The organism is Arthrobacter sulfonylureivorans (assembly GCF_047607445.1).
Classification (GTDB): domain Bacteria; phylum Actinomycetota; class Actinomycetes; order Actinomycetales; family Micrococcaceae; genus Crystallibacter; species Crystallibacter sulfonylureivorans_A.
The window spans coordinates 1-46,556 of sequence record NZ_JBLKRT010000032.1 but is presented as its reverse complement, the minus strand read 5'-3'; the positions used below and the strand labels follow the sequence as shown (position 1 = coordinate 46,556).

At 65.8% G+C, this 46,556-nt stretch carries 56 protein-coding genes and 2 riboswitches; of the genes, 28 read left to right on the top strand and 28 right to left on the bottom strand.

Translation table 11 applies throughout. The features are described 5' to 3' along the window. Positions 1-9: 9 nt before the first annotated feature. The 9 genes from fmdA to ACMX2H_RS15035 form a co-directional block, all read right to left on the bottom strand. A complete protein-coding gene (gene fmdA / locus ACMX2H_RS15075; RefSeq protein ID WP_414961528.1) occupies positions 10-1,266 on the bottom strand; it encodes a formamidase in 1,257 nt (418 codons plus the stop codon). Between the two features lie 40 nt (positions 1,267-1,306). Beyond that, on the bottom strand, positions 1,307-1,591 hold the full coding sequence (locus tag ACMX2H_RS15070) for an FmdB family zinc ribbon protein (protein ID WP_414961526.1): 285 nt from the start codon (positions 1,589-1,591) through the stop codon (positions 1,307-1,309). Positions 1,592-1,655: 64 nt separating this feature from the next. Next, complete coding sequence (locus ACMX2H_RS15065; RefSeq protein WP_414961525.1) at positions 1,656-2,291, bottom strand: AmiS/UreI family transporter; 636 nt, start codon at positions 2,289-2,291, stop codon at positions 1,656-1,658. A 200-nt stretch (positions 2,292-2,491) separates the two neighbouring features. Then, positions 2,492-2,857, bottom strand: coding sequence for a fluoride efflux transporter CrcB (gene crcB, locus ACMX2H_RS15060; RefSeq protein WP_414961523.1), 366 nt, complete (start codon positions 2,855-2,857; stop codon positions 2,492-2,494). Further along, positions 2,854-3,330: a fluoride efflux transporter FluC gene (locus ACMX2H_RS15055; protein ID WP_414961521.1), complete on the bottom strand. Its 477-nt coding sequence runs from the start codon at positions 3,328-3,330 to the stop codon at positions 2,854-2,856. Before ACMX2H_RS15055 ends, crcB begins: the two co-directional genes overlap by 4 nt. Positions 3,331-3,513: 183 nt before the next feature. Further along, entirely contained in the window at positions 3,514-5,274 is a 1,761-nt protein-coding gene (locus tag ACMX2H_RS15050) for a dipeptide ABC transporter ATP-binding protein (protein ID WP_414961519.1), read from the bottom strand. Then, positions 5,271-6,137: an ABC transporter permease gene (locus ACMX2H_RS15045; RefSeq protein WP_414961517.1), complete on the bottom strand. Its 867-nt coding sequence runs from the start codon at positions 6,135-6,137 to the stop codon at positions 5,271-5,273. The genes ACMX2H_RS15050 and ACMX2H_RS15045 overlap by 4 nt, the downstream gene beginning before the upstream one ends. After that, on the bottom strand, positions 6,134-7,216 hold the full coding sequence (locus ACMX2H_RS15040) for an ABC transporter permease (RefSeq protein ID WP_414961515.1): 1,083 nt from the start codon (positions 7,214-7,216) through the stop codon (positions 6,134-6,136). Before ACMX2H_RS15040 ends, ACMX2H_RS15045 begins: the two co-directional genes overlap by 4 nt. 12 nt (positions 7,217-7,228) lie before the next feature. Further along, positions 7,229-8,974 (bottom strand): ABC transporter substrate-binding protein, encoded by a 1,746-nt coding sequence (locus ACMX2H_RS15035; protein WP_414961513.1) that lies wholly within the window; start codon positions 8,972-8,974, stop codon positions 7,229-7,231. A 273-nt stretch (positions 8,975-9,247) separates the two neighbouring features. On the opposite strand from ACMX2H_RS15035, the gene ACMX2H_RS15030 reads away from it, so the two are divergent. Next, positions 9,248-10,675 (top strand): NtaA/DmoA family FMN-dependent monooxygenase, encoded by a 1,428-nt coding sequence (locus ACMX2H_RS15030; protein WP_414961511.1) that lies wholly within the window; start codon positions 9,248-9,250, stop codon positions 10,673-10,675. Positions 10,676-10,773: 98 nt separating this feature from the next. On the opposite strand, the gene ACMX2H_RS15025 is transcribed toward ACMX2H_RS15030, so the two are convergent. Further along, positions 10,774-11,334, bottom strand: a complete 561-nt coding sequence (locus tag ACMX2H_RS15025; RefSeq protein WP_414961509.1) for a type 1 glutamine amidotransferase domain-containing protein — start codon at positions 11,332-11,334, stop codon at positions 10,774-10,776. 198 nt (positions 11,335-11,532) lie between these two features. Between ACMX2H_RS15025 and ACMX2H_RS15020 the strand changes: the two genes are divergently transcribed. The 5 genes from ACMX2H_RS15020 (at position 11,533) to ACMX2H_RS15000 (ending at position 14,944) form a co-directional block, all read left to right on the top strand. Then, positions 11,533-12,591, top strand: a complete 1,059-nt coding sequence (locus ACMX2H_RS15020) for an iron-containing redox enzyme family protein (RefSeq protein WP_414961507.1) — start codon at positions 11,533-11,535, stop codon at positions 12,589-12,591. Beyond that, positions 12,588-13,622, top strand: a complete 1,035-nt coding sequence (locus tag ACMX2H_RS15015) for a glycosyltransferase family 2 protein (protein ID WP_414961505.1) — start codon at positions 12,588-12,590, stop codon at positions 13,620-13,622. Before ACMX2H_RS15020 ends, ACMX2H_RS15015 begins: the two co-directional genes overlap by 4 nt. Then, positions 13,552-13,785, top strand: a complete 234-nt coding sequence (locus tag ACMX2H_RS15010) for a CDGSH iron-sulfur domain-containing protein (protein ID WP_414961503.1) — start codon at positions 13,552-13,554, stop codon at positions 13,783-13,785. The genes ACMX2H_RS15015 and ACMX2H_RS15010 overlap by 71 nt, the downstream gene beginning before the upstream one ends. Beyond that, positions 13,778-14,554, top strand: coding sequence for a phosphatase PAP2 family protein (locus tag ACMX2H_RS15005; RefSeq protein WP_414961501.1), 777 nt, complete (start codon positions 13,778-13,780; stop codon positions 14,552-14,554). Before ACMX2H_RS15010 ends, ACMX2H_RS15005 begins: the two co-directional genes overlap by 8 nt. Positions 14,555-14,644: 90 nt before the next feature. Then, a complete protein-coding gene (locus ACMX2H_RS15000; protein WP_414961500.1) occupies positions 14,645-14,944 on the top strand; it encodes a hypothetical protein in 300 nt (99 codons plus the stop codon). 1 nt (position 14,945) lies between these two features. On the opposite strand, the gene ACMX2H_RS14995 is transcribed toward ACMX2H_RS15000, so the two are convergent. The 3 genes from ACMX2H_RS14995 to ACMX2H_RS14985 form a co-directional block, all read right to left on the bottom strand. Further along, complete coding sequence (locus tag ACMX2H_RS14995) at positions 14,946-15,494, bottom strand: DUF488 domain-containing protein (RefSeq protein ID WP_414961498.1); 549 nt, start codon at positions 15,492-15,494, stop codon at positions 14,946-14,948. A 12-nt stretch (positions 15,495-15,506) separates the two neighbouring features. Beyond that, positions 15,507-15,929, bottom strand: a complete 423-nt coding sequence (locus ACMX2H_RS14990; RefSeq protein WP_414961496.1) for a lipopolysaccharide assembly protein LapA domain-containing protein — start codon at positions 15,927-15,929, stop codon at positions 15,507-15,509. A 126-nt stretch (positions 15,930-16,055) separates the two neighbouring features. Beyond that, complete coding sequence (locus ACMX2H_RS14985; RefSeq protein ID WP_414961494.1) at positions 16,056-16,850, bottom strand: hypothetical protein; 795 nt, start codon at positions 16,848-16,850, stop codon at positions 16,056-16,058. Positions 16,851-16,966: 116 nt separating this feature from the next. Here ACMX2H_RS14985 and glsA point away from each other — a divergent pair, with 116 nt between their 5' ends. Further along, positions 16,967-18,781, top strand: a complete 1,815-nt coding sequence (gene glsA, locus ACMX2H_RS14980; protein WP_414961492.1) for a glutaminase A — start codon at positions 16,967-16,969, stop codon at positions 18,779-18,781. Here glsA and ACMX2H_RS14975 read toward each other — a convergent pair. After that, a complete protein-coding gene (locus ACMX2H_RS14975) occupies positions 18,778-20,241 on the bottom strand; it encodes an aldehyde dehydrogenase family protein (protein ID WP_414961490.1) in 1,464 nt (487 codons plus the stop codon). The genes glsA and ACMX2H_RS14975 overlap by 4 nt on opposite strands. Positions 20,242-20,666: 425 nt before the next feature. Continuing rightward, positions 20,667-20,833, top strand: a riboswitch (cyclic di-AMP (ydaO/yuaA leader). A 3-nt stretch (positions 20,834-20,836) separates the two neighbouring features. Between ACMX2H_RS14975 and ACMX2H_RS14970 the strand changes: the two genes are divergently transcribed. Together ACMX2H_RS14970 and ACMX2H_RS14965 are read left to right on the top strand one after the other, a co-directional pair. Next, complete coding sequence (locus ACMX2H_RS14970; protein ID WP_414961488.1) at positions 20,837-21,730, top strand: C40 family peptidase; 894 nt, start codon at positions 20,837-20,839, stop codon at positions 21,728-21,730. A gap of 305 nt (positions 21,731-22,035) precedes the next feature. After that, the gene (locus tag ACMX2H_RS14965; RefSeq protein WP_414961486.1) at positions 22,036-23,565 is read left to right on the top strand and encodes an MDR family MFS transporter; all 1,530 of its coding nucleotides are present in this window, start codon (positions 22,036-22,038) and stop codon (positions 23,563-23,565) included. A gap of 43 nt (positions 23,566-23,608) precedes the next feature. Here ACMX2H_RS14965 and ACMX2H_RS14960 read toward each other — a convergent pair whose 3' ends face one another. Further along, positions 23,609-23,992, bottom strand: a complete 384-nt coding sequence (locus ACMX2H_RS14960) for a hypothetical protein (RefSeq protein ID WP_414961484.1) — start codon at positions 23,990-23,992, stop codon at positions 23,609-23,611. A 101-nt stretch (positions 23,993-24,093) separates the two neighbouring features. On the opposite strand from ACMX2H_RS14960, the gene ACMX2H_RS14955 reads away from it, so the two are divergent. The 3 genes from ACMX2H_RS14955 to ACMX2H_RS14945 are packed head-to-tail and all read left to right on the top strand — an operon-like array spanning position 24,094 to position 27,084. Continuing rightward, a complete protein-coding gene (locus tag ACMX2H_RS14955) occupies positions 24,094-25,167 on the top strand; it encodes a hypothetical protein (protein WP_414961482.1) in 1,074 nt (357 codons plus the stop codon). A 31-nt stretch (positions 25,168-25,198) separates the two neighbouring features. Beyond that, complete coding sequence (locus ACMX2H_RS14950) at positions 25,199-26,431, top strand: sensor histidine kinase (RefSeq protein ID WP_414961480.1); 1,233 nt, start codon at positions 25,199-25,201, stop codon at positions 26,429-26,431. After that, positions 26,428-27,084: a response regulator transcription factor gene (locus tag ACMX2H_RS14945; protein WP_414961478.1), complete on the top strand. Its 657-nt coding sequence runs from the start codon at positions 26,428-26,430 to the stop codon at positions 27,082-27,084. Before ACMX2H_RS14950 ends, ACMX2H_RS14945 begins: the two co-directional genes overlap by 4 nt. Positions 27,085-27,094: 10 nt before the next feature. On the opposite strand, the gene ACMX2H_RS14940 is transcribed toward ACMX2H_RS14945, so the two are convergent. Then, positions 27,095-27,460: a DUF3040 domain-containing protein gene (locus tag ACMX2H_RS14940; RefSeq protein WP_414961477.1), complete on the bottom strand. Its 366-nt coding sequence runs from the start codon at positions 27,458-27,460 to the stop codon at positions 27,095-27,097. Between the two features lie 320 nt (positions 27,461-27,780). Here ACMX2H_RS14940 and ACMX2H_RS14935 point away from each other — a divergent pair, with 320 nt between their 5' ends. The 3 genes from ACMX2H_RS14935 to ACMX2H_RS14925 all read left to right on the top strand — a co-directional run bounded on the left by ACMX2H_RS14935 (position 27,781) and on the right by ACMX2H_RS14925 (position 29,759). Beyond that, entirely contained in the window at positions 27,781-28,197 is a 417-nt protein-coding gene (locus tag ACMX2H_RS14935; protein WP_414961475.1) for a ferritin family protein, read from the top strand. After that, positions 28,194-29,015 carry a family 1 encapsulin nanocompartment shell protein gene (locus ACMX2H_RS14930; protein WP_414961473.1) on the top strand — a complete coding sequence of 274 codons (822 nt, stop codon included), beginning with the start codon at positions 28,194-28,196 and terminating at the stop codon, positions 29,013-29,015. Before ACMX2H_RS14935 ends, ACMX2H_RS14930 begins: the two co-directional genes overlap by 4 nt. Before the next feature lie 93 nt (positions 29,016-29,108). Next, positions 29,109-29,759 (top strand): SDR family oxidoreductase, encoded by a 651-nt coding sequence (locus ACMX2H_RS14925; RefSeq protein WP_414961471.1) that lies wholly within the window; start codon positions 29,109-29,111, stop codon positions 29,757-29,759. A gap of 84 nt (positions 29,760-29,843) precedes the next feature. Here ACMX2H_RS14925 and ACMX2H_RS14920 read toward each other — a convergent pair whose 3' ends face one another. Beyond that, positions 29,844-30,146 (bottom strand): DUF4193 domain-containing protein, encoded by a 303-nt coding sequence (locus tag ACMX2H_RS14920; protein ID WP_136787285.1) that lies wholly within the window; start codon positions 30,144-30,146, stop codon positions 29,844-29,846. 219 nt (positions 30,147-30,365) lie between these two features. After that, entirely contained in the window at positions 30,366-31,115 is a 750-nt protein-coding gene (locus ACMX2H_RS14915; protein WP_414961469.1) for a M50 family metallopeptidase, read from the bottom strand. Between the two features lie 67 nt (positions 31,116-31,182). On the opposite strand from ACMX2H_RS14915, the gene ACMX2H_RS14910 reads away from it, so the two are divergent. Both ACMX2H_RS14910 and ACMX2H_RS14905 read left to right on the top strand, forming a co-directional pair. Further along, positions 31,183-31,797, top strand: coding sequence for a GyrI-like domain-containing protein (locus tag ACMX2H_RS14910; protein WP_414961467.1), 615 nt, complete (start codon positions 31,183-31,185; stop codon positions 31,795-31,797). Positions 31,798-31,998: 201 nt separating this feature from the next. After that, positions 31,999-32,427 carry a DoxX family protein gene (locus tag ACMX2H_RS14905; RefSeq protein WP_414961465.1) on the top strand — a complete coding sequence of 143 codons (429 nt, stop codon included), beginning with the start codon at positions 31,999-32,001 and terminating at the stop codon, positions 32,425-32,427. Between the two features lie 112 nt (positions 32,428-32,539). Here the strand turns inward: ACMX2H_RS14905 and ACMX2H_RS14900 are convergent, their stop codons facing one another. Further along, the gene (locus ACMX2H_RS14900) at positions 32,540-32,989 is read right to left on the bottom strand and encodes a helix-turn-helix domain-containing protein (protein ID WP_414961463.1); all 450 of its coding nucleotides are present in this window, start codon (positions 32,987-32,989) and stop codon (positions 32,540-32,542) included. Between the two features lie 154 nt (positions 32,990-33,143). Here ACMX2H_RS14900 and ACMX2H_RS14895 point away from each other — a divergent pair, with 154 nt between their 5' ends. Further along, positions 33,144-33,563, top strand: a complete 420-nt coding sequence (locus ACMX2H_RS14895) for a MarR family winged helix-turn-helix transcriptional regulator (RefSeq protein WP_414961461.1) — start codon at positions 33,144-33,146, stop codon at positions 33,561-33,563. An 88-nt stretch (positions 33,564-33,651) separates the two neighbouring features. On the opposite strand, the gene ACMX2H_RS14890 is transcribed toward ACMX2H_RS14895, so the two are convergent. Then, positions 33,652-34,128: an acyl-CoA thioesterase gene (locus ACMX2H_RS14890; RefSeq protein ID WP_414961460.1), complete on the bottom strand. Its 477-nt coding sequence runs from the start codon at positions 34,126-34,128 to the stop codon at positions 33,652-33,654. A 110-nt stretch (positions 34,129-34,238) separates the two neighbouring features. On the opposite strand from ACMX2H_RS14890, the gene ACMX2H_RS14885 reads away from it, so the two are divergent. The 3 genes from ACMX2H_RS14885 (at position 34,239) to ACMX2H_RS14875 (ending at position 35,399) form a co-directional block, all read left to right on the top strand. Further along, positions 34,239-34,553, top strand: coding sequence for a hypothetical protein (locus ACMX2H_RS14885; protein ID WP_414961458.1), 315 nt, complete (start codon positions 34,239-34,241; stop codon positions 34,551-34,553). Between the two features lie 97 nt (positions 34,554-34,650). Next, positions 34,651-35,049 carry a YidH family protein gene (locus ACMX2H_RS14880; RefSeq protein ID WP_414961456.1) on the top strand — a complete coding sequence of 133 codons (399 nt, stop codon included), beginning with the start codon at positions 34,651-34,653 and terminating at the stop codon, positions 35,047-35,049. Next, positions 35,049-35,399: a DUF202 domain-containing protein gene (locus tag ACMX2H_RS14875; protein WP_414961454.1), complete on the top strand. Its 351-nt coding sequence runs from the start codon at positions 35,049-35,051 to the stop codon at positions 35,397-35,399. The genes ACMX2H_RS14880 and ACMX2H_RS14875 overlap by 1 nt, the downstream gene beginning before the upstream one ends. Before the next feature lie 79 nt (positions 35,400-35,478). Here ACMX2H_RS14875 and ACMX2H_RS14870 read toward each other — a convergent pair whose 3' ends face one another. Together ACMX2H_RS14870 and ACMX2H_RS14865 are read right to left on the bottom strand one after the other, a co-directional pair. Then, positions 35,479-35,877, bottom strand: a complete 399-nt coding sequence (locus ACMX2H_RS14870; protein WP_414961453.1) for a YchJ family protein — start codon at positions 35,875-35,877, stop codon at positions 35,479-35,481. Further along, positions 35,877-36,548 carry a TetR family transcriptional regulator gene (locus ACMX2H_RS14865; RefSeq protein ID WP_414961451.1) on the bottom strand — a complete coding sequence of 224 codons (672 nt, stop codon included), beginning with the start codon at positions 36,546-36,548 and terminating at the stop codon, positions 35,877-35,879. Before ACMX2H_RS14865 ends, ACMX2H_RS14870 begins: the two co-directional genes overlap by 1 nt. 81 nt (positions 36,549-36,629) lie before the next feature. Between ACMX2H_RS14865 and ACMX2H_RS14860 the strand changes: the two genes are divergently transcribed. Further along, positions 36,630-37,127, top strand: a complete 498-nt coding sequence (locus ACMX2H_RS14860; RefSeq protein WP_414961449.1) for a CarD family transcriptional regulator — start codon at positions 36,630-36,632, stop codon at positions 37,125-37,127. 82 nt (positions 37,128-37,209) lie between these two features. Here the strand turns inward: ACMX2H_RS14860 and ACMX2H_RS14855 are convergent, their stop codons facing one another. Beyond that, a complete protein-coding gene (locus ACMX2H_RS14855) occupies positions 37,210-38,268 on the bottom strand; it encodes an App1 family protein (RefSeq protein WP_414961447.1) in 1,059 nt (352 codons plus the stop codon). A 111-nt stretch (positions 38,269-38,379) separates the two neighbouring features. Here ACMX2H_RS14855 and ACMX2H_RS14850 point away from each other — a divergent pair, with 111 nt between their 5' ends. The 3 genes from ACMX2H_RS14850 to ACMX2H_RS14840 all read left to right on the top strand — a co-directional run bounded on the left by ACMX2H_RS14850 (position 38,380) and on the right by ACMX2H_RS14840 (position 40,629). Next, the gene (locus tag ACMX2H_RS14850; RefSeq protein WP_414961445.1) at positions 38,380-38,775 is read left to right on the top strand and encodes an SRPBCC family protein; all 396 of its coding nucleotides are present in this window, start codon (positions 38,380-38,382) and stop codon (positions 38,773-38,775) included. A 297-nt stretch (positions 38,776-39,072) separates the two neighbouring features. Next, on the top strand, positions 39,073-39,546 hold the full coding sequence (locus ACMX2H_RS14845) for a DUF4383 domain-containing protein (protein WP_414961443.1): 474 nt from the start codon (positions 39,073-39,075) through the stop codon (positions 39,544-39,546). Positions 39,547-39,648: 102 nt separating this feature from the next. Beyond that, complete coding sequence (locus ACMX2H_RS14840; RefSeq protein ID WP_414961441.1) at positions 39,649-40,629, top strand: hypothetical protein; 981 nt, start codon at positions 39,649-39,651, stop codon at positions 40,627-40,629. Between the two features lie 79 nt (positions 40,630-40,708). Here the strand turns inward: ACMX2H_RS14840 and ACMX2H_RS14835 are convergent, their stop codons facing one another. Further along, positions 40,709-41,467 (bottom strand): NADPH-dependent FMN reductase, encoded by a 759-nt coding sequence (locus ACMX2H_RS14835; protein ID WP_414961439.1) that lies wholly within the window; start codon positions 41,465-41,467, stop codon positions 40,709-40,711. 38 nt (positions 41,468-41,505) lie between these two features. Further along, the gene (locus tag ACMX2H_RS14830) at positions 41,506-42,015 is read right to left on the bottom strand and encodes an Lrp/AsnC family transcriptional regulator (protein WP_414961437.1); all 510 of its coding nucleotides are present in this window, start codon (positions 42,013-42,015) and stop codon (positions 41,506-41,508) included. Between the two features lie 132 nt (positions 42,016-42,147). Between ACMX2H_RS14830 and ACMX2H_RS14825 the strand changes: the two genes are divergently transcribed. Together ACMX2H_RS14825 and ACMX2H_RS14820 are read left to right on the top strand one after the other, a co-directional pair. Continuing rightward, a complete protein-coding gene (locus ACMX2H_RS14825) occupies positions 42,148-43,395 on the top strand; it encodes an NAD(P)/FAD-dependent oxidoreductase (protein WP_414961435.1) in 1,248 nt (415 codons plus the stop codon). A gap of 140 nt (positions 43,396-43,535) precedes the next feature. Continuing rightward, positions 43,536-43,748 (top strand): FitA-like ribbon-helix-helix domain-containing protein, encoded by a 213-nt coding sequence (locus ACMX2H_RS14820; RefSeq protein WP_414961433.1) that lies wholly within the window; start codon positions 43,536-43,538, stop codon positions 43,746-43,748. A 118-nt stretch (positions 43,749-43,866) separates the two neighbouring features. Here ACMX2H_RS14820 and ACMX2H_RS14815 read toward each other — a convergent pair whose 3' ends face one another. From ACMX2H_RS14815 to ACMX2H_RS14805, 3 genes are all read right to left on the bottom strand, one after another. Then, positions 43,867-45,177 (bottom strand): Nramp family divalent metal transporter, encoded by a 1,311-nt coding sequence (locus ACMX2H_RS14815; RefSeq protein WP_414961431.1) that lies wholly within the window; start codon positions 45,175-45,177, stop codon positions 43,867-43,869. 310 nt (positions 45,178-45,487) lie between these two features. Beyond that, positions 45,488-45,967 (bottom strand): PIN domain-containing protein, encoded by a 480-nt coding sequence (locus tag ACMX2H_RS14810; RefSeq protein WP_414961429.1) that lies wholly within the window; start codon positions 45,965-45,967, stop codon positions 45,488-45,490. Next, positions 45,964-46,113: a hypothetical protein gene (locus ACMX2H_RS14805; RefSeq protein WP_169304034.1), complete on the bottom strand. Its 150-nt coding sequence runs from the start codon at positions 46,111-46,113 to the stop codon at positions 45,964-45,966. The genes ACMX2H_RS14810 and ACMX2H_RS14805 overlap by 4 nt, the downstream gene beginning before the upstream one ends. Positions 46,114-46,141: 28 nt before the next feature. Beyond that, a riboswitch (SAM riboswitch) is annotated at positions 46,142-46,265 on the bottom strand. 87 nt (positions 46,266-46,352) lie between these two features. Here ACMX2H_RS14805 and ACMX2H_RS14800 point away from each other — a divergent pair. After that, the coding region (locus ACMX2H_RS14800) for a hypothetical protein (RefSeq protein WP_414961427.1) at positions 46,353-46,556 on the top strand (204 nt) is incomplete at its 3' end.

Genomic DNA, 46,556 nt, shown 5'->3' with positions numbered 1-46,556 from the left:
GAGTTGGTGCTACTTGTTTTTGGCCATGGGCGCCGCCATCTTCGACTCGACCTGATGCGGGCCTGATGCCGAGGGCCGGACGTCAAAGTCGAATATTGAGGTGGGCAGGTAGACAGTGGAGCACGAGTTGGGGATGTCAACAACGCCCGAAAGCCGGCCTTCGATCGGCGCTGCGCCGAGCAGCAGGTAGGCCTGCTCCCGGCTGTAGCCGAACTTGGTCAGATAGTCGATAGCGTGCAGACAGGCCCGCTGATAGGACAGGTGCGAATCCAGGTACTTCTGCTCTCCATCCAGGGTCACTGAAGTTCCGGAGAACGCGAGCCATTCGCTGAACCGCGGATCCACGATGCCCGGCATGAAGATGGCGTTTTCGCTGACTCCGTAAGTGTCCATGCCGCCCTTGATGAGATCGACATGCAGGTCCATGAAGCCGCCCATCTCGATGGCGCCGCAGAAGGTGATCTCGCCGTCGCCTTGGGAGAAGTGCAGATCACCCATCGACAGGTTGGCACCGTCCACGAAGACCGGATAGAAGACCCGGGTGCCCTTCGAGAAATTCTTGATGTCCTGGTTGCCGCCGTTTTCGCGAGGCGGCGCGGTGCGGGCAGCTTCGCCGGCCACCCGGTCGAAATCGGACTGTGGCACTCCCCCGAGGACAGCATCTTGAGGCAGCGGAGGCAAAGCCAGCGGCGGCACCCGGTTGGGATCCGTCGCGATGAGATCGCCCTCGCGCTTGTTCCATTTGGCCAGCAGTTCCGCGGACGGCGCCGTGCCCATCAGCCCTGGGTGGATCAGCCCGGTGAACGAGACCTCCGGAACGTGCCGCGAAGAGGCCACCTGCCCGGTGAAGTCCCAAATGGCCTTGTAGGCGTCCGGGAATTGTTCGGTCAGGAACCCACCGCCGTTGTTCGTAGAGAAGATGCCGGTGTACCCCCAGCCTTGTCCGGCCAAGGGTCCGGAATCCTCTTGCGGGATGGGCCCCACGTCCAAAATGTCTACCACCAGCAGGTCGCCCGGTTGTGCACCTTCAACGGCGAAGGGGCCGCTGAGTTTGTGCACGGTCGGCAACGGGGCATTAAGAATGTCTTCGGCCGAGTCGTCATTGACGATCGCGCCGTCAAACCATTCACGGCAATGAACGCGGAAGGAATCACCGGGCCTGACCGTGGCCACCGGCGGGATCTCCGGGTGCCACCGGTTGTGGCCGACTTTTTCCTGGTCCTCGAACTTCTTTGTTGAATCAAGGGGAAATATAACCTCAGGCATTTTTCTCTCTCCTTAGGATGATCTGAAAAAACTTGTTTCCTTAGGGTCTGGGAAGCTTTTGGTGCAGCGGGTTGGCAGTGTACGCCGGACGATTCTTTCCCTTACCGGGGAGCCCGGTGACAACCGGAGGTTCGTGCGCACTGCGCTTGGCGTCGTCGATCAGCCGAAACTGCGCAGACCCGGCACGGGAAAGGTGCGGCGCACTCATTTTGCGAGGTGACGTTTTGCCACAGGATGGGCAAGGCGCCGAATCAGGCGCTTCTCCCATTCCGCGTATCAGGTCGAAAACCGAGCATTCGGGGCACCGGTATTCGTAAATCGGCATCAGCAGCGGTTTCCTTTCCTTGAGGATGTTCCTCTTGGCTGTTTCCCTCGGCCGGCATGTCCTCCTAGGCAGTGGAGGCAGTGGCCGTGTCTTCGGTGGTACTCGCATGCGGAAGTCCCCTGCTGGCCAGGAAGAAGGCCACGGCCAAGCAGATTGCTCCGGCTACTGCCATGAGCAGGGCGCTGCCCCCGCCGGTCTCATACCGGTCCAACAGCAGCAGGAACGCCGGGATGGTGCCGGTCAGGAAGCTGACCAGAATGGTGAACCAACCGGTGGCGAGGGTCAGTGTTTCCTTATGCAACCCCAGCACAAGGAAGAACATGAACCAGAGCACCGCCCAGATGAGCCAGATGGATCCGAAGACCGGATCATTGACCGAGGTGAATTGAATGATGCCGATAACGACGGCGCAGATGGCGACGAACAGGGAGAACCATCCCAGCCCCTCGCCGGGGTAACCGGTGATCTGAAGAATCCCGACGTACAAGTACGTGAAACCGAAAAGGTACAGCCCTGCAGCACCGAAAATCACCGCAGGGTCATTATTTGCCTGCAGAATAATGAGCGTCGGGAAGATGACCTGCATAGTACCGACAAAAAAGTTGAGGATGGCGGCTGATTTTCCCGGAATGAGCCCCACCAGCATTAGGCCGTTTATGAACAAAACAGCCCCAACATACAATAAACCGACACTGCCCATGTTCGCTCCCGCGATACAGGTGATGCTTGAGGTGTAGCACTGAAGAGTATGGCGTTAAACCCACTTCAGAGAGCTCAACACCACGCACCGTAAACGGTGCCCGGATAGCACGTGTAGGATGTCCGGCTCAGCATAGTGGGACAAATTCTGGAGTGTCAACGACGTGGCGTTTAACCTGTCTGGACGGGTAAGTCGGCGGGCTAGAGCAGCGTCAGGGCCAGTCCAGCGGCCGCCGCCACAACGGTCATGATCAGCGTTCCCGCTGCGTTGATCAGCGCCAGGACGGGACGGCGGGACTGCAGCAGCCGGACGGTGTCCACGCTCGCCGTACTGAATGTGGTGTAGCCACCCAGGAACCCGGTCCCCAACACGGTCTGCAGGGCAGCCGGGGCGCCGTGGAAGATGACGGCGCCGGCGAGCAATCCGATGAGCAGCGATCCGCTGACATTGACCAGTATGGTGCCGAGAGGCAGCTCGCCCCTGAAGCGGGAACTGATCAGCCCGCCGAGGACGAACCGGGCAACCGCGCCTGCCCCACCGGCCAGCATCACCAAAAGGATCGTCATCTCGCATCCGTTTCAGCGCCGCTGGACTTCTGAGGACCGGCGGCCCGGCGAGCAGCCGCCACCCACACTCCGGCTGCCCCGGTTGCCAGCCCACCGACCACGGACAGCAGCATGAACGCCACGGCGTCGGCGATCCTGTCGGCTGACAGGAGAAGGGTGGCGTCCAGGGCAAGGGTGCTGTAGGTGGTGAAGGCTCCCAGGAAGCCGGTGCCGGCGAGCAGCCGCAATGTCCGGCGCGTGCCGACATCCGGCCCGCGCCGGGCGAGGGCTTCCAGCAACAGGCCGAGTGCGAAAGCCCCGCTGAGGTTGATGAGGAGGGTGGGCAACGGCCAGCCGTCCGGCGCGGGGATGGCCGTGTTCAGCCAGTACCGGCACGAGGTGCCCAGAGCCCCGCCGCCCATCACCATCAAGATTGCGGGCAGCTGTAGGTGCAGCGGTCTGGAGCCGGGGCGTTCTCGGCCGCCGCGGCTCATAGGTTCACCCTGTTGGGCAAATCGCTACGCAACAGCACATCAGCCAGTCTAGGGTTTCTCGTCCGGGTTCAAGGGATGACCCACCCGGCGAGGTTCCGAGCCGGGTGGGGCTACCCGCAGTGGGGGCCCGGTACAGCGGTCAACAGCTGCAACAGCGTCCTCGCCGCAGCCCGTGATGCAGAATCATGAAGAAGATCCTCCTCCTATGGTCGGTGTCGCTGCAGCAGCGGCCGGGTTCCGCTGGCCCGGTGCCAGGCCCAGCTTGGGCAGCGAGGCCAACAACTCGCGGGTGTACGGGTGCCGGGGGTGGTTGAAGACGTCCTCGGCGCTGCCTTGTTCCACGGCCCGGCCGTCTTTCATCACCAGCACCCGGTCGCTCATGTGGTGGATCACGCCCAAGTCATGGGAGATGAACAGGTAGCTCAGTCCTAGTTCCTGCTGCAGATCGGTGAGCAGGTCTAGTACCTGGGCCTGCACAGAAACATCGAGGGCGGATACCGCCTCATCCAGGACGATGACTTCCGGTTCCGGGGCGAGTGCCCTGGCGATGGCGAGGCGCTGGCGCTGGCCGCCGGAGAGCTGGAGCGGGTGTTTGGCCAGATGCTCCACCTGCAGCCCTACCTGGCCGGCCAACTCCAGGACGCGGGCTGCCCGCTCTGCCTCGCCGGGAAAGTCCCGCAGCGAGACGGCGTCCAAGAGAATCCGCTGGGCGTTCCAGCGTGGGTCGAACGAGCTCAGCGGGTCCTGGTACACCACGGTGACCGAGCGGCGGCGGGAACGCCGGGCCGCCGTCGAAATCCCGGTCCATGCCGCACCGTCCAGCAGCACCCGGCCGGCATCCGGTTCCAGCATGGCCAGCGCGATCTTGGCCGTGGTGCTTTTGCCCGAGCCGGATTCGCCGACGATCCCCAGGGTCTCCCCCGCCCGGAGTTCAAAGGAGACATCATCGACGACGGTGCGCATCACGCCGTCGTGGCCTTGGTAGCTTTTCACCAGTCCCTCTGCGTGTAGCACCGGCGGGGCGTCTGCAGGGCGTGCGGTCCGGGGACGCCGGCTGGTGGCGGTGATGCGGGCGCGGCCGTCCTTGGTCAGCGGGGTGCCCTTGGTGTGTTCGGACGGGATGGCGTCCAGCAGCGCCTGGGTGTATTCGTGCTGCGGGTGGTACAGCACCTGGCGGGCCGGGCCCTGCTCCACGATGGACCCGTCCTGCATCACGGCCACGTGGTCCGCCAAGGTGGCCACCACGGAGAGGTCGTGGCTGATCAGCACGATCCCGGTGCCGCGTTCCTTCATCCGGCCCAGCAGCTGCAGGATCTGCGCCTGGACGGTCACGTCCAGTGCAGTGGTGGGTTCGTCGGCAATCAGGATCCTGGGGTCCAACGCGATCGCAGAGGCGATCAATGCCCGCTGGCGCAGTCCGCCGGAAAGTTCATCCGGACGCTGCCCCGCCCTCAGTCCCGGCTGCGGGACGCCCACGCTGGCCAGAAGCTCCACTGCCTTTGCCGCACGCGAGCGCTGGTTGCCCCAGCCGTGCAGCCGCAGTGCCTCTTCAATCTCCTTGCCCACCGGGCGCAGCGGATCCAGCGAAACCAGTGCGTCCTGCAGCACGAACCCGATGTCCTTGCCGCGCAGCCGGCGCCACTGCCGCTCCCCCAGCTCCCCGATCTGGTGGCCGGCCAGTTCCAGCCGCTCCGCCTGCACCGCGGCGTTGGCACCGGGCAACCCCACCAAGGTGCGCGCGGTGACCGACTTGCCGGATCCGGACTCGCCCACGATGGCCAGGCATTCGCCAGCGGCGAGCCGCAGGTCCACGCCCTTGACCACGTGGTTCAACCGGGCGTTCCTGCCGCGGCCGGCGTTGAAGGAGACGTTCAGGTTGCGGACGTTGAGCAGTTCCTGCCGGACGGTGCCGGCGGTTGCGGTTTGTTCCAGCGTGGCGGTCATGAGCGGGCTCCTTCAAGCTTCTTCTGCAGGTGGTGTCCCAGCACGGTGGCGGCAAGGGCAATGGCAACGATGGCCAGACCGGGCATCACTTCCAGCCACCAGGCCCGGGTGATGAACATGCGGCCGGCGTCCAGCAGCGCACCCCATTCCGGTGAAGGCGGCGCAACTCCCAGGCCCAAAAAGGCGAGGCCTGACGCCCAAACAATGGATTGCCCGATGCCCAGGGTGACGACGGCGACCAGCGGACGCATGGCGTTGGGGAAAACGTGCTGGCGCAGAACCGTCCAGCGACTGTGTCCGAGCGCGTGCGCCGCCTCCACATATCCGGAGTTCTTCACGGCGAGGACCTGGCCGCGGATCATCCGAGCGTAGCCGGGCGCGGTGCCCAGCCCGACGGCAACAATCTGGGTGGTGACGCTGGGGCCGTAGACAGTCACGAACAGCATGGCCAGCAGCAGCACCGGAAAGGCAAACAGGACCTCCAGGCTGCGGCTGATCAGCCCGTCGAAGATTTTCCCGCCGAGCCCGGATACGACTCCCAGAACCACGGCGATGGCCATGGACAGCCCGGTGGCGCCGAGCCCGATCAGCAGCGACTCCCGGGTTCCGTAGACCACCCGGGTGTAGAGGTCGCGGCCGGACTGGTCGGTGCCGAACGGGTGGGTCAGGCTGGGTGCCTGCAGCGCGTTGGGCAGGTCGATGGCGAACGGATCGCGCCCGGTGAGCAGGTGTGGTGCCAGCGCGGCCAGCACAAAGAAGAGCACGACGGCGACCGCCACCGCCGGGAGCAGCGGAACCTCGCGAAACCGTTGCCACGCGGCGGCCGGGACGTTGACGGATGGGTTCAGGGTGGAGGTGCTCATGAGTTCTTCAACCTCGGATCAATAAGGGTGTAGGCGATGTCCACCAGCAGGTTGGCCAGCACATAGATGGCGGCGATCAGAATGACAATGCCGCAGACCACCGGCAGGTCACGGGAATTGACCGCGGTGACCAGCACCTTGCCCAGTCCGGGACGGCTGAAAATGCTTTCGGCGATCACCGCCCCGGAGAACAGCGACCCCAGCGCCCAGCCGGAAAGCGTGACGCCGGGCAGCACCGAATGCCGGAGCACGTGGCGCAACCGCACCCCGGTGTCCCCCATGCCGCGCATCCGGGCGGACAGGGCAAACGGCTGGTCCATGCCCTTCTCGAATTCGGTCCGGGTGACCTGGCCGAGGAATCCGGCCAGCGGGATGCCCAGCGTCAGGGCAGGCAGGACCAGACCGGCCAGACCGGAGCCGCCGACCACCGGGAACCAGCCCAGGTTCAGCGCGAACACCACCAGCAAGAGCACGCCCAGCCAATACTGCGGAAGGCCGGCCGCCACGGCTTCGAGCCCGGAGGCCACGGAGGATACCGCCCGGCTGCGGCGGGCCGTTCCCACGATCACCACGGCGGAGATGAGCCATGCGACCAGCAGCGAGGCGAAGGTCAGTCCGATGGTGGGGCCGATCTGATCGCCGATCACCTCGGTGACCGGTTTGTGCAATTGGTAGGAGACGCCCAGATTTCCGGTGGCCAGGTCGGCCAGGAAGCGGAAGTACTGCACGATCAGCGGATCGTCGAAACCGTATTTCGCGTTGATCGGTGCCAGTTCCGCGGCGGTGCGCTGCTGGACCTGCCCGGCGAGCTGGTTCAGCAGCAGTGTGGCCCGGTCGCCGGGCAGCAGCGCCTGGATCAGGAAAGTGAAGGTGGCGGCGGCCCAGACCACCCCGACGGCGGTCAGCAGCCGGCCAGCCGCCCGACGCAGCCCCGGCGAGGTCACCAGGTTGTTCGGCCGCGGCGGGCGGCGTCCCGGTTGGCTGGCCGCGCCGCCGGTGCCGCCGCCCGCGGTGGAGGCAGCGCCGTCGTACCTTGCGGCCTTCGGTAGGAGGCCGGTGCCGTTGTTGAGTGTGCTCATGGCGGCCGTTCCTTACTCGGTGAAGTATGCGTCGTGGAAAACCGGCTCGCCCTGCGATGCCTCCAGCCAGACGTCCTGTAGGTTCTGGCTGGTAGCGACGGTGGACGTCTGCGTGTAGAGGCCCACCGCCACCGCCTCGTCGCTGAGCCGCTGTTGGGCCTGGGCGTAGAACGTGTTGGCTTCCTCGGTGCTTGGGGCCGAGTTCGCCTTCAGGATCAGGTCTTCGATTTCCGCATTGTTGTAGAACGCGGTGTTGGCGTAGTTCGGGTTTTTGGCGGTGTTCTGCCGGAAGTTGATGTAGAGGATGCCGGCGGTTGGGCTGGTCCAGTACCCCAGCTGGGCGTCGTAGCTGTCCGGTGTGGAATAGGCGCCGCCGAACAGGTCCGCCTGGGTGATCGGCAGCAGGTTCACCTTGAAGCCGACCGGCTTGACCTGTTCCTGCAGGTTCTGCAGCGCGGTGGCCCCCTCGGTGGTGACGATCGAGTTCAGGCCGAAGACGATGTCGATCGCCAACTCCTGGCCGTCCTTGGTGCGGATGCCGTCCGCGTTGCGCTTGGTCCAACCGGCTTCGTCCAGCAGCGCGTTGGCCTTGGCCTGGTCGAACGGGTATTCACCGGCAATCTGCGCGTTGTAGCCCGGGGTGCTCTGGCTGACCGTGCCGTTGGGCTCGAACGGGACCACGCCCAGGAACGCGGAGTCCACCACTGCTTTGCGGTCGGCGCTGTAGGCGAAGGCCTGGCGGACCTTGGTGTCAGTGAAGGGGCCCTCAACGGTATTGAGCGAGAGCGTGACCGGGCGGCCCGGCGTGATGTACTGCTGCACGTGGAACTGGGACTTGGCCGTTTCGAAGTCCACCGTGGGCACCTCGCCGATGGCGTCCGACTCGCCGCTGGTCAGCGAGCCGAAGCGCGAGGTGTTGTCCTGCACGAACGACCAGACCACCGAGTCCACGTAGGCCGGGCCTTGGTGCTTGGCGTTTTGCGGTGCGGAGTTGTAGTCCGGATTCTGCCGGAACGTGACCGACTCGCCGCGCTTCCAGTCGCCCACCGTGAAGGGACCGGAGCCGATCGGAGCCTCGCAGTTCTGCTGTTCGGTCCGCTCCTTGAGCGCGGCGGCGGACTGGATGCCGAAGTAGCCCTGGCTGAGCGCGGAGAGCAGCGGCGAGTACGGCGCGGACAACTTCACCTCCAGTGTGTTGGCGTCCACCGCTTTGCTGGTCTCGTAGTACTCCTGGATGTAGGCCTGCACGGTGCCGTTGCCGCCGCCGGTCCAGTATTCGAAGTTGTCGCTCACGGCCTGCGCGTCCACCGGAGTGCCGTCGGTGAACTTGACGCCTTCCTTCAGCTTGAAGGTCCAGGTCAGCTGGTCCTCGCTGACGCTCCATTCCTCGGCCAGCCAGGGGACGATGCTGCCGTCCTCGGTCTGCGATACCAGCGAATCCAGCACCTGCCGCGACAGGTAGGCCTGCTGGACCCAGCCGCCGTAGATGCAGGGCGGCTCCTGCAGATGGGCATAGCGGATGGTCCCGCCGTCCACCTTCTCCCCCGCGGCAGCGCCGGCCGCTCCGCCGGAACCGCTGCCGCATGCCGTCAGCGCCAGCACGCCAAGCAGCGCGGCGGCGGAGGCTGCTCTCCGGCCTGACCCCTTTCCGCCATTGGTGTGAAGGCTGCTCCGCCCGATGACGGGCAGGCCGTTGCGCAGTCGCGGTCGGCTTGGATCGGTGGTGGACGGCTGGTACGCCGGCTGGCGGTTTTTCACGGTGCTGCTCCTTGGGACGGCCGATGTGGATCGGTCAGGTAGATGGGTGGAGACAGTCCAACCCACGCCCGGCACCCCGGCCAAAGTTTGTTGCGGTAGCCGGCGCCGCCGTCGTCATCCCGTCATTGCGAGACATAAAGGGGCAATGTTGCGTCACCCGGCGCCATGGAAGCCACGACGGCGACACACAACTTCCGCTGCCCGAGGGATGGGGGTCAGCATCGAGGGCACAAGGAAACCGCCGCCAGGCCCTCGAGGACAAGGACAGCCGTCATGCCCAAGCCACTGCATTTCAACGCGTTCGTGATGAACACCGCCAGCCACATCCACCACGGCCAGTGGCGCCGGCCCGATGCCGGCCAGACCGAATTCAACGACGTGGACACCTGGATTGGTTTGGCGCAGACGCTGGAAGCCGCCAAGTTCGACGCCATGTTCTTCGCCGACGTTTCGGGACTCTACGGTGACCCCGAGGCCGACTTCGACGTCTACGCGCACCAGGGTCTGCAGATCCCGTCGAACGATCCGACGGTGCTGCTCGCGGCGCTCGCCGTGCATACCCAGCACATCGGATTGGCGACGACGTCGAACGTGGTGCAGAACCACCCGTTCAACTTCGCCCGGCAGATGAGCACGTTGGACCATATCTCCCGCGGACGGATCGCTTGGAACATCGTCACCGGAATCAACGAGAACGCCTCGCGCAACTACGGCCTCCCGGCGCTGACGGACCACACCGAGCGCTACGCGTGGGCGGACGAGTACGTCGACATCGTGTACAAGCTCTGGGAGGGCTCCTGGGACGAGGGCGCGCTACTGAAGGACAAGGAAGGCGGCCGGTTCTCCGACCCGTCAAAGATCCACAAGATCTTCCATCAGAGCGCCCGCTACCGGGTGGAGGGCCCGCACCTGCCCGCGCCGTCGCCGCAGCGCACACCCGTGCTGTTCCAGGCAGGCTCTTCCACATCGGGCCGCGAATTCGCCGCGCGCAACGCCGAGGCCGCATTCATCATCGCGCCGACCCGTGATGTCGCACGCCAGATCGTCGACGACACCCGGCGCCGCGCCGCCACCCACGGCCGGCTGCCGGAAGACATTAAGTTCTTCGCCGGGCTGTCCTTCATCATCGGTGAGACGGAGGCCGAGGCGAAGGCGAAGGAGGCAGAGTACGACCGCTACGTCTCGGTCGAGGGCTACTTGGCGCACATGGCCATCCTGGACCGCACCGGCCGGGTCTACCCGCCGAAGACCCCGCTCTCGGAAGTGGACACGAACACGTCAAAGGGCTTCACCGAGTGGCTCTCCAAGGCCATCACCGATCGCGAACCGCTGATCGAAGACCTGGCCTGGCTACAGGCCCGCAATTCGCGCATTGTCGGCACGCCGGAGCAGATAGCTGACCAGCTGGAGCTGTGGCGCGACGCCGGTGTGGACGGCATCAACGTGATCAACTGGGTGATCCCCGGTTCCTTCGAGGAGTTCGGCGAGAAAGTCATGCCGGTGCTGCGCGAGCGGGGCCTGGCGCAGCGCGAGTACGCCGAAGGCCCGCTGCGGCAGAAGCTGTTTGGCGCTCCGCTGCTCAACGACCGCCACCCGGCTGCAGGCTACCGCGGCGCCTTCGCGGGAGGCCCGGCCAGCTGGGAGGAGGCGAACGCTGCGGCGCGGCCCGCAGCGGAGACAGCCGCACCGGCCAACGTTTAGGCACCGCTGCTACCGGCGCTGCCGCTCCGGGTCAGCGGTAGCGCCCCGCCCCTTGGCGTTTCATCGCTGGGGTGGGGCACCGCCGTAGTCCGTAGGAGTCACGTGGTCTCGGCGAGTACTTCCTTGATTCCGTCGACGAACTGGTCCAGGTCGCCGGGGTTGCGGGAGGTCACCAGCGTCCAGCCGTGCTCCCGGTCGATCACCACGGGCTCGTCGTCCCAGCGACCGCCGGAGTTCATGATGTCCGCCTTGAGCGAGATGTACGAGGTCAGCGTCTTGCCCCGCGTGCGTTCGGTTTCCACCAGCAGCCAGGGCCCGTGGCAGATCGCGGCGATCGGCCGGCCGGATTCGGAGAAGGAGCGCACGATTCCCTGGGCATCCGGGTCCAGCCGCAGCGCGTCAGCGTTCAGCGTGCCGCCGGGCAGCACCAGCAGGTCGTAGTCGCCGTCGGAAACATCGGGCAAGGGCTTGTCTACCGGGATTTTCTCGCCGCGTTCCCAGTCTCCGACCAGGGTTTCCACCTCGCCGGCCTCGGACGCCGCGACGAGGACGTCGACGCCGGCGGCACGGAGCTTTTCCACCGGAACTTTTAATTCGTCCTGCTCAACGCCGCGATTGCTGACCGCAACCAAGACTTTTTTACCTGCAATTTCGGGCATGGTTTTCCGTCCTTCCTTCAGGGATGTTCGGACTCTTCCCACCTTGCCACCGCTGGGAAGCGAAGCCAAGGGCCCTTCCAACGGCCCGGCCCGCCTCGGGACCTCTGCCGCCGCTGGCCCTCTTGACGGAGCGCGACGGCAAGGATGCACTTGAAATCAGCACCGCGCCTGTGCAGCCAAAGTCAATAAGGAGACGCCGTGAAGCTTCCACATCCCCGGGGTCCGGTCAGCGAGACCCTATTGAACGCACTGCCGCGCGACGATGCTTCGGACGCTCTGCCGCAACTCCTGGCCGCCGCTGAGCAGGCTGTTGCCGCCACCGAGGACGTGTTGTACGACGACGATCTGCAGCTGGCGCTGTTCTGCCTGTACGAACTGCACTACGGCGGGCTGGAAGGCGTGGACGACCGGTGGGAATGGGACGTGCAGCTGTTGCAGGTCCGCGCGCTGATCGAGCAGCGGCTTGAGGCCAGGCTGCGCGAATCCGTCTCCGTGTCCATCCCGGAGAAACTCACGTCGCAGGCTGTGGCGGACCGGCTGTTCGAGCTGGCAGCGGACGACGACGGGCCAAGCGTCTCCGCTTTCCTGGCCCGGGACGCCACGGCGGAGCAGGCCAACGAATTTGTGGTGCTGCGTTCGGTGTACCAACTCAAGGAGGCCGACCCGCATACCTGGGCCATCCCGCGGCTGCGCGGCCGGGCAAAGTCGGCCATGGTGGAAATCCAGGCAGACGAATACGGCGGCGGCAAGCCCGGCCGGATCCACGCGGAGCTTTTCGCCCGCACCATGCAGGGCCTGGGGCTCAATCCGGCTTTCGGAGCCTACGTCGACTGCATTCCGGCCATCACGTTGGCATCGGTCAACACCATGTCCCTCTTCGGGCTGCACCGCCGCCTGCGCGGAGCCATCTGCGGCCACTTGGCCATCTACGAAATGACCTCGTCGATTCCCAACGGCAAATACGCCCGCGGATTCCGCCGGCTGGGGTACGGCGAGCAAGTGACCGAGTATTTTGACGAGCACGTGGAAGCCGACGCGGTGCACGAACAGATTGCCGGGCGGGACTTGGCCGGCGGATTGATTACCGGCGACCCGACCTTGGCCGCGGACGTGTTCTTTGGGGCCGGCAGCGCCCTCTATCTGGACGGGCTCGCAGGCGGATGGCAAATGGACGCCTGGACTGCCGGCCGCTCCGCGCTGCGCCAACCGCTTGATCCAGGCACGGAGGCTCCGGTCGCGGCCGGCGCAGCAGTGTGAGGATCGAGTACGTCCTGCCGTTGAAGTGGCGGGACAGTGGTGGCGACGCCGAACTGACCGCCTACTTGGAATCGCTGCCGGAGTGGGCGGACCTCACGGTGGTGGACGGCTCGCCGGATCCTGTCTTCGCCCAGCATCACCTGCTCTGGCGGCAGCGCGGACAGCATTTGCGCCCGGACGGGCCGTCGACATCCAACGGGAAGGTGCAGGGCGTGCTCACCGGGCTGCGGCACTCCCGGCATGAGCTCGTGATCATTGCCGACGACGATGTCCGCTACACGCCGGAGTCGCTGGCCTCGGTGGCGGGTTTGCTGGTGCAGGCCGACCTGGTGCGGCCGCAGAACTTCTTCGACCCGCTGCCGTGGCACGCACGCTGGGACACCGCCCGGTCGCTGCTAAACCGGGCCTTCGCCTCGGACTACCCCGGCACCATGGCCGTCCGCCGCTCGGTGCTGCTGCAGACACAGGGGTACCGCGGCGACGTCTTGTTCGAGAACCTGGAGCTCATCCGGACGGTCCAAGCCGCCGGCGGCCGCCAGATCAGGGCGGACGGGGTGTACGTCCGCCGATTGCCGCCGACGCTGCGGCACTTCGTGGGTCCGCGGGTCCGGCAGGCCTATGATTCGCAGACCCAGCCGGCCCGGCTGGCCGTGGAACTGCTGCTGCTGCCGCTGATGGTGGTCTTGGTCCGCCGCCCCGCGGCCTGTGCCGCGCTGGCTGCCGCCGCCGTCGTCATGGCGGAAGCCGGACGACGGCGGGCGGGCGGTGAGCAGGTGTTCAGTATGTGGGCCGCCTGGTGGGCGCCGCTCTGGTTGCTGGAGCGCGCGGTGACGTCGTGGATCGCGCTGGCCTGGCGCTGTGCCGGCGGTATGCCCTACGGCGGTCGGCGCCTGCGGACTGCAGCCAGCAGCCCGGCGGCACTGCGGCGGCAGTACGGCCATCTCAACCGAGGAGAACTGTATGACGAGCAAGGATCCGACAGAGATCGTGGTCTGCCCCGACGGGCCGCTGCTGGTGCGCGGCGACTTTGACCTGGTGGACGGCGACGGCGAAGCGGTGGCCCGGTCGCGGGAGACCGTAGCGTTGTGCCGCTGCGGCGGATCGGGCATCAAGCCCTACTGCGACGGCACGCACAAACTGCTCGCGGCCAGACGCAAACAATCCGCCAAGTCTCAGCCTGCGCCGGATGCGTGACGACCGCGGGGTGGCCGGGCCGGACCTGATCAAGAACAGAACACCGGCGGGACGGCTCCTCGCCGGGTGGATGGCCCGGCTCAGCAGTCTCCTGGGACCGCACGCCGCGTTGCTTCTCACCCTGGCCGTCGGGGCTCTGATCGCTGTCCTGCTCACCGTGGCGTCGACGGAAATCTATGAGGCGGTGACCGAGGGAGACGGTGTTTCCGCCTTGGACCAACCGGCTCTGGACGGCGCACGGACACTCCGGTCGCCCTGGCTCGACACAACGGTCACGGCGTTTACAACTATCGGCGGCCCCATCGGTATGCCGATTCTGGCCATCGCGGCTCTGGTCATCCTGACCCTCCACCGGAGGTCGTGGACGCCCGCCATTTTGATCGTGACTGCGGGTGTGGGGTCGTTGTTGATGACGGTGGTGGCCAAGCAGTTCATTGGACGGGCCCGGCCGCCGCTCGCGGACGCGGTGCCGCCGTACGAATATTCGGCGTCGTTCCCCAGTGGGCATTCCCTCAATGCGGTGGTGATCGCGGGCGTTGTGGCCTATCTGCTGATCCTGCGCCAGGCCCGGCGGCAATCCAGGATTTTCACGGCTGGCGCCGCGGCCTTGTTTGCGATGGCCATGGGGTTGAGCCGGGTCTTCCTGGGCCATCACTGGTTCACCGATGTGCTGGTTGCGTGGACCCTTGGAATCGCGTGGCTGGCCCTGGTGATCACGGCCCACAGGCTCTATCTCACCATCTGGTACCGGGACCCCGACGCCGGCTGAAGGTCTGCTCCGGTGTCTGTGCTGGCCGGACAGCATAGGCACCGGACGGCTGGGCGCTAGGCTGGAAGCCCCGAACGTCAGGAGTGTTCCATGGCTTCTATTGCCCCTTCCCTGTTGACCAGCGCCGGCTTGATCGGCGGCTTCCAGACCGCCCGCGCCACCAAGAACCGACCACTGGGCGGAGCCGTGCTGGCCGCGGCCGGCGCCGGTGCCTTCGCTCTCTGGAAGCGCGACGCCGGTACGGGCCGGGCTGCTGCGCTCACCGCCGGATATTTGGCCGCTTTCGGGCTGTCCCACCCACTGGCCAAGAAGATCGGTGCCTGGCCTTCCGTCTATACGGTGACGGCAGCGACGGCGTTGGCGTCACTGGTCTTCGGCCGCAAGCGCTGACCTAGTCTTCCGGACGGTCCCAGTAGAGCTGGCCGCCGGCGCTTCTGGCGCCGGCTGACGGCTCATGCCGTGATTCTTTGCCACCCGGCAGGAGGTGCACGACGTCCACGCAGTGCAAGACCACCATCACATCGGAAATGAGCCGACGGTGGCACCGCCACCACACGCTCTCGCTGCACATGATGGCCACTTCGGCGGCTTCGGCGTCGGCCAGCAGACGCGCCAGACCGTCCGCGAACTCCGGGGTGCGGGTGTAGGCGGCGTAGGCGCGGAAGGCGGCGACCCGCCACCAACTGTCGGGCTCCGGCTCCCCCGCCGCAATCCGGCGTCGCCCGCCCAACGCTTCTTCCCAGCGGTAGCCCAGGCCGGCGTCGCGAAGCCATCCGGCGAGCGCCTCCCGGCCCATCTCCGGGTGCTTGCGGCTGCCCGGGAATCGGCGCACGTCAACGACTTTTTGCACGCCGGCTCCCTTGAGCAGTGCAGCGAGTTCGTCAGGCGTGCTGGTGCCGTGACCAAACGTGAACAACCGGCGTGGAATGTCCTGGCCCATCGGCAACGGGCGCTACGGGCGGACCGATCCGCGCGTCTTGCGGTCCCGCAGCCGCAACTGGATGATCCGGGCCGCACCGGCGGCTGCCACCACAATCCCGCCGGCGACCGCGGCAATGAACAGCGCAAGCCCCAGGCCAACCTGCCCCTCGAAGCCGAAGTAGCGCAAGAGGACCTGGTCCTGGTTCTGCGCGATAAAGATGATCAGCAGCACCAGCAGGATCAGTGCGATCACAACCGAGGTCCAGATCATGCCCAGCCGTGTGTTCCGCTGGTTCGCCTGCGTGCCCGTCGGCCGACCGCTGACCGGTCCGCCGGTCCCCGGCTCTACTGCGTCCGAGGCCCCGCGGCCGGACCCGCCGGACCGTCCCGTAGCCGATCGGCCGCCCTCAGCCTCGAGGCCGTCCGGCCCGGTGCCGTGCGGTTTGGAAGCCATGACTGTCCCGCCTTTCGCCGCTGCCGCCTTTTCCCACAGCGTAGACGAACAGCCCGCCGGGCAACACCGGGCGTAGAACGCGGAAACCCTGTGTGCCGCTACTTCACGGGCCGGACTCTGCTCCTTTTACTCTGCAAGATTGCTGCGCAGGAGCTTGAAAAAACGCTTCTGGTACTCCGGCCATTCATCGCTGGCCAGCACGTGTTCAATGCTGTGCCGGACCCACTCGCCGTCCCAGTAGCCCAGCTTGACCAGCTGCGGCAGCAGGACGGAAAGCCGGCGGTTCTCCCGCGGATTGGCTTCGTCGAACTGCATGGCGCTGGCGCCTTTGACGCCGGGCACGTGGAACAGCTCCTTCAGCGTCACGTTGATCAGCCCGGGCCGTTCGCCCAGAAACTTTAGGAAGTTGATGCGCTGCACTTGCGTCTCGCCAAGCAGGAGCAGCATCGCCCCGCGCTGTGCCGGTGCGGGGACCAGCCCGTCACGGACCCAGTCAAACATTGCTTCAGTACCGCGGTTGCGGTCCCAGCCTTTCGGGTTCCGTTCAAAGCGGGCCGACCAGGATTCAACGAACAGTTCCAGCCGGTCGGGAAACAGGGCCGGCGGCGCATCGCGGGCCACCTTGCGATCGGTGTAGGACAGGTCGGCGGACCGTTCCGCGCCGATGCAGGCCATGTGTGCGATGTCGGCGGCGGCCCAGTGCTCTGCCGTCAACGGACCCAGCCACCAGCCGTCCGGAGAGCGTGCGCCGGTCGGTTCCGCCGACACGACCAACCGGAGCTTCCTTACCAGGGACTTCTGCCGGCGCTTTTCGTCGTCGTCCATCGCTGCCGCGTAAGCGAGCGTCCCGGCCCGGTCGCCGGACGCCAGCAGGCCGAACAGCGGATTGTGGTCGGCCGATGGCGGCAGGGCATCACTCATGCAGCCAAATTTAGCCCGCCCGGAGCCTCTGCTGGGTGAGCGGCGGCGTCCGTTTCCAGGCCTGCCCTCCCGGACCCGGCCGGTCCCGACGTTCGGGACCGCATAGGCTGGCAAGCATGGACTCCCCTATCCAGAGCTACCTGCGCACCTTGCATGCCGAGCTCAGCGGACTCAAGGACGGCAAGCCTTATGCCGGCATACCCGGGATGGCGGGCGCAGACCCGGACAAGTTCGCCATCTGCCTGGCCACCGTGGACGGCTACGTCTATGAGGTCGGCGATTCCGGCGAAGAATTCACCATCCAGTCCATCTCCAAGCCCTTTACCTACGGGCTCGCGCTGTCCGATCTGGGTTTGGATGCGGTGGACCAAAAGGTGGATGTGGAGCCGTCGGGCAACGCGTTCAACGAGATCTCGCTGGCTCCCGGCACCGGCCGCCCGGCGAACGCCATGATCAACGCCGGGGCACTGACCGCCACCTCGCTGAGCAAGGGCAGCGGCGGAAAGACCGGCTTCCGGCGCATCCTGGAGCACTATTCGGCCTTCGCCGGCCGCGAGTTGTCCGTCAGCGAGCGCACCTACCAGTCGGAGGCCCGGCACGGCTACCGCAACCGGGCGCTGGCGCACCTGCTCCGCTCCTTCGAGATCATCGAGCAGGACCCGGACCCGGTGGCAGAGGACTATTTCCGGCAGTGCTCGGTGCTGGTCACCTGCCGCGACCTTTCCATCATGGCCGCCACGCTGGCCAACGGCGGCACCAACCCGCTGACCGGCAAACAGGTGCTGGACCTGGAGGTGGAGGAACGGGTCCTCTCTGTCATGGCCACCTGCGGCATGTACGACGACGCCGGGGCGTGGCTTTCGGACGTGGGCATGCCGGCCAAGTCCGGCGTCGGCGGCGGGCTGCTCGCGGTACTCCCGGGCCAGCTGGGACTGGCCGTCTATTCACCGCCGCTGAACGATCATGGCAGCAGCGTCCGCGGCGTGGAGGCCAGCCGGCGAGTCTCGCACGATATGGGGCTGCACTTCGTCCGGGCCGCCCGCACCGGCCGCAATGCCATCCGGGCCAGCTACGACATCACCGACGCCCCGTCCGGCATCCGCCGCAATGACGAGGCCGCAGAAGTGCTGCGCGACAACGCCCACCGCGCCCGGGTGATCGAGCTGAACGGGGACCTACTGTTCGCCGGTACGGAATCCATGGTGCGCGAGGTCAGCGACCTGGACGAGTCGGTGGAACTCATCATCCTGGACATGCGCCGGGTCGATGAAACCGCCCCGGTCGCCCTGGACATGCTGGAGCAGCTCCGGACATCGCTGGCGCAGGACGGACGCGGCCTGGTGCTCATCGACGGCGAAGGCGCCCTGGCGCAGCGGTTCGAAGAAGACGGGCGGGCGGTGCCGTCGTTCGCCACCCGCAGCGCCGCCGTCGAATTCGCCGAAAACCAGTTGATCGCCAGCTATGGGGACGCGCTCTGCCGGCCGGCCACTGTGGACGTTGCCGACTCGCCCGCGCTCAGCCCGCTCGCCGCCGAAGACGCCGCTGCGCTCGCCGCCCTGATGGAGGAGCACAGCTACGACGACGGCGAGGTCATCCGCCGCATCCGCCAGCGCTTCGGCGGCGTCTACTTCATCCTGTCCGGCAGCGTCGTCACCACATCGCCCGGCCCGGAGAACAGCCGAGTCAAGCTCACCACCCTCAGCGCCGGCATGACGTTCGGTGAAATGGCGTTGGGCAGCGCCGACCGGCAGGAAACCACCGTCCGCGCCCACGGCGAGGTACGGGTCAAGCTCCTCCCGGCTGAAGCGATCAGCCGACTGGAGCAGGACAACCCGCGCCTCGCCGTCGAACTGTGGAAGGCGCTGACCCGCGACGCGTACGCCCATGTGGACCGCTACATGCGGGAGACGGCCGTGCGCATCCGCGATTAGAACGGATATTGGGCGTGTCCGCTTTGTTGGATGGTGATCCAGCGCTCCTCTGTGAACGAATTGATGCCGGCCTGACCGCCGAATTTGCCGTAGCCGGACTCATGGATGCCGCCGAACGGGGCCATCGGCTCGTCCTGCACCGGCTGGTCGTTGACGTGGCTGATGCCGGTTTTGAGCCGCTGTGCCACCTCAATGCCTTCGGCTAGGTTCTCGGTGATCACGCCGGAGGTGAGCCCGTAATTCGTGTCATTGGCCAGCTTCACCGCCTCTTCCGCGCCGTCCACCTCCATCACCGTGGTGGCTGAACCGAAGATCTCCTCGGCGTAGATCCGCATCTCCTCGGTGATACCCGACAGTACCGTCGCCGGAACCACCGCTTGGCCCGCCTTCTCCCCGCCGGCCAGCACCGTGGCTCCCTTGGCGACGGCATCGTCGATCAGTGCGTACTGCCGGTCCGCCGATGCCTGATTGACCTGCGGTCCAATCACGGTGGCCTGGTTCATCGGGTCGCCGGTGGGCAGCTTGGCCACTTTCTCCGCAAAACGGCTGGAAAATTCCTCGGAGATGCTGCGGTCCACGATCACCCGGTCCACGGACATGCAGATCTGCCCGGCGTTCATGAACGAGCCGAAAGCCGCCGCCTGGACCGCGTAGTCGAGGTCTGCGTCTTTCAGCACCACCAGCGAGTTCTTGCCGCCGAGCTCGAGCACCGCCGGCTTCAGGTTCTGTGCAGCCAGCGTGCCGATGATCCGTCCCACCTTGGTGGAACCGGTGAAGTTCACGTTCCGCACACGCGGGTCGGAGATCAGCGTGCTGACCACGTCGTTCGCATCGGCGCGGTCGTTCGTGATCACGTTGAGCACACCGGGCGGCAGGCCGGCGTCCAGCAAGGCATCTGCGAGGAACAACCCACAGGCCAACGGCGCGTCCTCGCTCGGTTTGAGCACCACGGTGTTGCCCACGGCCAGCGGGATGGCCATGGCGCGGATGCCCAGGATGAACGGCGCATTCCAGGGCGAGAGCGCCGCCACCACTCCGTACGGCTGGCGGACCGAGAGCGAGAACTTGCCCGGCAGGTCGGTGGCGAGCACATCACCGCGCGGCGCCGTGGTGGCTGCCGCTGCGGAGCGCAGGATGTTGGCCGCCAGTTGGACGTTGAAGCCGGCCCAGACCGCCACTCCGCCAACCTCGCCAGCCATCAGTTCGATGCCCTGCTGCATCCGGTCCTCAAGCAGATCGGCAGCTTTGAGGAAGATTTTCGACCGCTGGGTTGGAGGGGTCGCGGCCCAGGTATCGAACGCCGCCGACGCCGCGTCGACGGCTCGAGTGACATCCTCCGGACCGGCAGCGGCGACGGTCGCGTAAGAGTCACCGGTGAAGGGACTGATGTCTTCGGTGGTCTTGCCGGAAACCGCCGGGACGTGCTCGCCGTTGATGATCAGATCTCGGGTGATGGGCATGGCGCTTCATTCCTCTCCGAAGTGGCTGGGCTACGCCGCCGGCTGCAAGCAGGAGCGCCGGCCGTTCGCGCGGCCCGGTTAATCCGGAGCCTACTCCCGCCGTCGGGCTCTCACAATGGCAGTCCCTGCGTCCTGTGGAGGCGTTGCGAAGGGCAGTTTTTGGTGATGATGTTCACTCGGATGGCCCTAAATCGGGCCCCCAACTGGCGGGGGCGGCACCGGTCTGTTCCACCCGATGTAGCAAATGGCCTGTGGAGATTCGGCGCAAAACGGCCGAGGGGAAGTGCGATCCTTCCGGCTTTCAGGTTATCCACAGGAAAATCTCAGGGCTTGGACAGTTATCGAACCGTTACGTAACGTATTCATCACGTCGGCGATCATCCGCCGCGTCCTCGGAAGGTCTTGCTGAGCTCTGCCAACCTTCCCGAGTTTGTTCGCTAGACATCTGGCAGAGGCGGGGGACCCACTTTCCGGGCCCCTCTTGGGGCCCTTGGGGTTAAGTCGCGTGGTTGGTGCCTGCCGCACTGCCGCACGACCGGGTGACTCCCATCCGAATCCGACAGCTCACCTCGTAAGCATTGGGAGAGGTTACTTCTTGCTGCTCAAAAACAACCGTGCACGCCACCGCGCCACCCCGGTCCGCAACACCACTGTGGCCGGCCTGTCCAACGCTGTTTCGTCCCACGCCGGCACCGTCGGCCGCAGCGCCGCCGTCGTTACGGCCGCCGGCGGTCTGATGCTGGGCGTCGGCCTGCCGGCCAACGCCGCCGCGGACGTTACCGTTCCGACCTACGGTTCGGCCGATGTGGCTGACACCGCTGCCCCGGCCAGCTACGAGACGGCACCCGCTGCCACGACCGAAGCTGCTTCCGACGCTGCCACCCACACCGTGGTTGCTGGCGACACCGTCGGTACGATCGCCGACCAGTATGGAAAGAACGTGCAGGACGTGCTGGCCATCAACGGCCTAGACGCTTACACGATCATCTACCCGGGCGACCAGATCGCACTGACCGGTTCCGCCCAGGGCACCCAGTCCGGCGGCGGCCAGGCTGCCGAGGCCGCCAGCGTTGCCACCGCGGCCACCCAGGCTGCCCCGGCGGACACCGCCACGGTCTCGTTGGCCAGCGCCGACATCAAGCCTGCCTCCACCGGCGGCAACCAGAGCATCGTGGACATTGCCATGCAGGGCGTCGGCACCCCCTACGTCTGGGGCGGCACCTCCACCTCCGGTTGGGATTGCTCCGGCTTCACCCAGTGGGTTTACTCCCAGGTGGGCGTTGACCTGCCCCGCACCAGCCAGACCCAGGGCAGCGCCCTGACCCCGACCAGCAACCCGCAGCCGGGCGACCTGGTTGTACAGAACGGTGGCGCCCACATCGGCATCTACCTGGGTGGCGGCAAGATGATCAGCGCCCTCAACCCGAGCCAGGGCACCCTGGTTCACGACGTGAGCGCTATGCCGGTCACCGGCTACTACACCATCTAACTCACCACAGACTCCTGGGACGGTTCACTCCCCCAACGACCGGCCCAGGAACACAGGGAGCCCCGTCGGCCTTGCGCCGGCGGGGCCTCTCCTCTTTAAAGGGCCTCCACGCTTGCCGGGCTGCCCCCGTTCCGAGGTGACATTCCCGCGGCGGCGAGCACCGGCGTCGTGAGTTGGCAGCGCTTGGGCAGCGGGAATAGGCGACCATACCCGAGGGTTAGACTACTATTCCGCCGTTTTCGCCGGCGTTCTTGGGCCCTTAACGGCCGACCACAACAGCACGCACTCCACCCGAGGATTCTCCTGTGAGCAATGAACCGTTGACGAATAGTGCCTCGGCGCAGCCCGGACAGGTCCGGGGCAGCGGTTTGACGGCTGAGGAGTCGCGCCGCAACCGCCGGGTGATCGGCATCCTGCTGGTTTCCGCGTTTGTGGTGATCCTGAACGAGACCATCATGTCCGTGGCCCTGACGGAACTGATGGAAGACCTGCACATCAGCGCCCGCGCGGCCCAATGGCTGACCACCGCGTTCATGTTGACCATGGCGGTGGTCATCCCGGTGACCGGTTTCCTCTTGCAGCGTTTCACCACACGCCAGGTGTTCACTGCCGCCATGATGCTGTTCTCTGCGGGCACGCTGCTGGCGGGGCTGGCTCCGGGGTTCGAAGTGCTGCTGGTGGCGCGCGTGGTGCAGGCGTCAGGCACGGCGATCATGATGCCGCTGCTGATGACCACCCTGATGAACCTGGTGCCGGCGGAGGACCGCGGCAAGACCATGGGCAACGTCTCGATTGTCATTTCGGTGGCGCCGGCGATCGGCCCGACCATCTCCGGCATCATCCTCAACGCGCTGTCCTGGCGCTGGATGTTCTGGCTGGTCCTGCCGATCGCGCTGGCAATGCTGTTGGTCGGCAACCGGCGGATCCAAAACGTCAGCGAACCCCGGCAGGTGCCGCTGGACGTGCCGTCGGTGGTGCTTTCCGCGATCGGCTTCGGCGGGTTGATTTACGGGCTCAGCCAAGTGGGTTCCGGACACGGCACAACGACGGCGGAGCCCACCTCGGGTGCCGCGATGTGGATCGCGTTTGCGGCCGGCGGGGTGGCGCTGCTGGTGTTCCTGCTGCGCCAGCTGCGGCTGCAGCGCTCGGACAAGGCGCTGCTGGATCTGCGGCCCTTCCGCGCGGTTAACTTCTCCATGTCCGTGGGGCTGATGGCAGTGAGCATGGCAGCCCTGTTCGGCACCATCATTTTGCTCCCTATATATATGCAGCAGGTTTTGGGACTGGAACCGCTGCAGATCGGTCTGATGCTGCTGCCGGGCGGTCTGCTGATGGGCTTGCTGGCACCGGCTGTGGGCCGGCTGTACGACAAGTTCGGACCGACTGTGCTGTTGGTGCCGGGAACGGTCCTGGTCAGCGCCGTGCTGTGGTACTTATCCACGGTCACCGAGAACACGGCCCCGCTGACGCTGCTGGCTGCGCACATCGTGCTCAGCCTGGGCTTGGCGCTGCTGTTCACGCCGCTGTTCACAGCCGGTCTGGGTTCGGTGCAGCGGCCGCTGTACTCACACGGAAGCGCGATCATCGGCACCGTGCAGCAGGTGGCTGGCGCCGCGGGCACCGCCATGTTCGTCACCGTGATGTCCATGCAGACAGCAGGGCTGACCGCGGGCGGCGCCGACACGTCGGCCGCGGTGGCAGGAGGGGTGCGGGCCGCGTTCCTGGCCGGTGCCATCATCTCCGTGGTGGCCGTGGCAGCCTCGTTCTTCATCCGCAAACCGGTGGAAGACGAAACTGCCGAGGTCGCCGGGAAACATGCGCCGGTGGCGCACTAAGCCTGACTAAAGTGCGCCGCGGCGCAGTGCGTGCGTACGGACTCTAGCCGGCGCTGTAGTCATCGCACGCCTTTTGCATGGCGGCGACGGTTTCGGCCGGGACCTGGTCGCCGGATTCGGCGATCTGCGACATCGGGCCGGTGATCTCGGCGGGAACGCCGGCGGCGTCTGCGGCCGAGACCAGTCCGCCGAGCAGCTGCTTGTCTTCCGCGCCGATGTTGCCGTCCTGAATCGGGGCGCATGCCTGCTTGACGGCTTCGCCGACAGCGGCGTTGGCCAGGTCGGACGCGGCCTGGCTGACAGCCTCGGAAGCCGCATTGGCGGCCTGGTCGGCGGCGTCGGAAGCCGCCTGTTCGATCTGGCCACAGCCAGTGGCAACCAAGGCGACGAGCGGGAGCATCAGCAGAGCAGAGTATCGGCGAATCACCCGGCAACTTTACTATGCGGCAGTCGCATTCCCTCATTCGGGGGATGCTGCTCGCCCGGCAGCGGGATCCGCGCGCGACCGCCGGCGAGAAGACTGGCAGCATGACTATTTCAGACATACAAGAGCATCTACCAGCGGCGCGGAACCGGTTCATCGAGCGGGTGCCGTTGATCACGGCCTTGGCGGCGGGCTGCTACTCGGTAGCCGCCGTGTTCTTCCTGCTGGCGCACGGTTCCCTGCCTCTGGTTCCCGCCGAGGCCCTGTCCCACGAATGGAATGGGCCGCTGGGCACTGTCCTCAGCTACGTCCTGCTGTCCCTGGCGATGGCGGGATGTTTGCTGGGGTTCGCCGTCCATTACCGGCTGCTTCCGGGCCGTGCCTCCGCGGCCGGAGCCACGGCCTTCGCGTCCGTCTTCTCTGGCATCGTGCTGCTGGCGGTTGTGGATAGCAGTATCTTGGCGACGCTGGGTTATCTGCCGTTCCTCGCGGTCAAGTCGCTGACCGATCCCGGCTTCCTGCAGACAGCGGTCGATCTGCCGTGGCCGATTGTGGGCCATCAAATAGCCTGCATCATCGGTGTGGCGCTCTGGATCCTGACCGCCACCGTGGCCGTTCGCCGGCGTTCGGGCGCTTGCGTCGCGTGCGGTCGCCATTCCTCCGCTGCCACGGTCAGACGGCGGGCAAAGCCGGTGACCATCGCCGCAGCCATCATTCCGGGAGTCTATGCCGTCACGCGCTTTGCTTGGGCGGCGGGCATACCGCTCGGAATCGAGCCAGCCTTCCTGCAGCAGATGCAGAACAACGGTCAGGTCTACGCCGGTCTTGGCTTGGCGTCCATGGCAGTGCTCGGAGTCTTGCTGACGCTGGGCCTGATCCAGCGCTGGGGCTCAATGCTTCCCCGCCGGATCCCTTTCCTGGGCGGACGCCGGATTCCGGTCCTGTTGGCTGCCATTCCCGCCGGCTTTGTATCCCTCATTGTGATTCCCGCCGGGTCGGAGATGATTCGTGTGTCCACCATCCGCGGTACAGGCGGCATCCCATTCGACTGGGCCAACTGGGCAACCATCGGACCGACGCTCCTGTGGATTCCGTGGGGTGTGCTGCTCGGCGCCGCGACACTGGCCTACTACCTCAAACACCGCGGTTCCTGCCGCCGGTGCGGGCTCAGCGGATGACGGTCGGCACTCGATGGCAGAGAATGAGCCCATGACAGAATCGGGCCGAAGGCCCCTACAGCGGGCAGGGCGGATCTTCAGGCACTTCGTGTTCATGATGATCGGCGCCCTGCTCGCTGTCCCGTACATCGTTGTCTTCATCTGGGCCACCCAGCTGGCCGCGGTCAGTCCGGCCAACGCTGCCGTCGCGTTTACCGTGCTGGTCCTCCTGCTCGCTGTGCCTGCCGCGCTCTCCGCCACTCGGGCGCTGGAACGAACCGCCGTCGGTGAGCTCCTCGGGTTGGAACTGGCTGAACCCGCCGGTCCCGCGACGCGGCAGCGACGGATCAGGGGCGCGGTTTGGTACCTTGTTCATCTCATGGCCGGGGGCCTGACCCTCGTGGCCATCGCGTTCGCGGCCCCGCTGATCGTGGCCGTGTTGATCCTGCCGATGCTCGGCAACGCGGATTCCGCCAGCGAACTGGCGGCCGCGGTCGTCCCGTTCACCGATGGCACGACGGCGGCGCTGTGGTCATTGGGGCTGGGCACCGGAGTCATCATTTTCACCATATTGACCGGCATCGCGCTGCCGCACTGGGCAACGCTTCTCCTCGGCCCCTCTGCTGCAGAACATCAGGTGCTAGAAGAAGAACAGGCGCGGATGGAAGCCAAACGGAACGAGCTTGCCCGCGAACTCCACGACTCGGTGGGCCATGCCCTGACGGTGACCACCTTGCAGGCGACTGCCGCGGAAGCCTTGTTGGGACGTGATCCCGATGGCGCAGTGCGGGCGATGCGCGCCGTCGCCGACACTGGCCGCAGCGCACTGGCCGAGCTCGACCGAGTGATCGGACTTTTACGGTCTCCCGGAGAGTACCGAGACAGCTCCGCGGGACTTAGTCAGCTGCCCGGCTATTTGGACCGCATGGAAGAGCAGGGACTGCAGGTAGTCCGCCGGTTCGACAGCTTGGTGCTGGCGGACGTACCGGCAGGAGCGTCGGAGCCCGCGTTCAAGATCCTGCAAGAAGGACTCACCAACGCACTCAAGTACGCTGCACCGCGGGAGGCACTGCTGCACCTTGAATCCACTAACGGCTGTCTGCGCGTTCGACTCGAGAATCCGGTTGCCGAACCAGCGGGAGAGACTGCCTCGAGGGCCGGAGGCCGCGGCCTCGCAGGTATGCAGGAGCGTGCCAGACTGGCGGGCGGCAGCACTCGCACCGAACTGAACGGCGGCCGCTGGATCTTGTCCGCAGACATCCCGTGGCAGGAGCCAGCCCGGTGAACCAGCCGATCCGCATCCTTCTTGTAGACGACGAACCGTTGGTCCGCTCCGGTCTGGCCGCCATTCTCGGTGCGCATCAGGACATCGAGGTCGTCGGTGAAGCCTCCGACGGAACGGACGTCTGGCCGGAAGTGCGGCGGCTGCAGCCAGACCTGGTCATGATGGACGTTCGGATGCCGCAGATGGACGGCATCCAGGCGACCGCTCAGTTGGTGGCCCTCGGCGACGCTCGGCCCAAGATCCTGATGCTGACCACCTTCGAAAGCGACGACTACGTCTACCAGGCGCTCAAAGCAGGCGCGGACGGCTTCCTGCTCAAACGCGCGCGGCCGGAGGAACTCCTGCACACGGTGCGTGCCGTGGCCTTCGGCGATTCCATCGTGTTCCCGGCCAAGCTTCGCGAGTTGGCCGCAGTCCATGGCAGCAACGCCCCCGACCGTGTTGCTGCTGCCGGACTGAGCAGCCGGGAAGCCGAGGTCCTGCGTCATCTGGCCCGCGGTTACAACAACCAGGAAATTGCGCAGTCCATGTTCCTCGGTACCGAGACCATCAAGACCCACATTGGTTCAATCCTGTCGAAGCTGCGCGTCAGGGATCGAACGCAAGCCGTCATCGCGGCCTATGAATCCGGCTTCATGAACCCCGGTGGCTGAAACACCCGTCCTAGACGTCGGCCGTGTGTTTGCCGATGGCAATCAGCAGGAATCCCCCCACGGCGATAGCGACGGTCCCGGTCAACAGGGCTGCGGCCACCGTTGCCGTTCCAGCAACCATCAGCCAGCGACCCAGGCTGCGCCGCTTGGGCTGGGGCTGTTCGGGCACGGGTGGGGTCTGCTGGCCGACGATCGGCAGCGAGAGGGTGATCACCGCCCCTGCGTCGCCCGGCGGTTCGGCCTCGCTTGGGTGTCGGGTCCCGGTGGGCCACGGCCGTCCGGGCATCGACAGCATGCGAGCCAAGGCCGGATTTTCGGCGGCGAGATGACGTTCGATGCTGGCTAGTTCACGCTGTTCAGCGTCAGAAAGTTTCATCGTTGGTGCCGGCCCATTCTGTGACGGACGCGGGCACTTGCGTGTGGCTGTTCATGGGAATCTCCCGGTGGGGCAACTGCTGACGGCCTTTAGGGTATGAAAATCACAGCCCGCACAACAGTCGGTTTCACACTGTTACGCGGAGGGCCCACTCAGCCCGGAATTCAGAGCCACGCAGCTTGGAATTCGGGGGTCAGACCGGGCGGCCTGTCTGGTCAGCCGAGCGTCAGGACAGCGGGGCTCAGCCGCCGCCGGGGGTAGTCAGGTTGCTGGGCCGTGGCTACGCTGGCTCAGAGGCACAACCTCACGGAGGAATCCAGATGGGCTTTGACCAGTATCACGAACCCGCCCAAGAACTCTCCGCCGAGACGCGGACGTTTGCGCGGATGTGCGCCAATCTGACCGAGGAAGCCGAGGCGATCGGCTGGTACGAGCAACGCATGTCGTTGGAGAAAGACCCGGAATCGGTCGCCATCATGGAGGACTCCTTGGCCGAGGAGTTCAAGCATTTCAGCATGGACCTGGAATTCCTGCTGCGGCGCAAGCCGAAGTGGCGCAGCATTGCCCGCGGCACGCTGTTCCAGGACGGCGACATCGTGGCCAACGGCGGCGCCGCCGAGGCGGCGGCCGCGGCCGGATCCAGCCCGGAAGCACCTGACGCAGGCTCCGGGCCGCCCGGACCAGTTGGCCCTGACTCCTCGCTGGGGATCGGCAGCCTCAGGGAGGACTTCGCATGACCGTCAACCATCTGCTGCGCGAGCACGCCCCGATTTCCGACGGCGGCTGGAAGCTGTTGGACCAGGAAGCCAGGGAGCGGCTCACCGTGGCTTTGGGCGCCCGAAAGATGGTCGATTTCGCCGGCCCATTCGGCTGGGAGTATTCCGCCACCAATTTGGGCCGCACGGAGCAGGTGACCGGACCGGCACCGGCCGACGGCGTGGCGGCGCGGCAGCGCGGTGTGCTCCCCTTGGTGGAGGTGAGGGCGCCGTTCAAGGTGTCCCGCATGGAGCTGCTGGACCATGACCGGGGAGCCGCCGATGTGGACCTGACCGATTTGGATGAGGCTGCACTCCAAATTGCCACTGCGGAGAACGCAGCCGTCTTTCACGGCTGGCGGCAGGTGGGCATCACGGGAGTCACCAGCGCCACCCCGCACGCCCCCATACCGCGCGTCCCGGACTTCAACGACTACCCCAAGCGGGTGGCCAAGGCTGTCTCGGCCCTGCTCCAGGTGGGTATCGGCGGGCCGTTCGGGCTGGCGCTCGGCCCCGGCCACTACACCGCCGTGGTGGAGGCAACCGAGCGCGGCGGATATCTGTTGTCGGAGCACCTGCGCAAGCTGCTGAGCGGACCGATTATTTGGGCGCCCGGTGTCCGCGGCGCGATCGTGATGAGCCTGCGCGGCGGAGATTTCCTGTTCGAGTCGGGCCAAGACCTGTCGGTCGGCTACGACCGGCACGACGAAGAGTTCGTCTATCTGTACATTGAGCAGTCGTTTAGCTTCCGGGTGGCCACCCCGGAGGCCGCGATTCATCTGACCGGCAGCGACGGCTAGAGCCGAGGACGTCGTTCTTCCAGAGGTAACGGGCGCTGGCGTCGCCCGGGTTGGCATGCCTAAGTTGGGAAAGACCACAACGGAAGGAAGCATATGTCCCGCATTGCCATCATTGGCGGCCACGGCAAGGTCGCGCTCCACCTCTCCCGCATCCTCACCGGCCAAGGTCACCAGGTCACCGCGCTGATCCGCAATCCGGATCATGCCGCCGATGTGCGGGGCGCCGGTGCGACGCCGATGGTCACCGACGTCGAGACCGCCACCGCTGGGGAATTGGCCGATCAACTGCGCGGGCACGACGCCGTGGTTTGGTCCGCCGGGGCCGGCGGCGGCAATCCCGACCGAACCTATGCTGTGGATCGTGACGCCGCGATCCGCTCGATGGATGCCGCGTCGGCGGCCGGTGTGCAGCGGTACATCATGGTGTCCTACCTGGGCGCAGGCAAGGATCACGGAGTCCCGGAAGACAATTCGTTCTTCCCGTACGCCGAGGCGAAGGCGGCCGCGGACGAGTACCTGAAGTCAACGTCGCTGGACTGGACGATTCTGGGTCCCAGCGCGCTCACGCTGGAGCCGGCGACCGGGAAGATCCAGGCCGGACCGGGGACGCAGGGCGGTCAGGTGAGCCGGGAGGACGTCGCGATGGTCGCCGCCGAGGTGCTGGCCGTACCGTCCACCACCGGCAAGGTGATCGAATTCATCAACGGCAGCACACCGATCAGTCAGGCCATCCGCGAGGTCTGAGTCGCCTGACGTACAGGCAAACCGCTTTCCTAATTAACAACAGAACCCCGCGCTTCCATCAGCGCGGGGTTCGGAACGTGGAATTTAGCCTTCGCAGTCGCGGCAGTATTTCTCGCCGTTCTTTTCGCGGGCCACCTGGCTGCGGTGGCGAACCAGGAAACAGGAAGAGCAGGTGAATTCGTCCTCGCGGGGAGGAACAACCTGCACTACCAGTTCTTCGCCGGAGAGGTCGGCACCAGGAAGGTCAATGCCCTCGGCGGTGTCCGCATCCTCGACGTCGATCAGCGCGGTCTTCGCACCGCCGGAGCGCTGGGCCTGAAGGGCTTCGAGCGACTCATTGTTGTTGTCGTCGTCCTTGTTGCGCGGTGCGTCGTAATCGGTTGCCATGCGGGTTTAGAACTCCTGATGTGCTAGTTGTTTTGACCTATCTGCGAGCGCCCATCATAGCTGCTCATTCAGACATTTCAACATCGATTCAACAACGTCTCGCCGAGGGCGATAATTCCCGCCCCTCGGGAACCGCTGCATCGCGCTGTGAAGGCGGAATTTACTGTGGGCAAAACCACGCCTATCAGGGGTTCAGGCCTGGGTGCTGAGCGGCAGCCGTTAGAGGTTCACCACGTCGCCGATGCGGGCTACGGTTGCCACAGCCCCGGCCCAGCAGGCCAGAATGACCAAGGCGAACCCGGCCAGCCAGAACGCGGCCGGAATCCCCGTGCGCTTGGCCATGATGAACGCATCCGAATTGGCTAGCTGATGGCGGCGCCGTGTGTGCACGCTCAGCAGATTCAACCAGTCCCGCACGGCTCCAACCAGCAGCCCGATGCCGATCGCCAGAGTCAGATGGCCCAGGAACTCCACCGGCGCAAACCAGACCAGCAGTTGGGAGGCAACCGCCAGCCCAACAGCAATCACGATGCCCTCGAGATTCCGGATAAACAGCAGCGTGGCCAGCAGAAGGAGCGCACTCACCGACAGCGCAGCGCCAGACCAGCCGGTGAACGCTGCCCACACTAGCACCGCTCCCACCAGCGCAGGCACGGGATATCCCCAGAACCCTGCCCAGGCGGCCGAGGCAGGTCCCGCCCCACGGCTGATCATCGCGCCGGATTGGTCGAACCGCAGATGGATCCCGCGCACCAGCCGGCCGGTGGTCAACGCTGCAAAAGCGTGCCCGAGCTCATGGACCGCAGTGACGAACAAACCGAAGTACCGCCAACTCCCGCGCGGGACCGACAAGACCAGCGCCACAGCCAGGATCAGCGCCAGCTCCAGGAGTCCGGTCTCAAGCGGCTCGCCCCGCGTGAACCCGTCGGTGATCCTGCGCCACCATTCGGCGGCGAACTGCTGCAGCATTTTCCCTCGTCTCAGCTGTGACTACGCGATATAACTAGACCACATTCGCCGACGTCGGAAAGCAAATATGGACAAGCTGGATTTCAAAAAAGACCAGAAGGAGCTCTACTCCCCGGGCAAGGACTTCCGCTTGGTCACTGTGCCGCCGATGCAGTTTCTGGAGGCAGACGGCCACGGCAATCCGAACACGTCAGAATGGTACGGGCACGTGATCGAGGCCCTGTACTCCGTCTCCTACACCGTGAAGTTCGCCAGCAAGAAGCAGTTCGCCCGCGACTACGTGGTCGGCCCGCTGGAAGGCCTGTGGTGGGCCAACGATATGTCCGCTTTCACCCGCCGCGCCAAGGACGAGTGGTCATGGACGCTGATGATCCGCCAGCCCGACTGGCTGGGGCCGGACCAGATCAAAGACGCGATGCAGCAGGCAGCGGCCAAGAAGGAACTTCCCGCCGTGGACGCGCTCCGGTTCGGGTCCTTGGATGAAGGACTGAGCGTCCAGGTCATGCATGTGGGCCCGTACGACGACGAAGGACCCGTGCTGGCCCGGCTGCACGACGAATACCTGCCGGCAAACAAGCTGGAACCGGTGGGACGCCACCACGAGATCTACCTGAGCGATGCCCGCAGGACCGACCCGGCCAAGCTCAAGACCATCCTGCGCCAGCCGGTCCGCCGGGCTTGAGTCGCCGGGCCCGCCCTGCCCGAACCGCGTCTCCTCCCTTCCGCTGTGGACGCCTTCCCGATGCGAGCGGGCGCCCGCGAAGGCGAAAGTTGACACTTCAACATTATTTCTGTCAAGATTTAGTTGAAGCGTCAACCTCTGATGCTTATCGCTCGTTCCAGACGGCCGAGTTCCCCTGACCATTGAAACGGTGAAAACATCATGACCAACTCCGCTTTGACCACCACCGCACGTACCGTCCTCCGCGTTGTCCTGGGCTTCCTCTTCGCAGCCCACGGCTGGCAGAAGTTCAACGAATGGACCGTTGCCGGCACCCAGGCCGCGTTTGGCCAGATGGGCATCCCCGCCGCCGACATCGCAGCTCCGATCGTTGCCGGCCTGGAACTGGGCGGCGGCATCGCCCTGATCCTCGGGGTGCTGACCCGACTGGTCGCCGCCCTGCTGACGCTGAACATGATCGGCGCCTTGGTGCTGGTCCACATTTCCGCCGGGGTGTTCGTCGAAGCCGGCGGCTACGAACTGGTGCTGCTGCTCGGCGCTGCCGCACTGACCCTGGCGCTGGTCGGCCCCGGCCGAATCTCGGTTGACCGGGCCCTCTTCGGCAAGACCAAACTGGCAGCCATGGCCTAACCACAGCCTCAGCCAGCAAGCACAACGGGCAGGCGCAGCCGCAAGGCCGCACCTGCCCGTTGTGCTATCCGCCGGAACAGTGCCGAGCCGCCGGCCGCCGTGATGGCCAGGCCTAAGCGGCCATCAAGATGGACGACGGCGGAGGCACGGCCTGGGCGCCAGGGTTCGGTTCTGCCACTGCGCCGGATTCTGTCCCGGCGGCCGGCCCTGAGCTTGGGCGCGAGGCAGCCGAGGTCAACGAAGTCGGCGGCACCGGCCATGTCAGATCCAGTACCGGCCGGCGCTCGGCGGCAGCAAATTCACGGTGCGCCGCGGCCAGGAAAGCAGCCAGCCCGGACCCCAGAGATGTGCAGATCGCCGCAAGAATCTCCGAGGAGGCTTCTTTGCGGCCGCGCTCAATCTCTGACAGGTATTGAAGGGACACTCCGGCGCGACTGGCCACGTCGTCGAGGGTGCGTCGCTGGCGCCGGCGTTCCCGGCGCAGCACAGTTCCGTAGACATCGCGCAGCAGCGGCACCGGTCCGGAAACGGACTGCTGCTGAAGCTTCTGAAGTTCGAGCACGTGAACTCCCTTCTGACTGGTTCCATCGTAGAAACCCGCCGCCCCGGAGTCAGCAGGGTCTGCTGACGGCAGAAAAGCATTCACACCGACAGTTCCGCAGGGGATTTGATGCATAAGGTCGATCAGCAGGAGGCCTCCCTTGTAGGGTGTCGGCATGGCATCTCTACGACCCATCGGATTTTGGCTGAAGCTCGTTGACCGCCTGATCGACGAGCAGTTCGTCGCAACCTTGGAAGAACACGGCATCACGCGCCGGCAGTGGCAGCTAATGAACCTGCTGTCGGAGGAACCGTCCACCGCCGACGAACTGACTCAGGCGCTGGGCCCGTTCATCCCGGAGACGGACGACGAAGGGCCACAGGCGCCGGTAGAAGAGCTGGTGGAAAGCGGCTGGGTGAGCTCGGAAGACGGGCACTACGCACTGACCAGTACGGGCCGGGCCAGCCTCGCCTCGCTCGGCGACGTGGTGGACCGCACGCGGGCCGTCCTGGCTCAGGGCATCAGCGACGACGAATACGATGCCACCCTAGACGTCCTGGAACGCATCGCCCGCAATCTCGGCTGGGACGGATAGGAACAAGAGCCGCCGCGACAGGACGGTCAGACCCTGGCCAAGCGCTCGGTGCGCGGCGGGACGCAGCCGGCCCACCGCCGTCGTTGTTTCAGCGAAAGTTGGACTCGCCCACGTAAGGTGCCAAGATCTCCCGCTGACGGTCGCTCAGGCGCAGCAGCCGGCCGGAGTCCGTGTGGAAGAACGCCAGCGTAGTTTCGGCCAGCACGCACTGTTCGGCGGTCACCGGGTCCATGATCATGTACGCGATGGTCAGGCTGGCGCCCTTGATCGCACTGATCCAGACCTCGACGTGCGCCGGGATGTTGCTGTAGTTCAGCGGCCGGACGTACTTGACCCGGTGCTCGGCCACCAGAGCCTGGGTGGATTCCGGCAGGTCGGAAAAGACCGGCAGGTCCACCTCAAGCCCGGGCCCTCCGGTTCCGGCCGGCGGGCCGAACGCATGGATCCGCGCTTCCTCCAGGATCCGCAGGATCTCCACATTGTTGATGTGCCCGTAGGCGTCCATGTCGCCCCAACGCATCGGAACGTTGCAGGACAGGCGCTGGGCGGAAGGTGTCTCGGTCATGGCCCGATTTACTTTACCGGCCGTTTACGCTGTGGAAACCGTTTGGCATTCCGGATCCGGAACCCTATAGTGGGAGGGCGCCGCATAGTGTGATGCGCAACACAAGTCTCATGATGAATACATACGAAACAGAAGATACAGCCAGCACGGTACCGGGTTTCGACGTTTGGGTGGACGTCGAACTCCATGTCGATACCCAACTGGGCCTCATTCAGTTCTGCCTCGAGGGCGAGCGCGTTCTGGGGTGGTCCGACGATATTGAAGCCATCGCAGCGGCAACCGCGGATTCCGTCGGCACCGCCCAGTGGTGTGAAAAATACTCCAAGCTCCTGGTGCCGAGTTCACGCAAGGGCGCGGGAAACCGCTTCTTCACCGTGACCAGGATGGACCAAGAGAACCACGACGGGGACCGCCCGGCGGCCTGACCGGGCGCCCCTGTTGTTCTTGCGGACCGTCCGGCGTCAGTGCGGGTCCGGGCTGTCATGCACGCTGCCCTGCCGCAGACATGACTACCATGAAGCCGTGCCTACTTCATCGCCTTCACCCCGTCCGGAACGCGGCAAGTTCGCCGCCAAGCTGCTCCGTGGCGGCACCGAACCCGATCCGCGGTTCACACTGGCCAACGAACGCACGTTCCTCGCGTGGATCCGCACATCGCTGGCTTTGGTGGCCGGCGGCATCGCCGTGGAGGCGTTCACCACCGACATTTTCGTTCCGGCGATCCGCACGACCATCGCCGTCATCCTCTTGGTGCTGGCGATGGCGATCGGCTGCGGTTCCTTCTTCCGCTGGCTGAACGTGGAACGGTCCATGCGGCACAAGACTCCCCTGCCGCTTCCGCTGATTGCCCCGATCCTGGCCATTGGCGGCGGGGTGGTGGCGGCCCTGCTGCTGATCTTCGTCCTGCTGCGGCAGACCTGATGCGGCGCGCCCGCTCCCTCCCGGAGCCGGAACACCACGACGCAGGGCTGCAGCCCGAGCGCACCTCGCTGGCCTGGAGCCGGACCACCCTGGCCATGATCGTGGCGACCGCCATGTTCCTGCGCTGGTTTCCGCAATATGGCTGGTTTACCGCAACCCTGATGGCCGTTGCGTTGTGCACGGCCCTGGGCATCTACATCACGCAGAAACTGCGCTACCACCGGGCGGTCTCCGGCATCGCCAACGAAAGGATTCACGCGGATGTCGCCGCAGCCGCCTGGGTCGCCGGCAGCGTGGTGGTGTTGGGCGCGCTTGGCCTCTACGCCGTCCTGTTCCTGACCCTGGACTGATGCACGACGACGGCGCTGGGCGGGCAGCAGAGTGGCTGCAGGAACGGCAGCCTGCCCGGGCTATCCCGGCCGGAGAGTTTCAGGACTGTGACAGCGCGTCGCGGTAGACCCAGCGGCCGTCCTCGCGCACAAACGTGCTTTTCTCCTGCTGCGCCCTGTCCTGGCCGTCCTCGCGGTAGCTAGCGCGGAATTCCACCGTGCCCGCGCGGTCCGCTTCGCCGCCGCGCACGGTCCTCAGGATCTCCAGTCCGGTCCATGCCAGCCCGGGGTCCAATTCAAGGGTCGCCGGCCGTGTTTCCGGATGCCAGGTTCGCAGCAGATAGTCGACGTCGCCTGCCACAAACGCCGTGTAGCGCGAACGCATCAGGGCTTCAGCGGTCGGCGCGTCGGCGTCGCCGCGGTGGAACGGCCGGCAGCATTGGCCATAGGCTTTCCCGCTCTGGCAGGGACACACCGCATCGACCGGCAAAGTCTTCATCAGTGGGCCAGTTGCCGGGCAGAAGCGTAAATGTCCGGCAGGTTGTCGTCTCGGCCCGCCTCGCGCCGGGTCACCCAGACTTCGAAGGCCACGCGGACCACTGCCGCGCAGGTCTCGAAGGCCAGCCTGATCTGCAGGTCGCTGACGCCGTCGCGGCCGAACCTGTCCATCAGCGCATCCACCAGCCCGGTGGTGCGGGTGGCGTTGTGCTTCAGCAGGGCCGCCTTCAGCAGCGGCTCCTTCCGGATCAGCTGGTTGACCAGCAACATGCTGCGGGCCTGCGGGGCATCGTTGTCCGCGTACCCCTGCATCACCTGCTGGTAGACACGTTCCAGCTCTTCGCGCGGATTGCCCGACGGGTCGATGGTCAGCAGCCCGGCTTCGAGTGCTGCGTCGAAGTCCTGGTGCGCAGGCAGGGCCGCCTCTTCCTTGCTGGTGAAGTACCGGAAGAACGTGCGCTGGGAGATTCCGGCGGCGTTGGCAATGCCGTCCACGGTGGTGGCATCAACGCCGTACTCCTGGAACAGACGCAGCGCGGCCTGGCTGATTTCGGTCCGGGTCTGGCGCCGCCGTCGCTCCCTTAATCCGGGTGCGGCAGTAGGGAGCTCAGCCGTGGCGGGGCCGGGCACGTCGGTTCTGGAAGCGCCGTCGATCGGCGATTTCTGTGGCATAGCAGCTTCCAAGATACCCCAATATTTGAGTAATCGCTGCCAATGTGGCAGTATCTGCCATAATGGCATGAAAGGGCATCAATGAACATCAAAGTTGGCGACACCCTCGTCTACCCCCCGCACGGCGCCGTCACCGTGACCGATCTCCGGACCCGTCCGTTCAAGGACTGCCAGACCAAGTTCGTGCAGTTCCGCGCGCACCATGACGGACTGATGATCGAACTGCCGCTGGGCAACGCGGAAACGGTCGGTGTGCGCAAGGCCATCAGCAAAAAGGGCGTCAAGGAGGTCTTCGCGATCCTCAAGGCGAAGGTGCCCGAAGACCAGGAGAACTGGTCCCGCCGCTTCAAGGCCAACCAGGAAAAGATCAACAGCGGCGACATCTACAAGGTCAGCGAAGTGGTCCGCGATCTCTCGCTGCGCGCCCTCGGACGCGGCTCCTCCGCCGGTGAGAAGCACCAGCTCGAGCAGGCCATGCGGATCCTGTGCTCGGAACTCGCCCTGGCGGAGAAGACCGACAACGACACGGCCCGCGCCATGATCGAAGCGGTCTTCGGCCCGGTCGACGCCACGGTCTGACCAACCACGATTCGACTATTCAACAGGCGGCCTTTTCAGCTCTGAGAAGGCCGCCTGTTGAATACTCGATCTGACGTGGGGACTACAGGATTCCCAGCTGCTGGAGCTGGTTCGCCAGTCCCTTTCCGTCGGGCGCATAGATCCAGGGGATGCTGCGCGCCGGGCCGCTGGGCCGGTCCTGTGAACGACCGCCGGCCAGCACGGCTTCACTGACCGACAGCTGCCGGATGGCGATGGCGGCCACGTGCCCCGGGTAGCGCAGCGCGAACCCGGCGTATATGGCTTCGTCATGCTGACCGTCGTCGCCGATCAGCAGCCACTTGATGTCCGGGAACTCTTCGGCCAGCCGCCGCAACTGGTCCGCCTTGTGCGCCTGGCCGCTGCGGAACCAGCGGTCCTTGGTGGGGCCCCAGTCGGTGAGCAGCAAGGCGCCGTCGGGATACAGGTTCCGGGACAGGAACCGGGTCAAGGTCTGCGCAACATTCCACGCACCGGTGGATAGATAGAGCACCGGGCTGCCCGGATGTTCGCGCGCCACCCGCTCCAGCATCACAGCCATGCCCGGCGTGGGATTGCGCGCATGCTCATCCAGCACAAAAGTGTTCCAGGCCGCCAGCAGCGGACGCGGCAGAGCGGTGACCATCACCGTGTCATCGACGTCGGAGACCACGCCGAACCGCTCCCCCGGCGGCACCACATACACTGCAGCTTCTACGGGTTCGGAGTCCTCGCAGCGTAGCGTGACAGTGTGCCAGCCGGGCGCAAGATCCACGGAGACCCGTGCATCCACCACTCCGCCGCGGTCGGCCACTACGTGGTGCTCGACGCCGGCAGCGGAGATGGTCACGCGCGCGTTGGCCACCGGCGGGCTGATGAAGTTCCGCCAGCCGCGGATACCGTCGGCCACCAGCTTGGAGGGCATCCGGCCGTTGTCGAAGGCACCGGGCCGGGCCATGACCACCCGTCCGAGCACGCGGACCCAGCCCGCCGTGCCGTAGCCGGTGAACGGCATGACGGTAGCCACGTAGCCGCGTCGCCGCGCCCGTCGTTCGCGGTATGCCTGCCAGCGGTCTTCCAGGCGCATGCCGATGTGGGCTGCTTTCTCCTGGAGGTCTTCGCCGTTGCCAGTCCTAGATGCCATGGTCCAAGTCTGTCATGCGTTGCTGCCCGCACTCCCATCATCCGCCCCTGCGGCCGCCAGGACCGGCCACCGGGGCTTGTCCGCGCCGAAGCGAACCTGAAGACTGGTGCCATGACCTTTCCAGCGCGGCACATCAGCATTGCCATCAACCGCCCCGTTGGGGAGGTCTACGAGTTCGCCGGCAATCCGGAGAACCTGCCGAAGTGGGCTGCCGGCCTCAGTTCCTCGATCGGCATGGTCGACGACACCTGGGTCGCGGAAACATCCACCGGACCCGTGCGGGTGAAGTTTGCCGAACGCAATGAGTTTGGCGTGCTGGACCACTTCGTCGTGACCGCATCAGGCGAGTCGATCTACAACCCGCTGCGCGTGCTCGGTAACGGCGACGGCGCGGAAGTGGTGTTCACGCTGTACCGCCGCGAAGGCATGGATGAGTCAAGTTTCGACGCAGATGCGGCGGCGGTGGACCAGGACCTGCACACGCTCAAACGTCTGCTCGAGGCCTGACGCCCCAAAGCATCGCCAGCCTGGCCGAACCGGGTCTGGCGCAGCAGCGCCGGCCGACCGCCGTCGCTCCCCACGGGCGGTGCTGACGCTCACGGCCGGCCCGCCGCCGCCGCTTGCTCGGGACCGCCCGCAGCGCCGTGCTGGCGCGCCAAGCCGGCCGCCGTCGTCGTGATTTTTTCCCGCCATAGCGGGCAAACGGACGTACACTGAAAGCGCTGGTTTCGACGTCAGATGCGCCCTACCAACGGCCGAGTTGTCACTCGACGAAGTTTCAAAACTCATTGTTTGGGAGGAGAAATGACAACCGCATCACCGCATGCCCATCACGCACATGTCTCCCGCGGGAATGTGCGTAATGCTGCGATGGCTTCGGGAATTGTTCTCTTTGTGATCGGTGTCCTGGGCTTCATCCCTGGCATCACAATGAACTACGGAGAGATGGCCTTCGCCGGTGGCTCCGAAGCGAAGTTGCTCAATGTGTTCCAAGTGTCCATGCTGCTCAACATCGTCTACCTGGTGGTAGGCGTGGTGGGCTACATCATGAGCCGCACCGTCAATGGTGCCCGCGAATTCCTGATGGGAGCAGGCATCCTGTACCTCGCGATGTGGCTGTACGGCCTGATCGTCGGACCCGCCGAATATGGGGCCAATTTCCTGTCCACCAATACAGCCACCAACTGGCTGAACTTCATCCTCGGCGCGGTCATGCTGGCCTTGGGTATCACCTACATGGTTCGCCGTCGGGACGAGGCGCACGAAGCAACAACCTAGTCGCCGCGTACTATCGGTTTCCCGGCCAGACGGTGATCCCGCGAACCCCAGTCGTCTATGACTGGGGTTCGCTGGCGTTCGAGTCCACTGGATACTAACCGCGTGATGATCATGATCGCCTGCGGTCTGCTGCTGGCCGCAGGACTGGCAGCAGTGCTGTTCGGAGGAGGGGAGCGCTTCCAGCTTCCCTCCTCCGCTAACGACGGCGGCGCTCTCCTGCCGAACGTTGCGCGCCAAGTGCTGTGGTGGGCCAACGTCCTGCTGGTCGGTGGAGGTGTGGCCGGCGTGTGCATGGCCGGCGCCGACGGACGGCTGGTGATGCGGCTGCTGGCGGCGACGTCGCCCGAGGACGACAACAGGTTCACGGAAAACGGGTCGGTCATCGGGGAAATCAGTGTGGGAGGAACCGGATTCCTGCTGGTCCAGGGCATCGCCATCGGCATGCTCACTGCCCTCCTCTACGGAATGCTGCGGCGCTGGCTGCCCGCCGGCCGGGCGGGCGGTGCCGTCTACGGCCTGCTGTTGCTCCTGGCGCTGTCGACCGTCCTGGATCCGCTGCGGCCGGACAACCGGGACTTCCAAATCGTCGGGCCCGGCTGGCTGTCGGTGGCCGTGTTCTCCGCGCTGGCCATTGGCCATGGCCTGCTGCTCGCCCTGGCCACCGGCTGGCTGTCGCGGCGCGTCCCGTTCATTGGGGCGGTGAAGGATCTGCGCTGGTACATTCCCTTGGCGCTGTTCCTTGTGCTGCTGGGTCCGGCCGGCATCATTGTCGTGGCAGGGATCATTGCCGCCATCGGCGTGCTGTGGGCGGCGGCCGCCGTGAGGCGGCGGCTCCAGTCCGGGGAGGCGGACATCCCCGCGGCCGCGGATCAACGGCTGGCCATGGCCGCCGGGCAGCCCGGCCACCCCGCGGAGACCGGCATGGGAGCGGCGCCGTCGCCAACCGCAAGCCAGTCCCAGCCGTCAGGCGCACGGGACCGCCAGGTGATGCTGGCCGGGCGAATCGTCCTGCTCGGGCTGGGCATCGCATGTCTTCCGGGGTTCATTGCCTCCATGGCCAGCATCTTGGCGGCCGGCGGCTAGTAGCTCGCGACGTCCTGCACGTTAAATGGCACCGCCCGCCGGATGGGGAACGGCGGGCGGTGCGGCAGGAAGTGCGGCCTTAGACAGCGGCGGCCTGCGGGGTGCGGATGGTGGCGAAGCCCTGGGCCCAGGGAATGAGCTGGTCGATCATGGGGGCAAGCGTGCCGGCATTCTGCTCGGTCGGCTTGAAGTCGGCGAAGTTCTCAAAGTCGGTGAACAGCGAGAACATCACCTGGTTGCGGACGACGGCCACCTGCAGTTCGGCCAAGAGGTTGCGCAGGTGCTCGGCAGCGCGGACGCCGCCCATCGAACCGTAGGAAACGATGCCGGCGGCCTTGTTGTTGAATTCAGCGTTCAGGTAGGACAGCGCGTTGGCCAGGGCCGACGAGACCGTGTGGTTGTATTCGTTGGCCACGAAGACGTAGCCGTCGAACTCGCTGATCTTGGCCGACCAGGCCTTGGTGTGGTCGGCCTGGTAGTTCTGGTAGGCGGCGGGGTACGCCTCATCCAGCAGCGGAAGGTTGTAGTCGGCAATGTCGACCACCTCGAACGTGGCGTCGGTCCGCCCGGCCAGTTCGGAGGCCACCCAGGCGGCCACGGAGTCGTTGACCCGGCCGGGGCGGGTGCTGCCGGTGATGATGGCGACCTTGGGCAGCGCGGTGGATTCCGCAGGAGCAGCTGTCTCCACTGCCGCCGGGGCAGCCGCACTGGCGGTGGTGTTCTCGCTTGAGACGGGCGCTGCCGGGTTGGCGGCAGACCGGCGGGCGCTGGACTTGCTGAAAAGATTCTTGAACCAGGACATGGCAGCCTTCGATAGATTGCTTGACGTTTCAACCATGCTAGCTTCGCGGAGAATGACATGTCAACAAATAGCGGTCAGGGGGCGAGCGCACTTCCCGGTGGGCGGACGTGCTCGAAGATCACGGTGGTATTGGTGCCGGCAACCTCCGGTCGAAGGCTGAGGTTGTTTGCCACGAGGTCGCGGAGCGCACTTGAGTCCGCCACGGCCACATGGATCAGGAAGTCGCGGTCTCCGGTGACGAAGAAGATTCCCTCCACCGCGGGCAGCCCGGCCAAATAGTCCTTGAACTCTGCCAGGTTCGACCGGGCATGCGCCTGAAGACGGATGGAAATCAGTGCCTGCAGGCCGCGCCCCACCGCCGCGGGATCGACGTCGGCATGGAAACCCCGGATCACACCCCGCTCGCGCAGTGAACGGATCCTGCTCAAACATGTCGAGGGCGCAATGCCGGCCGCTGCCGCTATCGCGTTATTGGGCGTCCGGGCGTCGTTCTGCAGCAGTTCCACGATCAAGCGGTTGATGCGGTCCAATCCCGACCCGGCCGGAGCCCCCATAGGGGGACGAATTTCGTTCGGTTCCACCATGTGACAGCTACCACTTTTTGAACTTTCCTCTAATGCTACTCAGTCTTGCAGAATCTTCTTCCAATCGCTTGAGATATTGATAAACATTGTTCACCATGGGTGGCGAGAGCAGATACAACCCGAGGAGCACCGATGTACTCTCGCGCACACGCCCCCCGCACCGCCGTCGTTGTAGGGGCCGGCATGGTGGGGCTGGCCACCGCTTGGCACCTGCAGGAACGCGGCGTGGAAGTGACCGTTTTGGACAGGTCCGGCGTCGCCGCCGGTGCATCGTGGGGTAACGCGGGCTGGCTGACGCCCGGCATGGCCATGCCGTTGTCGGATCCGAGCGTCTGGACCTACGGCCCGAAGGCGCTGGTTGATCCCGCAGCGCCGCTGCACGTTCCTGCGCGGATGGATCCGCAGCTGTGGAAGTTCCTGGCCCGCTTCGCGCTGCACGGCACGCAGAAGGCGTGGGACCGGACCATGGCCGCGCTGACGCCGATCGACCGGATGGCGCTGGAGTGCTTTGATGAGCTGACGGACAACGGCGTCGAAGCGTGGACGCGGAAGGGCCCCTTCATTGTGGGCTTCGAAGACGAGAAGGAAAGCCACCACTTTGTTCACGAGCTGGCCAATGTGGAGAAGGCCGGACAGTCCGCTCCACTGACCCGCTTGGACGACGCCCAGATGAAGGTGCCGCAGCTGTCCGCCGCCGTTTCCACGGTGTTCGAGCTGGAGGGACAGCGGTTCCTCGAGCCCGGCCCGTTTGTGGAGGCCCTGGCGGAAGCGGTGGTGGAACGCGGCGGGAAGATCGTCCCGGGCGCCGAGGTCCGCTCATTGCGCCACGGCCACACCGGGATCTCGGTGGAGACCTATGCCCAAGAGCCCTTCCATGCCGACGTCGTTGTCTTAGCCACGGGGGCATGGCTGCCTGAGCTTGCCAAGCCACTGGGCGTGCGCACCATGGTGCAGGCCGGCCGGGGATATTCCTTCAGCGTGGAAACGGACCAGCCCGCCGAGTTCCCCATTTACTTCCCCGCCCGCCGGGTGGCCTGCACCCCGTATCAGGGGCGGCTGCGCATCGCCGGAACTATGGAGTTCCGAGGCCCGGACGAGCCGTTGCAGACCGGGCGGATCGACGCCATCCTGGCCTCGGTCCGGCCGCTGTTCACCAACATGGACCTGGAGCATCTTGAGGACATCTGGGTTGGCCCGCGCCCGGTCACGCCGGACGGGCTGCCTCTGGTGGGCGCCACCCGCTCCCCCGGCGTCTTCGTGGCCGGCGGCCACGGGATGTGGGGCATTGTGCTGGGCCCGGCCACCGGCAAACTGCTGGCCGAGCAGATTGTCACCGGCCGGGTGCCGGACGAGATCCGGCCGTTCGATCCGTTGCGCTGAGCGGCGGGCAGGGGCCACCATTCGCCCGGTGCACGGGCTACCGGCCACGGGCGGTCCCCGCCTCCGCTGACACCTGGCCCGCGCGGGTCTAGTATGGGCGGCATCCGGGGCGCCGTGCGTCCCCAGGAAAGGTGGCTCTCATGGAATCCCTGACCGTGCCGGATGTGGATGCGAGGACGTTGGAAGGACTCCGGATCCTTGCGGAGGCGCACCATCGCACGCCCGAGGCCGAAGCCCGTGCCATCCTTGTCCAGGTTGTTCGAGGACTGGGCGAAGCCGACGATCTTCTCGCATCGATGGTCGGCGGCGACGAAACTGAAGGCGGCGGTCGCCGCCGGACCGGCCCGCACTAAGCAACCGGCCACGAGACCAAGCCCGTCTGCAGCAACCGGCGGCAGCGCACCGTCGTCGTCGTTTTAAACAGTGCTGCCCCGCACCGGACGGTACGGGGCAGCACTGCAGTGTCTGAGATCAGCCGCCGAAGACCGGGGCGATGGCGGTCCACAGCTGGCGCACGCCCAGGATGACGAACAGCAGCGCACAGATACCCAGCGCGATGTTCGTGTGGAGCCGGTTGGCCCACTCCTTCGGGATGCGCTTGCCGTTCAGCAGGCCCAGCAACGTCAGTGCCAGGAACGGCATGAACAGCGATCCGAGCGCACCGTAGAGCAGGATCAGCGCAATCGGCTTGCCCAAGGCAAACAGGATCATCGGCGGGAAAGTCAGCCAGAGCACGTAGAACTTAAAGTACTTGCCGCCCACGCGGGTGTCCGGGTGGCCGGACTCCTTCTTGCGCATGTTGCCCCAGAAGTCGGCGAACATCAGGGAAACGCCGTTCCAGACGCCGATGATGGACGAGAACGACGCCGCCCAGAAGCCGACCAGGAAGCCGGTGCCGACCACATCGCCGTACTCGACCTTCAGCACTTCGTAGAGGTCCAGCAGACCCTCGTCACCGGCGCTCAGCGAGACGCCAGCGGTACGGACCACCTCGGCGCCGACGATCAGCATGGCGATCACGAAGATGCCGGTCATGATGTAGGCCACGGAGTTGTCGATCCGCATGACGCGCATCCACTTGGGGGTGTGCCAGCCCTTTTCACGCAGCCAGTAGCCGTAGGCGGCCAGCGTGATGGTGCCGCCCACGCCGCCGGCCAGCGCCAGCGTGTAGAACATGGCGCCCTCTTCCTGCGGGATCATCGGCACCAGGCCGCCGATCATTTCCGGAATGTTGGGCACGGCAATAATGGCCAGGCCGACCACGGTGACGAACATCAGCCCGACAAGCACGGCGGTAATCTTCTCGAACATGGCGTACTTGCCGAACCACACCATGACAAAACCGGCCAAGCCCATCAGGATGGCCCAGGCCCACAGCGGCAGCACCGGGAACACCGCGGCCAACGGCAGCGCCGCCGACGACATTGCAGTGGCACCGTAAACGAAGCCCCAGATCATGATGTAGGGGCCGAAGTACCAGGTGGTCCAGCGGCCCAGCGAGCGCCAGCCCTCGAAGATCGTCTTGCCGGTCGCCAGCGAGAAGCGCCCGGCGCCTTCAACCAGGATGATCTTCAGGATGACGCCGACGATCACCGCCCAAAACAAGCCGTAGCCGTAGCGGGACCCGGCCACCAGCGTGGCAACCATGTCCGCAGCACCGACGCCGGTGGCCGCGACGACGAGGCCGGGACCGACAATCTTCCACTTGGCGGGAGCGCCGCCGTCGTTGTCCACCCGGGCAGCGGCATCAATCGCGCCCGGGGCATTGTTCTCAGTGGCCATGAGCCATGTATTCCTTACCGTAATGGAGCCTGTCCGCAGAAAACGGGCGGCAAGAGTGCCGCCCGTCACCGGACCCCGTTTAGTTTCTCACGCGTTCCGAACGCCCGGTCAGTAAATCATCGAAGGGGCCACAGGGGGAACCGTTCGTCGTCGCAGAGGCTCCGCTGGACGGAAAATAGCTGCGGGACTGTGTTTGTTTGCACACCCTGGCGGGCCGGGGCGCCTGCCGGACGCTTCACAGTCAGTCCCACTGAGGCTATTCGTCCGGGTTATTCGCCGGTGTTAGCCGCCCCGGGGGCACCCCGTCCGGTTATTCGCCGGTGTTAGCCGCCCCGGGCTGCTGCCACGGGTCGCAGGCCTCCACCGAGAGCCGGCGGTAGCCTTCCGCATTGCCGGACACCACCGTGAGGCAGTGTTTTACGGCTGTCGCGGCGATCAGCGACTCGACGGCCGGAACGTCCTGGATGGCCAACGGCGCCCAAGCCGCGGCAACCTGCAGGTCCACCGGAAGGATGTAGGCCGCGAACCGCTCGGTCAGCTCGACCAGCCATGCATCCGCCTGCCCGGTCAGTGCGCTGTCCTGGGTGCTGAGCGCGTGCAACTCCCCCAATGTCAGCGCCGAAATGTAAACACGCGAGCGGCGGCGCCGTTGCAGGAACTCCACGACGGCGGGGTCCGGGTTCTCGCGCCTGAGCTCGGCGACCACGTCGGTGTCCAGCAGCAGGCCGCGGGCTCGCCGCCGTCCGGAGCTCTCGGCGGCCGCCGGTGCTGACTGGGTCGTGCTGGTCATCGGGCCGCGGCGACGGCGCGCTGCTGCCCGCGGGTTTGCACTGCCGCATCCAGCAGGAAGTCCACAAAGGCTTCCCTTGCTGCGGAGACCTGCTCGTAGTCGGCCAGACTTAGGACCTGGAGTTGCGGGGATTCAAGGGTGTCCATGGCAGCGGCGCCGGGCGCCGAGTCCTTTCGGGTGCTCTTGCCTGCACCGGTAGCCAGTGGCTGATGCAGGCCGCTTCGTCATCCGAACCACCCAACGAGCGTGGGGTTGGTATGTGGCCAAAGTCGGAGCTTGGCGGCCACAATTCTTGAAGCTAGTGCTACTTTAGCCAGTCCGGCTGGCACATGTCAGAGACGGTGGTCACATCGCGTAACAGGCAACGTAACGTTTCATGCGCCCGGTGGTCGACCAAGCGAGCGCCAGCGAGCGCGTGGAGACCCGCGCGGAGACCCGCGTGGAGACCCGCGACCAAGCGAGCGCCCCGGTGGTCGACCAAGCGAGCGCCCCGGTGGTCGACCAAGCGAGCGCCAGCGAGCGCGTGGAGACCCGCGCGGAGACCAACGTAGAGACACGCACGGCGACCCACGTGGACATCGGCTTCTTC

What these genes read in the sequence shown, in the direction of transcription:
- ACMX2H_RS14975 (WP_414961490.1), bottom strand. Translation starts at nt 20,241, where the DNA reads ATGCCCATCACCCGAGATCTGATCATCAACGGCGAGCACGTCCCGGCG.
- ACMX2H_RS15030 (WP_414961511.1), top strand. Translation starts at nt 9,248, where the DNA reads ATGCCCAAGCCACTGCATTTCAACGCGTTCGTGATGAACACCGCCAGC.
- ACMX2H_RS14865 (WP_414961451.1), bottom strand. Translation starts at nt 36,548, where the DNA reads ATGCCACAGAAATCGCCGATCGACGGCGCTTCCAGAACCGACGTGCCC.
- ACMX2H_RS14935 (WP_414961475.1), top strand. Translation starts at nt 27,781, where the DNA reads ATGGGCTTTGACCAGTATCACGAACCCGCCCAAGAACTCTCCGCCGAG.
- ACMX2H_RS15025 (WP_414961509.1), bottom strand. Translation starts at nt 11,334, where the DNA reads ATGCCCGAAATTGCAGGTAAAAAAGTCTTGGTTGCGGTCAGCAATCGC.
- ACMX2H_RS14930 (WP_414961473.1), top strand. Translation starts at nt 28,194, where the DNA reads ATGACCGTCAACCATCTGCTGCGCGAGCACGCCCCGATTTCCGACGGC.
- ACMX2H_RS14895 (WP_414961461.1), top strand. Translation starts at nt 33,144, where the DNA reads ATGGCATCTCTACGACCCATCGGATTTTGGCTGAAGCTCGTTGACCGC.
- ACMX2H_RS14920 (WP_136787285.1), bottom strand. Translation starts at nt 30,146, where the DNA reads ATGGCAACCGATTACGACGCACCGCGCAACAAGGACGACGACAACAAC.
- ACMX2H_RS14875 (WP_414961454.1), top strand. Translation starts at nt 35,049, where the DNA reads ATGCGGCGCGCCCGCTCCCTCCCGGAGCCGGAACACCACGACGCAGGG.
- glsA (WP_414961492.1), top strand. Translation starts at nt 16,967, where the DNA reads ATGGACTCCCCTATCCAGAGCTACCTGCGCACCTTGCATGCCGAGCTC.
- ACMX2H_RS15000 (WP_414961500.1), top strand. Translation starts at nt 14,645, where the DNA reads ATGGCTTCTATTGCCCCTTCCCTGTTGACCAGCGCCGGCTTGATCGGC.
- ACMX2H_RS14955 (WP_414961482.1), top strand. Translation starts at nt 24,094, where the DNA reads ATGACTATTTCAGACATACAAGAGCATCTACCAGCGGCGCGGAACCGG.
- ACMX2H_RS14990 (WP_414961496.1), bottom strand. Translation starts at nt 15,929, where the DNA reads ATGGCTTCCAAACCGCACGGCACCGGGCCGGACGGCCTCGAGGCTGAG.
- ACMX2H_RS14915 (WP_414961469.1), bottom strand. Translation starts at nt 31,115, where the DNA reads ATGCTGCAGCAGTTCGCCGCCGAATGGTGGCGCAGGATCACCGACGGG.
- ACMX2H_RS14925 (WP_414961471.1), top strand. Translation starts at nt 29,109, where the DNA reads ATGTCCCGCATTGCCATCATTGGCGGCCACGGCAAGGTCGCGCTCCAC.
- ACMX2H_RS14985 (WP_414961494.1), bottom strand. Translation starts at nt 16,850, where the DNA reads ATGAGTGATGCCCTGCCGCCATCGGCCGACCACAATCCGCTGTTCGGC.
- ACMX2H_RS15010 (WP_414961503.1), top strand. Translation starts at nt 13,552, where the DNA reads ATGACGAGCAAGGATCCGACAGAGATCGTGGTCTGCCCCGACGGGCCG.
- ACMX2H_RS14810 (WP_414961429.1), bottom strand. Translation starts at nt 45,967, where the DNA reads ATGACCAGCACGACCCAGTCAGCACCGGCGGCCGCCGAGAGCTCCGGA.
- ACMX2H_RS14940 (WP_414961477.1), bottom strand. Translation starts at nt 27,460, where the DNA reads ATGAAACTTTCTGACGCTGAACAGCGTGAACTAGCCAGCATCGAACGT.
- ACMX2H_RS14850 (WP_414961445.1), top strand. Translation starts at nt 38,380, where the DNA reads ATGACCTTTCCAGCGCGGCACATCAGCATTGCCATCAACCGCCCCGTT.
- ACMX2H_RS14835 (WP_414961439.1), bottom strand. Translation starts at nt 41,467, where the DNA reads ATGGTTGAAACGTCAAGCAATCTATCGAAGGCTGCCATGTCCTGGTTC.
- ACMX2H_RS14910 (WP_414961467.1), top strand. Translation starts at nt 31,183, where the DNA reads ATGGACAAGCTGGATTTCAAAAAAGACCAGAAGGAGCTCTACTCCCCG.
- ACMX2H_RS14845 (WP_414961443.1), top strand. Translation starts at nt 39,073, where the DNA reads ATGACAACCGCATCACCGCATGCCCATCACGCACATGTCTCCCGCGGG.
- ACMX2H_RS14815 (WP_414961431.1), bottom strand. Translation starts at nt 45,177, where the DNA reads ATGGCCACTGAGAACAATGCCCCGGGCGCGATTGATGCCGCTGCCCGG.
- fmdA (WP_414961528.1), bottom strand. Translation starts at nt 1,266, where the DNA reads ATGCCTGAGGTTATATTTCCCCTTGATTCAACAAAGAAGTTCGAGGAC.
- ACMX2H_RS14820 (WP_414961433.1), top strand. Translation starts at nt 43,536, where the DNA reads ATGGAATCCCTGACCGTGCCGGATGTGGATGCGAGGACGTTGGAAGGA.
- ACMX2H_RS15055 (WP_414961521.1), bottom strand. Translation starts at nt 3,330, where the DNA reads ATGAGCCGCGGCGGCCGAGAACGCCCCGGCTCCAGACCGCTGCACCTA.
- ACMX2H_RS14870 (WP_414961453.1), bottom strand. Translation starts at nt 35,877, where the DNA reads ATGAAGACTTTGCCGGTCGATGCGGTGTGTCCCTGCCAGAGCGGGAAA.
- ACMX2H_RS14995 (WP_414961498.1), bottom strand. Translation starts at nt 15,494, where the DNA reads ATGGGCCAGGACATTCCACGCCGGTTGTTCACGTTTGGTCACGGCACC.
- ACMX2H_RS14905 (WP_414961465.1), top strand. Translation starts at nt 31,999, where the DNA reads ATGACCAACTCCGCTTTGACCACCACCGCACGTACCGTCCTCCGCGTT.
- ACMX2H_RS14830 (WP_414961437.1), bottom strand. Translation starts at nt 42,015, where the DNA reads ATGGTGGAACCGAACGAAATTCGTCCCCCTATGGGGGCTCCGGCCGGG.
- ACMX2H_RS14825 (WP_414961435.1), top strand. Translation starts at nt 42,148, where the DNA reads ATGTACTCTCGCGCACACGCCCCCCGCACCGCCGTCGTTGTAGGGGCC.
- ACMX2H_RS14855 (WP_414961447.1), bottom strand. Translation starts at nt 38,268, where the DNA reads ATGGCATCTAGGACTGGCAACGGCGAAGACCTCCAGGAGAAAGCAGCC.
- ACMX2H_RS15065 (WP_414961525.1), bottom strand. Translation starts at nt 2,291, where the DNA reads ATGGGCAGTGTCGGTTTATTGTATGTTGGGGCTGTTTTGTTCATAAAC.
- ACMX2H_RS14805 (WP_169304034.1), bottom strand. Translation starts at nt 46,113, where the DNA reads ATGGACACCCTTGAATCCCCGCAACTCCAGGTCCTAAGTCTGGCCGAC.
- ACMX2H_RS15045 (WP_414961517.1), bottom strand. Translation starts at nt 6,137, where the DNA reads ATGAGCACCTCCACCCTGAACCCATCCGTCAACGTCCCGGCCGCCGCG.
- ACMX2H_RS15040 (WP_414961515.1), bottom strand. Translation starts at nt 7,216, where the DNA reads ATGAGCACACTCAACAACGGCACCGGCCTCCTACCGAAGGCCGCAAGG.
- ACMX2H_RS15005 (WP_414961501.1), top strand. Translation starts at nt 13,778, where the DNA reads ATGCGTGACGACCGCGGGGTGGCCGGGCCGGACCTGATCAAGAACAGA.
- ACMX2H_RS14950 (WP_414961480.1), top strand. Translation starts at nt 25,199, where the DNA reads ATGACAGAATCGGGCCGAAGGCCCCTACAGCGGGCAGGGCGGATCTTC.
- ACMX2H_RS15050 (WP_414961519.1), bottom strand. Translation starts at nt 5,274, where the DNA reads ATGACCGCCACGCTGGAACAAACCGCAACCGCCGGCACCGTCCGGCAG.
- ACMX2H_RS15070 (WP_414961526.1), bottom strand. Translation starts at nt 1,591, where the DNA reads ATGCCGATTTACGAATACCGGTGCCCCGAATGCTCGGTTTTCGACCTG.
- ACMX2H_RS14890 (WP_414961460.1), bottom strand. Translation starts at nt 34,128, where the DNA reads ATGACCGAGACACCTTCCGCCCAGCGCCTGTCCTGCAACGTTCCGATG.
- ACMX2H_RS14885 (WP_414961458.1), top strand. Translation starts at nt 34,239, where the DNA reads ATGATGAATACATACGAAACAGAAGATACAGCCAGCACGGTACCGGGT.
- crcB (WP_414961523.1), bottom strand. Translation starts at nt 2,857, where the DNA reads ATGACGATCCTTTTGGTGATGCTGGCCGGTGGGGCAGGCGCGGTTGCC.
- ACMX2H_RS14860 (WP_414961449.1), top strand. Translation starts at nt 36,630, where the DNA reads ATGAACATCAAAGTTGGCGACACCCTCGTCTACCCCCCGCACGGCGCC.